The organism is Litoreibacter roseus (genome assembly GCF_009811795.1).
In the GTDB taxonomy this organism is placed as follows: Bacteria; Pseudomonadota; Alphaproteobacteria; order Rhodobacterales; family Rhodobacteraceae; genus Litoreibacter; species Litoreibacter roseus.
The window spans coordinates 283,785-341,455 of sequence record NZ_BLJE01000004.1 but is presented as its reverse complement, the minus strand read 5'-3'; the positions used below and the strand labels follow the sequence as shown (position 1 = coordinate 341,455).

Below are 57,671 nucleotides of genomic sequence, written 5' to 3'. Positions count from 1 at the left end.
GAGACGTTGGCCAGCGCGTTGGGCGTCTTCGCGACCGCAAGGATCGAGTTGTTCTCCGGGATGACCTCGAACACGGTGATCGGCTCAAAGTTGTCATCGGTCTCGACGACACGCTCCAGACCCCGCACGATGGATTGCGCCGAGCGCCCTTTGATCGGGAAGATCCCGACAGAGCGGTTGGCGAGCCAGTTCACGTCGAAGCTCGTGATCGTTTTCTGCCAGCTTTTCTGGTCTGCCGATGTACCGGCAAGAACGATGATATTCCGTTGCGCATCGATGCCGACGATGCCGTTGCCGGCGAAGGGCTGCAGGATCGCTGCCATTTCCTGAGCGCCGATGTTTTGCAACGGGACAACCCGGATCGTATAGCCGGGCAGCACGTCCCGCGCGGTGGTCACACCCAAAGACAGATCACCGGACAGGGGAACGATCGCAAAGATGTCACCACGTCGGATCAGCGCCGCATTGTTTTGTTTGAGGCCCAGCTCAAACACTTCGATCGCGGTGGTCCGCGTGATCGGCTGCGACGATCTGATGTTCACAACGCCTTCGACGCCGGGGTCGATGACGTAGTTTTCCTTGAGCAGCTCACCGAGGATGGCCGCTGCTGCTGTTTCGATATCAACGTTCACGAGATTGAGCGAAACGGTCCGCTCGCCGTTCTCGTTTACAAAGTCACTGTCACGCAGCAATGGGACACGACCGGGGAAGATCGTACCATCCCCCGCAGCAACCTGACTGGCCGACGTGACACGTCCCTGGTTGCGTGCATAGGCCGAGTTGTCGCCGCCTCCAAGGATGGTTTTTGCACGCCATCCTTCGATCTCGTTGTCCGTTTTGTTGCGATCAACAGTTTGTAGTTCTTCACATCCCAACAGCACTGATGCTGTCGCCAAGAGCAACGCAAACTTTTTCATCTTTTCTGCCTCAACTGCACGCCCCCAATTTTTACGGGGTGCGTTATTGTTATTCGTCAACTGGTTAGCATGCGATATTCATGTGACGGGCAGAAAAAGGTTAATGGCTACGAAAACGCCACATAGATGTGTTCCATAGGACACGCTGCCATCTGACGACGCTGTGCGGTCTGCGATGCGACGAAGCAGCACTTCAACGAGACCCGTTAACGCCGCCCCACCCATAAGAAAAAAGGCCATCGTGGGCGAAAGCATTCCTGCCAGACCCGCCATCAGCCAGACGTCACCGAGGCCAAGCGCCTCAATTCCACGCAGCCACAAAAGTGCCTGCCGAATGATCAAAAGAATGGCAACAATAAGGCAAGCGGACAAAAGTGCCTCGCCAAATTTACCGGTTCCGAGTGCTTTCAGGACAGCAATCGCAATGACCAACAGCGTCCATTCCACCGGCAACCAGCGCCATGCCCAGTCGATCACAGCGAGCAAAAAGAGCACCACAAGAAGGCTCACCCACAGCGCCGCAACCTGGCCCGTTGTGCTTGCAAGGCCCGCCGCCGCCACTGCGCCAGCAAGGAAGCCAAACGTAACGGGCCGATAGAAACGCCGCATCGTGGTGCCGCCGGACAGACCCCGCAGAAGGCTTCGGATCGCAAGGTAGGAGGGGCCCAGACAAAACGCGGCAACAATGATCAGACCCGCGATCCCGGTCCAGATCAGATCAGGACGTTCGAAAATCACCGCAGGATTTGGACATCGAGAATATCATATTCCATCCGTCCGCCTCGAAACCCGATGCCGCGCGCTGCAACGGTCACGGTCATATCCGCGGTCGCGCCGCCTGTAAGCCGCGCCATCGCGTTGATGGTGTAGACAGGTCCCTCGACACCGTTGAGCCACGACGCAGCCGAGCCCAGACGCGGCATCCCCCGACCCTCGCGCCGTCGTATCAGTATCTCGGACACGTCACTGGGCCCAACGCCGGGGATAACGGCCAACAGCTGCTCCGGCGCGGTACGAGGATTGATCTGGGCGTCTCCATTGAACGTCGTCAGCACCTCCCGCGCATTGCGGCTTTGCGCCTCCGGCACGCCCAATCGCGCAAGAACAGTTGAGACCGACGCCGCTTCAATCGGGCCCCGGTCACCACTGCGCCGCGCGATAATTGCCTGCGCAATCGAGGCCGCATCAAACGCGTCCAGCCCGCCGCCTTCGCCGACCATGCGCAACGCAGGCAGCAGCAGTTGCACCGGCGCGGCGTTGATGTCGAGCTTGCCACCTTCGTCCCAGATCCGATAAGTCGCGCTGCCTTCGGCCATGTTAATGGTAACCGGCGTTCCGTCCCGCGGACTTTTATAGGAGTTCTCATCGACACGCCCAAGATCCGCCAGCGCGACATTGACCGCACTGCGCGCCAAGGCAACGGCACGGCCCAGTTCAACCTCCGCCCGGATCGCCAGCGCCTCTTGCCGGTGGCTGGCAAGAAAGCTGGAGGCCGCCAGGAGCAGCCCAAGTGCCATCCAGAGAACGGTCAGCAGGATAAAGCCCCGGTGCAACCTGCGGCGGATCTTCAACGGACGCGGCATTCGCGTTCCTCCAGACCACCCCGACCAAAGCGGGACAGGCACCCCGCACTGCGGGTTACAGGAAGGCGCGCAATCACTTTGCGCTCCGACCCTTCCTCGATCGCGACGGCAATCGGCAGGCCCTGATCCAGACTGGGATCGTAGGACCAGCCCTCGCCAAGACCGCTCTCCCGTCTGACCAGATACACCAGACGCAGGGCCTGATTGCTTACCAGCACAACGCTTGTCTGCGGTCGTTCGGCGTCAACCCGCGTGTCGCGAATGCCCGTATGCTTTCGCGCGACAAGCGCGTATTGGCCGTCTGTCACAACGACATCAAGACTGGCCATGAAGCGTTCGGACCCGCCGCTGCTGGCATCATCGAGCAGCAGCCGCATCTGTGTCGGACTGCCCGAAAACTGACCTTCGATGTCCGTCAGTCCCCTCACGGTTGCAGCGCTCGCCCAGGCCTGAAGCACCCGACGGGCAATCAGCCAGTCTGCGGCCTCATTCTGAAGATCGGTGCTGGACGGCGCCGCCTGACGCAGCCCCCATGTGGCACTGGTCAGAAGTGCCAGCGTAACCGCCGCAACGGACAGCGACACCAGTGCTTCCGCAAGGGCGAACCCCCGGGACTTTCTGCGGCGGCTGGTTGAACGGCGTCTCATAGAGGTGCCTGCGCGTACCTGATGCCGCGCAACGTCAGCGGGTCGTTGTCCGTCCCCGCCGCGGTCACCGTGACATATACATAGACCAGCTCGTCCCGCTGGATGGGGCCGAGTTGCATATCGCGCGCCGCCACGTCCGAAATGGTCAGGGACCAGTCCCAATCCCCCGCAACACCTGTCTCGTTGAACCCGGGGCGCACCGGCACGTCGACCCCTACCCGGTCCATGACCTGCGTCGCGACCAACATTCTGTCCGCCTGAGATGTGGCGCGCTGATCCATCAAGGCCCCGGTCGACAACGACTGATAAAACCCGGTGACCGCAAGCGTGGCGATCCCAAGGGACACCAGCGTTTCGATCAGCGTAAACCCTCTATGATGCCGCCTGTGCCTCATTGCGTTACCTGGACCCGGCCCGTCAGCCAATCGAGGTGAACCGTCTGTGTGCGCGGACCCGCCTTCAACGAGATCGCAAACCCTCGACTTTCGCCGGAGGGCCGGATCGTGACCCGCCTGGAGGGGCTGTCGCTGTCCACCCCCCGCGACAATGTATGCTGGGACCGCGCGGTCACCAGAGACCGCGTATCTTTCGAGTATTCCACGCTGACCGGCTTGCCGCTTTCGACAGCTTCCAGCCGGGCCTGTTGCAGCATCAATGCGATCGCCGCCGCATCAGCCCGCAGCCGCGCGCCATCGGACTGCCCCATCGCAAAGATGGACACCGTCCCGACCAGCAAGACCACAGCGACCGTGACCAGCACTTCGAGGGTGGCAAATCCACCCTGCCCGCGCCGACGTCGCCGGGTCATATGTCTATCCGGTGATATCACTGTCCAACCCTGTGCCGCCCGCGCGGCCATCCGCCCCGAACGATGTGACGCGCACCTGCCCGCCCTCGTTCTTATAGGTGTAGACTCCGCCCCACGGATCAGCGGGCAGCTTGCCATCCCGCAGATACGGCCCGTTCCACCCCGGGATCAGCGTCCCCCCCTGAACCAGAGCCGTCAACCCCTCCTGCGCAGTTGGGTACCGACCCGTATCGATCAGGAAAATGTCCAGCGCACTGCGCAACTGGGCAATCTGCGCCTCGGTCGCTTTCACGCGCGAGGATTGAAGCTGACGCATCGCCGCAGGTCCCACCAAACCGACCAGAAGGCCGACGATTGTCACGGCAACCAGCATCTCGACCAGCGAAAAGCCCCGTGCGCGCTTGGTGCGACGCTTCGGCCTAGAACGAAATCGTGTTGACAGCGACGATAGCTGAAAAGAGCGCATAGAGGCTCACTCCTATAAGTAGGCCAACGCCGACAATCAGCGCAGGCTGGAATAAAAGAAGAAACCGCTCAAGATCCCGGTCGGCGGCTTCCCTCATATCGACGGATGTTTTCGAGACCATGCCCCGCAGGTCCCCGGTCTCTTCCCCGATCCGGATCATCTCAATTGCATCATAGGGCAGAAGCGCCTGCGCCTTGAGTGCTGCAGACAGGGCGGCACCGCTCTCGACCCGGCGCGTGGCGTCCGAAAGACTGGCTTTGATCCGGGCGTCCGCCACGGAACTGGTCACGACCCGCAGGGCGGAGCTTAGCGTGACATCACGGCCCAGAAGGGCGCCCAGAACATGCAAAAGCAGCATCATCTGATTGCGAAGCACCAGTCGCCGCACAAACGGCACCGCACTGCCGATCCGCGCAGAAAACTTCAGAAGTGTTCCGCGCCGCGCCATGAACCAAGCCAGAAAAAGCGTTCCGATCAGCGCCGCCAGAATGGTCGGCCAGAGCGTTGTCATGATCTGGGACACGGCGAAGACGGCCTTCCCAAGCGGTGGGATCAAATCGTACCGGTCCTCGATAAGAGGTACGAATTGCGGGATGATGGCGATCATGATCAGCGCAAGGGAGGCGATCGCAACCACGAGCAGGATGCCGGGATAAAGCAGCCCCGTTACTATGCGACGCCTGACAGCCAGCCTGCTTTGCAAAATGTCCGCAGCCGTCACCAACGCCTTGTCCATATCGCCGGAGACTTCCGCCCCCCGCACCAAGGCAAGCGTCACGGTATCCGTCACGCCAGCCTTGTCGCGCAGCGCTTGAGACAACGGAACACCTTCGCGCAGCGCGCCCCTGATGCTGGCCGCCGTGCCGGAAATCCGGTTTTCCCCGCTTTCCCCCATGATTGCCAAAGCACGGTCCAGAGTGATCCGGCGCGCGACAAGCTTCGCCAGCCGCGACAGGAACTCCGCCGTCTGGCGAGCCGTCATCGGGCCGGTGCGTTTGATCCGCTGGGATATCGGTCTTGCGGCCTCAAGCGCGGAGGCTTCCGGCTCCAAGGTGATTGGAAACAGGCCCTTCGCCTTCAGTGCCGCCGTGGCTTCCGTGATATTCCGACCCGCGATCTTTCCGGTCTGCCGGGCACCGCTGGTGTCGCGCGCCTTATAGACAAAGACATCAGTTGACATCACATCACCAACCCGGCGGTGCCGAGAACACGCGTGACCTCTTCAAAGGTTGTCTGTCCGTTGGCGACAAGACGCATGCCTTCATGGCCCATCGTGCGTGCCGCGCTGGGCTGTCCGGCCATGGCATCCGCGATCTCGCCCGCGTCCAGCGCCTCGAACACGGCAAGCCGTCCTTTGTAGCCCGTCCAGTTGCACGCTTCGCAGCCTGCCTTCTGCACAGCGGTCCAGTCGTGCGCGGACCCAAGCTCTGGATCCCGGTCCGCCAAGCGTTCAAACATTGCCTGTTTTTGCGGATCTGCCGACAGATCCACCGGCTTCGCGCAATCGGGACAAACCTTCCGGACAAGGCGTTGCGCGGCCACAAGCCGAACAACCGACGAGACCAGATAATCCGGCACACCCAGATCCACCATCCGCGTCGCCGCCTCACTGGCGCTGTTGGTGTGGAGCGTGGAAAAGACGAGGTGACCGGTCATCGCGGCCCGCACCGCAAGTTCCGCGGTTTCCTGATCTCGGATCTCACCCACCATGATTACATCGGGGTCATGGCGCAAAACCGTGCGCAGCGCTGCGGCAAAGGTCCACCCCAGATCCGGGTTTACCTCGATCTGCTGCAGACCCTTTGTCTGTATCTCCACCGGGTTCTCTATGGTGATGATCTTGCGGCGCGTGTCATTGATCTCATTCATCGCGCTGTGCAGCGTCGTGGTCTTCCCGCTGCCTGTCGGCCCTGTCACCAGAACAAGACCGTTTGGCTCATCAATGGCAGCGCGCAGTTTCGTCCCGATGGTTTGCGGCAGCTTGAGATGTTCCAGCCGCGACAGATCCTCTTGATTATCGAGGAGGCGCAGGACCATCGTTTCGCCGTGGATTGTGGGCGCACTTGCCACACGCATGTCTATATCTCGCCCTGCCGCCTTCTGGCGAATGCGACCATCCTGTGGCAAACGGCGTTCGCTGATGTCCATTCCGGCCAGAATTTTAAGGCGCGACACGATCCCTTCGTACATTGTCGGGTCGGGCGGACGCACCTCGGCCAGTTCTCCGTCGATCCGCAACCGCACCCGCGGCTTGTCAGGCAGCGCCTCTATATGAATGTCCGTAGCACGCAACTCGACCGCCGCCGCAAAGAGCGACTGCAGATACCGGATCGTGGGCGCATTGTTTGCTAGTTCGGCCAGCTTGTCTGCATCTAGTGCGCCGCCGGCGCTGACCGCCTCAACTTCGCCACCCTTTGCACTGCGTTCGATGGCCAGCTCGATATCGCGGTCCGTGGCGACCACCAGATCAAGGGCCGTGCCAAAGATCATTTCCAGCGCGCCCATGGCATCCCGGTCGAACGGGTCAGCCACGGCCAGGCGTGCGCGCGTGTCACTTATATCCAAGGGCGCAATGGCGTTACGACGCAGGTAATCCGCTGAAAGTCTTGGATCTTGCGGCAGGGTTTCGGGCATCTGTTCAAAGGTTATAAGCGGCAGCCCAAGCTCTTGCGCCGTGGTCTGCGCCCAGTCGGTCTGAGGCACAAAGCCCAAACGGTCCAGAACAACGCGCATCCGCTGACCGGTGGTTCCGGCGGCGTCCATCACCTGTTTCAGATCAGCCTGCGACAGCTGACCTCGCTGCAGAAAGACCCGCGCCAGCTGTTCCTCTGAAGGTACCGTTGTCAGCACTGCCCTCTACCCGCCCTCAACTCTCGACTTTCGCTGATCCGACCAAATCCTGCACCACAACCACATTCCAGACGAGAGCCATGCCCGAGATTCGTGTAAGCAAGTATTCGCCTAATTTAGAACCCAAATTGTCCAAAGATTGCAGCCAAGCGGAAGAAATCAGAACGATTGTTTACCAAATCCTGTAAACGCGCAAACTGTGGCAGAAATTTGGACAAGTTCGGACACATTTCTGCCCATTCCAAGGTTTACCCAACGTTTACTAACCCGTTAACGGCAGGTGTCATTTCATGAAATCTACGATCTTATCTTTCGGACTTCTCAGCACAACAATGCTTGTCGTCAGCGGCGTCGCAAGTTTTGCTCAAGACGAGCAAACAGCCCTTGTAATCGACACGACGAAACAAGCGCCACAGCAGCTTTCAGAAGCGGCCAAGAAGATAAATCCACTTCATGAGATTCCGACCCATTATAAGTTGTCGGTTCCGGTCGCGGATACTTATGTTCTTTCCGCGCCTCCGCGCAGCCGTGTTCAACTGCGCGTTGATGGTGAATTGATCCTGGATCTGTCCGGCGCAGATGCCGACGCGGATGTTGAACCCGTTCAGGCGTTCACACAACTGTCCGCAGGCAGCCATCTGGTCGAAATCGTGACGGATCTGATCCGCCCCGACACCATTGCCAGCGTCGCTGTCAATAAGATCGGTGAGGCCCCCATCAGCATCGTCAGCGTCGCGCAGCCCATGAGCGCCGCCGAAGCCGAGCAGTTCGAAGCGACCGAGGTGGCCGCGCTGCAAAGCGGCGCATCCTCTCAGATGGGCGCGCAGCCCAGAGCAAATCGTGCGCCCGGCACAATCGGTGGCGCGGGCAGCGCTGCACAACGCACACCCTTCCAGATCGGCGGCGGTGCGTCCCGCGCAGCAATCGCTGAGCGCCAGGCGGCGCTTGCAGCCGCACGCAGCGGCGGCACATCTACGCCTGCCATTGGCCGGGCTATGAGCGGTGGTGGATCCAGCTCCGGTGGTGGAACGCCCCAAGTTGTTTCCGTTCCAAGCTCGGGTGGCGTCGTATCCAGCGGCGGTGGCGGCTCATCTAACAACGGGACGTCCGACAGCACAAGCGACAATTCTTCCGACGGCAATTCGTCGAACAGCGGGTCAAACACCAATAACAATGACAATTCATCTGGTGGTGGCACGACCAACGGGAATGGAACCGGCACCGGTGGTGGCGTTGTGAGCCCCGACGTTGGCGGTGGCGGCGGTGGAGTACAGGTCGATCCCAACATGGCTTCGCTCAGCCCGCTTTCGCCACCGACGGACGTGACACTTACCCAAGCGGTTCAACTGACAGCAGCCGGAACATCCGAAGGTGTGGTCTCCAACACTGGCCAGACGCTGTTCGGCGCGGTCATGGATCCGACGACATTTGACACTGTAAATGTCGCCGTCGCGCCGTCCAACCGGACAACAAGCGTCGACGTGGGCCCCACCACAGGCCAGTTCGCCGTTCGCCTCTTCCCTGAAGACTTTGACAGTGCCGAAGAAGTGACCGTCACCTTGACCGGCGCCTTCAGCGGCAATGACGAGGTGCAGGCACAGCCAGTGTCCTATACGCTGACAGGGGGCGACCTTGTGGACGGCGTGGGTCAGGTTCTGTCCCGGATCACCTATGGTCCAACGCCTGAGCTCTACGCACGGGTTCGCGCGATGGGTTTCAGCGCATATATCGAAGAGCAGTTGAACCCGGCCTCCATCAATAACGCAGCCTTCGAGGCGACAAACCCCGATAACCTTCTCGAGGCGACCACGCGAAACAGCGGCAGTATGTTCCGGTCGATCATGCACCACAATCTGGCGCATGCGGCCTTCAGCGAAAAGCAGTTGCAGGAAGTGATGGGTGAGTTCTGGTGGAACCACTTCCACGCCTCCACCAAGGGCTCCGACATCATCCAGCAGGCCATCACCGACCGCCAGTTCTTCCGGGACAACGCGTTTGGCCGGTTTGAAGACCTTCTGCTTTACTCGGCCCGCAGCCCGCTGATGTCGCAATTCCTCGACAACGACCAAAGCCGTCGGGGCAATCTGAACGAGAACTACGGTCGCGAAATCCTTGAGCTTCACACAGTGGGCGTAAACGGCGGCTACAGCGACGAAGACGTCATTGCCGTATCGCGTATCTTCACAGGCTGGCGCTATCGCCGGACCAATCCAAACGCGGAAGATGTCGCGTCGCTCTATGAGTTTGAGTTCCAGCCGGATCGCCATGACGAAGACGACAAGGCCGTTCCATTCCTGAACACCACAATCGTTGGCCGCTCTGGCGCAGCGGGTGTGCAAGAGGGTGAAGAGCTCATCGCGCTTCTCGCATCTCACCCACGCACTCAGGCTTATGTCTGCGGCAAGATCGTTCAGAAGTTTGTCACGGACGCGCCGCCTACGCCGGAGAATCCACTACCCCAGCGCTTTATCGATCTTTGCACCGCCGCGTGGGGCGCAAATGACGGCAACTCCGCCGCGATCCTGAGGGCGATCCTGACGGCGCCGGAATTTGTTAACACCGCATCACTCCAGCGTACGAGCGGCAAGACACCGTTTGAATACGCGGCCTCTGTGATCCGCAGCATCGGCGCGACACCCGATACCGGTGATGATGGTGATTTCTATCGCCGGTTCCGGGAAGCTACGGAAAATGCTGGCCAGTCGCCTCTGTACTTCCCTGTTCCTACGGGCCTGCCGGAAGTCGGTATTGCATGGACGAACTCCGCATCCATGATCGCACGCTATCGGTCGATCACGGACGTGGCGCAGCGGTCCGAAGAATACAACTTCGATCTGGCCGCTGACGCTCAGAACGCGGGCTTGGAGACAGCCGAAGAAGTTGCAGCGTATCTCTTGGCCGTCGCAACGGCGGACCGCTACACCGTCGGCGAATTCGACGCGCTGGTCGGTGTCCTCAAAGGCGAGGACGGCATTTTTGAGCCGCGTCGCCAAGACGAGAAATCGGCATACGACCGGGCCATAGGCCTTTTGGTCGTCCTCCCCAGCTTCCAGCTCCAGTGAGCCGCAAAGCCAACCTATCGACGAGGTACTCAAAGTGACCACACGCAGAGAATTTCTTAAATCCACAGGCTTGATGGCAGCGGCAAGTATGGCTGGCATTGCAGGCGCACCAAAATTTGCATTCGGCCAAGAGGCTGGCGGCAAAACCTTCATCAAGGTCTTCATGCGCGGCGGCGCGGACGGGCTGCACCTGTTCCCTGCAGTGGGTGACATGATCTACTACCAGCATCGCCCCAATATTGCGATCGAAGCCCCAAGCAACGATGCAAACTCGGCGCTGGACCTTGGCGGCAATGGCTACCGCGCTATGAACCCGAATCTAGAGCCCCTTATGGAGATCTGGAACGCGGGTCATATGATGGTCGCACCGTCCACCGCAATCGAGGAAGGCAACCGCTCGCACTTCGACAATCAGCGTTGGATCGGTACGGGTGCGCGCAACAACTTCATCGACGGTTACCTGAACCGCTATATGCAGAACAATCTCGGGCCGACACACCCGCTGCGCGGGGCGGTTCTTGGGAAATCCTCGATCAGCACGGAGATCCGCGGCTCCATCAGCGTTCCGGCAATCTCAAACCCGTCGAATTTCAACTTGGAAAACCGCGATCTTTGCGGGGGCGATGGCTGCTCCGACAATCAACTGACAACGCTGATGCGTGATATCTCGGCTCACGACGTGGACGTGTCCGCCATGGAAGGCGCTGTGCGCGAAAACCAGTTGGTTATGCTGGAATCCATTGCAGAAGTTCAGCTGGCCGGGACAGACTACACCCCATCTGCTGGTGGCCTTGAGTATAACAACACCGATCTGGGCCGTGGACTGAAACTTGTCGCGCAACTGCTGAAGGCGGGCGTTCCGCTGGAAGTCGCGGCAATGGATTGGAACATCGGCTGGGACACGCACTCCAACCAAATCGCTGATGGTGCGGATCGGTTCATCGATCAGGACAAGGGCTATCACCGCAACATGCGCCGTGGCGCGTCCGATTTCCTGACTTTCTATCGTGACATCGCAGATATGCGCGACGACGTTGTGGTTCTGGTCGGCACTGAATTTGGCCGAACCGTGATTGAGAACGGCAACAACGGCACAGACCATGGCCACGGCGGCGCATGGTTCGCCTTTGGCGGTCCGACGGTTCCGGGCGTTGGCCCTGACGTGACAACTTTGGACATAAGCGCACTTCAACGTGAACGGTACATGCCCATGGTTGTGAACTACCGGGATATTGTGTCCGAGATCATGATCAGGCATATGGGGATGCCAGAGAATCTGGTGTCCACAATCTTCCCGGATCACACGTTCACAAATAACAGCTTGTTCAGTCGCATCGCCTAACGTCCACGACGAACACCTCGTGGGAGGGAAGGTACCATCAATTCATCCAACAATGGGGTGGTGAGGTCTGATCTGGCAAACGCATCGCTAGATTGGCAGATGAAGACACTCACGACGAAGCGTTTCAGACGATTTCTGAGCTTGGTACAAGCAGGCTGGGCGGGGCTTAAAAACCCCGCCTCTCAAACGTTGACGGCCTCCCAAAACCAGCTTTTCATCGGCGGCAAAGCCTATGTACTGCGCACGGGCGGCTCGGACAAACGGCTCGCCAATCAAGCGGAACTTGCCACGCTCTTGAAACCGCTGAAGCGTCAGAAGATCGATCTGGTCTTTCTGGACCGCGCCTGCCTGGACATGAACTTCACCCTGCCCGCAGGCCCTCTGGATGAGGTGAAATCCATGGCGGCCACGGAAATTCAATTCCGTTCGCCCTTTGAGGAAAGCAATTCGATTGCGTTCTGGACCGCGCGCGAAACGCCTTCCACGGACTGGGCCATCACCGCGTCTGTGGTCCTGAAGACATCCATCGCGTGGGTGCTCGATGCGATCGAAAAGAATGGCCTCGAAGTCGGGTTCGCCGTCCGCAAACAGGCCGACGGGTCCAATCTATTTGCCCACAGACCGCCGTGGTCTTCCAGCACCACGCAATCCGCAAAAACAGGCCTCCGCGCGATCCCATCGCCGTTCCGACTGCCCCTCATCGCCTTCGCCGTCCTTTTGATCTCGCTCGCCGGTGTCTTCGCGACGCAGACCAGCGAACGCGCCGCCCTGTCTGCCGAGGCCGCGTTGGCCCAACAACAAATGGCCGCTTTGGCCCAATCAGTCGCCGCCCAGCGCAACGCACGCGAAAGACGGGACGCCAGCACCCAAAAGCTGGCTTTGGTCGGAGAACTGGCGAACATCTTGCCCGATGGGACATGGCTCGAGCGCTTCTCCATAGCCGACGGCAGGATGACGATCACAGGCTATGGCCCCTCAGCAGCCGAAGTCACGCGGCTTCTGTCGACTTTGGAAAATCTCAGTGACATCAAATACGGCTCGCCCGTCACCCGCGACAATTCCCAGGGTTTGGAGCGTTTTCGCATCGTCGCGACCTTGGGCGAGGCGTCGCCATGAGCACATTCGTTTTCCGTGATCCCAACGCCCCGCGTCGCACCGTTCTGGGCTTGGCGACCGGTGTCGGCGTGGCGGGCCTTTTGATCGCCGTCGCGCTTTGGTCCGGCCTGCAGCGTCAAGCCACCGGTCTGACGGACCTGCGCGACACAATCGCCAGAGGGGAAGCCGCGACCGCCAGTCAAGCCCAACGGCAAGCCAATGAAGTCAGTTTCTACATAGGCGATACACCGCAGCTGGCCCAAACCGAGATGCAAAGCGACATGCAGGCGCTGGCCGAAGATCATGGTCTGAAGCTTGAAGTCATTCGGGCCGACGCCATCGAGGACGCAGGCTCACAAATCAGGCTGGGCCTAATCCTGAACGGCGTAATCCCCGAAGCCAATCTGGGAACTTTCATGACCCAGCTTGAAGCACACCGGCCGATGATCCTCGTCGACGAGATCGACCTGCGCCGCGCTCGGACAAGCGCGCGCAATGCCGACACGCGTCCACTTGCAATGCAACTCAAACTCAGCGGCTTCGCAGAACGATGAGTGCAAAGGCCATCAACCGACCGACGCAGGCGTCCCGGACCGGCGGTATCGCGGGCCTCCTGTTTTCGATGATCTGTCTTGCGATGGCTCTGCTTGTGTGGCTTCCGGGACAGGCGACCGATCCCGCGCCCACCGCGGCATCTGACGTCAACGCCCCCGAGACAGCCGATGCAAGCCTGACCCGCGTCGCCGACAGTGCCGCACCCCTCACGGCCCGGCCCTTGTTTCACATCACACGGCGTCCACCCGCCGAGGCGCAGCCGGTTGCCGCGCCGAAGATTGTTCTGAGCTTGGCAGGGATCGTCAATGACGACGACGTGGATATTGCAGTCTTGCGCCTGTCCAACGGCCCGCGCCTCTATCGTCGCCGCGAGGGGGAGCGTTTGGGAAAATGGACGGTTCAATCTATCAGCGAAGGGACCGTGATTGTTGTCACCGATGAGGGCGAGACACAAAAGATGAACCTTGGTGCCGCGGACCGCTAATCTTCGGTACGGACCCCTGCGGACAGAAGGGACCAAGTCACGTTACGATATTTCACCCTCACCTATACATTGCGCTAAAAAACACATAGGTGCTGCCAATTGGCATTTTCCCACGACGCTCAGGTGACCGGCGCTCAGGTGATGCGGACGCGAAGATGTCCCCATCTGATACGGCCTTGGCCCCGCGTCTCAAGAACGGACACCACACGTGAAGCAATCTATCGCAAACGCGCTTGAACGGCGCGGCTACACCAATCTTACGCCGGTGCAGGAGGCCGTCAGCAAGGACGATCTGATCGGCGCTGACCTTTTGGTCTCGGCCCAGACAGGCTCGGGTAAAACAGTGGGCTTCGGTCTGGCCATCGCACCGACACTCTTGGGATCGGACGATCAATTCGGCACCGCGGGCCATCCTCTGGCCTTGATCATCGCGCCGACTCGGGAACTGGCCCTTCAGGTCAAACGGGAACTGGCATGGCTTTACGCCGACGCGAGTGCCGTCGTGACGTCCTGCGTGGGCGGCATGGACATGCGCGACGAACGCCGCGCTTTGGCACGCGGGGCGCACATCGTTGTGGCAACCCCAGGTCGGTTGCGGGATCATATCATGCGCGGATCGATTGATCTGACGGATATCCGGGCCGTCGTTCTGGATGAAGCGGACGAGATGCTGGACCTGGGCTTCCGCGAAGATCTGGAATTCATTCTTAGCGAAGCGCCCGACACCCGACAGACCCTTCTGTTTTCCGCGACAGTCCCGGCAGCGATCGCGCAACTGGCCAAAAGCTACCAGAAGGACGCTGTACGGGTCAGCACCAAGGCGGAAACCGCCCAACACGCCGATATCGAATACCAAGCGATGAACGTCTCGGCGCGGGACGGTGAAAACGCCATCATCAACGTCTTGCGCTATTACGAAGCCCCCAACGCCATCGTCTTCTGCAACACACGGGCGATGGTCAATCGCCTGACAACGCGGCTGTCGAACCGTGGGTTTTCTGTTGTTGCGCTGTCGGGCGAGCTGTCCCAGAGCGAACGCACGCACGCGCTGCAAGCCATGCGCGACGGGCGCGCACGGGTTTGCGTGGCCACGGATGTCGCAGCCCGCGGCATTGATCTGCCCAACCTTGATCTGGTCGTCCATGCAGAGCTTCCATCAAGTCACGAGACCCTTCTGCACCGGTCCGGCCGGACGGGCCGCGCCGGGCGTAAGGGCGTCAGCGCCCTGATCGTGTCGGACAAGCTGCGCCGGAAGGCGGAGCGCATCCTGAACATGGCCAAACTGAAAGCCGTCTGGGGACCAGCACCGTCAGCCGACATGGTCATCGCCAAGGACGAAGAACGACTGATGTCCGATCCCGCATGGCAGGACGACATCTCTGGATCAGAACGGACCGCAGTCGAGGCGCTGCTGGGCAAGTTCTCGGCGGAACAGGTCGCTGCGGCCTTCCTGCGCCTTCACAAAAGCGGCAGGTCCGCCCCGGAAGAGTTGTCTTCCATCGACACCAAGCCAAAGCCCCGCGCGCCATTCGGACCCAGCGTCTGGTTTTCTCTCTCCACCGGCCGCAATCAGAATGCGGAACCTCGCAGGCTACTGCCGATGCTCTGCAAGGCGGGCGGCCTGACCAAAGAAGATATCGGTGCAATCCGGGTGCAGGACACGCAATCCTTTGCCGAGATCAAGCGTGAGAAGGTCGACGCCTTCCTGAAGGCCGTTGGCCCGGACGGGGTTCTGGAAAATGGCATCGAACTGGCCCAGCTCAGCGCGCCTCCGGCGATTGCCAAGGAAACACGTCAAAAGCCGAAGTTCCAAGGTCAGCGCAAGCCGGACGGCGAGCGGCCGCGAAAGCCACGTTCCAAGCCCGATGTGGCCGCACCCTATAAAGGGAAGCCTGCATCAAAGCCAAAAGGGAAGCCTGCCCCGTCAAAGGATCATGACATCAATGCAGCGAAGCCGAAATCCCACAAACGCAAAGGTCCACCGCCGCCCGCAGGCAAGCCCAACAGCAAGAAGAACAAGGCCAGATCAAACGCACCGGGCAAAGCCCCGCATCGTGGCGCGCGGCCAAACGCGAAGGGCTGATCACCGGCAGGCGCTAGGGCGCCGGCCCCGATGATCCCCTGACCTCAAGCTGTGCCGCGATCACCTGATCCCGGCCCCCGTCCGCTGCCTCTTCCAGCAGCGCATGCACCGCCGCCTTGGCGATCTGTCCGCTGGGCTGCGCAACGGTCGTCAGACGTGGCACCACAAGCCCCGCCAGCGTGATATCATCGAACCCGGCGATGGACAGATCACCGGGAACCGCCAGGCCAACATCCCGTGCTGCACGCAGGGCACCAATCGCCTGCTGATCACTGGCGGCGGCAATCGCCGTGGGCCGAACATCCGGCGCCTGCCCGATCAAATCATAGGCGTTTTCTTCCCCCGACAGGTAATTGAACTGTCCCTCTCTGGTCACCAGGGACACGGGATCGCCTGTTGTCGCAAGCTCCGAAATCCGGTCGCAGAACCCCTTCTTTCGCAGGCGCCCGACCTCAGTCGATTGAGGCCCGGAGATATAGGCAATCCGCCGATGTCCCAGCCCGAAGAAATGATCTGCAACCATGGCGGAAGCCTTCTGGTGGTCCGTTGAGATTAGCCGGTAGGACCCGTAGCGGCGGTCCACCGAGACAATGGGAACCTGCGTCTTGATCCCCCGAAGAGCGGCCCGCGACGCACCGACCACGATCAACCCGCGCGGCGACTGGTTAAGAAGTGTCTCGACCTGCTGCGCTTCCTTCTCGGGATCATCATCCGAATTGGCAAGCATCACCGTATGGGCCACCTGCCCCGCCTCGGCCTCGATGTTCTTGGCAAGCTGGGCGAAGAACGGATTGGTGATATCCGGCACGATCAGCCCGAACATACTGACCCGGTTGGTTCGTAAGGCCCGCGCCGCAAGGTTCGGTTTGTAACCCAGCGTTTCGACCGCCTGCAGCACACGCGCCCTCAAGGCGGGCTTCACGGTCTGGTCTTTCGACAACACCTTAGACACGGTCCCCACCGAAACCTCTGCCGCGCGGGCCACATCTTTCACTGTTGTCATGCCGTCCCCGTCTGCGCCGTCCGGCGGATAAAATCTCGAAACGCTGCGGGGTTCAACTGGACACGCACGCCATAAAAACCGCCCGTGCGGGTCAAGTGGCCGAAAACTTTGCCCGGTAGTGATCCAGGACAACTGCAATGATGATGACCACCCCGGTGATCATCTGCCGCATGAAATCGCTGAGCCCAATCAGGATCAGACCGTTGGCCAGAACACCAATGATAAACGCCCCCAGAAGTGTGCCGATGACCGAGCCGCGCCCACCCGACAGGCTGGTGCCACCAATGATCACCGCAGCGATGGCGTTCAATTCAAACCCGATGCCCGCAATCGGGCTCGCAATGCTGAGCCGCGCCATATAGACGATCGCCGCAATCCCCGCGGTCAGGCCGCATATGGTGAAGGCCGCCACCTTGTACCAAAAGACCGGATGTCCGGCGAGGCGCACCGCCTCTTCATTGTTGCCGATCCCGTAGATGAGGCGGCCAAAGACGGTGCGGTTCAAGACAAACCACGCGATGGCGACCAAGGCCAGCCCCAACAGGAAGACAACAGGAACCCCGTAGATCAGCTTCGAGCCGAACTCTTCGAAGGCGAAGGGAAAGGAATAGATGGTCTGGGCGTCAGATACCTGCAACGCCGCGCCACGAGCGATGTTGAGCATCCCCAGCGTGATGATAAACGACGGCAGCGACCAGTAGGCACTGAGCACCCCGTTCAGAATGCCACAGACCAGCCCGGCCAGAAGGCCCGCGAGACAGGCCAGAAGGATCAGCTCCGTCGTGCCCAGACCCGGCAAGGTGATCGCCTTGCCCGCAACCACCGCCGCAAACGCCATGACCGAGCCAACGGACAGATCGATCCCCCCGATCAGGATGACAAAGGTCATGCCCACAGCAAGGATCAGATTGATGGTGATTTGGGTCAGGATGTTCGTGATATTGTTGGGCGATAGGAAATGCTCGGTCGTGACCGCGAAAAAAAGGATCAACACCAGCAAAGCCAGGCCAATGCCCGCGTTGTTGATGATTGCCCGCACAGAGAACGCGTTTTGTTTTGGAACCCCGCTCAAATCATCGGTCGAACTCATGATGTGGATCCTTCTACGCCGCCCGTCTGACCGTACGCGAGTTTCAATATGGTTTCCTGATCGTAGTGATCCGGAAGCAGTTCGCCCTGAATGCGGTTTTCGCACATCACCAGCATGCGGTCCGCCAAGGTGATCAGTTCCGGCAGTTCCGACGACACGACAATCATCGACACCCCCTGCGCGGCGAGGTCCTTTAGGATGCCATAGATCTCGGCCTTCGCGCCAACATCGACACCGCGCGTTGGTTCATCCAAAAGCAGCACCTTGGGCGTCCGCGCCAGCCATTTTGCCAGAACCACCTTCTGTTGGTTGCCGCCCGACAGGCTGGAGGCCGGGTCGGAAACCTTGCCGTATTTCAGCGTCAACTGCGCACCGGATTGCCGGGCAAGCCTGCGCTCGCGCGCAAAATTCAGGAGCCCCCGCAAGGACACGTCCCGCAGGCTGGCCAGCGAAATATTCGCGGCAATCTCCATCCCGAGGATCAGACCTTCGTCCTTCCGATCTTCGGTGACAAAACCGATACCCGCCGCAATGGCGTCCCGAGGCTGATTGATTTTAAGCGTGCGGCCATCGAGCGTGACCGTACCGGAATGGACAGGATCCGCACCAAATAGGCCGCGCAGCACCTCCGTCCGGCCAGCACCGACCAAGCCTGCGATGCCCAGAATTTCGCCGCGCCTGAGATCGAAAGAGATCCCCTCGGCCGGCAGAGACGGGGTCAAACGCAGCGCGTTGACCGAAAGGACGACATCATCGCCGATAGGATCGGCAAAGGCCTTGGGCGCGGTCCCAGCCAAAGCGCGCCCCACCATATGCGCCACCACCCCGTCCGGCGATGTCTCTTCAATATCCTGCGTGACGATGGTCTGGCCGTTTCGCAGAACGGTGACACGATCAGAGATCGCGAACACCTCGTTGAGATGGTGGGATACGAAAACGACCGTGACGCCCTTCGCCTTGATCCCGGCAATGATATCGAACAGCCGGGATGTCTCGCGCTCCGTGAGTGTGGCTGTTGGCTCATCCAAAATCAGAATGCGGCTTTCGGACTGCAATGCCCGCGCGATCTCGATCAACTGCCGATGCGCGATCCCAAGGCTCGCCACCGGCGCGTTGACGTCAACATCCCGCAACCCGATTGCGTCAAGCGCCGCTCGCGCCCGCTCTCTCATCGCAGTTCGGTCCAGCAAGCCAAACCTCGTGCGAGGAAACGCCTCGATCGAAATATTTTCCGCGACACTCAGATCATTGAGCAGATTAAATTCCTGATGGACAACCTGAATGCCCGCGGCCTTGGCAAAATGTGGGTCTGATGGTTGGAATGGCGCGCCGTCCAGTGTCAGCGTTCCATCGTCATGTGCATGTACCCCGGACAGAACTTTGATGAGCGTCGACTTCCCAGCGCCATTCTCGCCGACCAGCGCATGGACCTCGCCCGCTTTCAGCGAAAAGCTGACCCCATCAAGCGCGTGCACCCCGCCAAAGGACTTCCGCAGATTTTGTACATCAAGCAGAAGCGGCGCTTCTGTCACGATGGGATTGGGCTGTGATGACATGCGCGCGGGTCCGATAAAAGTCCGACAGTATTCCGATGAAAGTCCGACACCCGAATTTGGGCGTCGGACCTGCCGGAAGGGTCACTCGGCGGTGACCAGTTCAATCGGCGTTTTCACCCAGCCTTCAAGCGCCGGACCGCCGTCGACAACCTCAAGCGCGAGGTCAATCGCATTGGCCGCCATCTGCTGACCAAACTGGTCGACCGTGGCCAGCATGCGTCCATCCTCAACCATTGGAACCACCGCAGGAATGTTGTCAAAACCGACCACGATGATGTCATCGCGTCCCGCCGCTTCCAGTGCTTTCACGACGCCCACGGCCATCGAGTCGTTGGCCGCCATGACACCTTGAATGTCGGGGTGCGCCGTCAGCATTGTCGAGAAGACCTGATTGGCCTCTTCCGTTTCCCAATGAGCGGTACGGCTGTCCAAAAGCTCCAGACCGTGTTCCGCGACCGAGTCCTCAAAGCCCAGACGCCGCTGGGTCGCATTGTCCGCACCGGGGTTGCCTTCGATGATGACGACCTTGCCGCCTTCCCCCAATTTTTTACCCAAAGCGTCCCCGGCCAATTTGGCCCCGCCCCGGTTGTCCGGTCCAACAAACGCCAGCTCCAGACCTTGCTGCTTCTTTGCTTCTTCATCGAGGGCGACATCGAAATTGACCACGACGATGCCCGCTTCCATCGCCTTCTTAACAGGGCGCACCATGGCCCGGGAATCTGCGGGCGCGATCACAATCGCATCCACACCTTGCGTGATGAAGTTCTCTACGGCGTTGATCTGCGACTCGAAATCGGTCTCGTTCTGCATCCCGACCGCGAGCAGTTCGTAGTCACCGCGTGCAGCTTCGTGCTCTTCCGCACCAACAAGCATGTTTTGAAAGAATTCGTTGGCCAGCGATTTCATCACAAGGCCAACCTTGGGCTTGTCCTCAGCCGCCGCCAGTCCAGATGACAAAAGGATACCGGTCGCAGCCGCAGCCGCGATTTTCATAAGCTTCATGAGAGCCTCCCTAATTTATATGAGGTCGAATCCGCGCCCTCCTGACACGGGAAACCACCCGCAGATCAGCATGCAGTGATCCGACGTCCTGTCAATATGAAACGTTTCATTTTTGATGACGTAGATATTTGACCAGCGCAATTTGGCTTAGATATTCATATTTTTAAGTGCTTTCGCGGCCAGTTAGCGAGGTTTGCCATTCCGCAACGCTGAAGGTTTCTGTTCGAAGGTCCCTATTCTCTCAGGGATCCATTGCCTGTAGAAAGGCTCGGATTTTACAGTGCAGGCTTAACTATGAACGTCCTCAGAAAAGTCGTCGAGCAGTTGGAAACACCACGCGAAGAACGCCCCTTGGGCAGTGGCTGGCTGTCCGGCGCGCTGGCGCTTTTGGCTTCCCTCTCAGGACTATTGGTCGTTCTTCTGCGCTGGTTTCCAGAGACGTTTTCTTATCCAGAAATCGCGTTCATCCAAGACAGCGGCGTGGTCACGGTCTTTCTTCGCTTTGTACTTTTATCAGGCTACGCGCTTGCCCTTCTCAGCTTGATCCTGAGTGCGCGCAAATCCTTGGGATGGTGCGCACTTGCGATCTCCGTCGTTGCGTCGCTGATGGCGACGAACCAACCACAGCACGCCGCTGACGTCCCGCAAAGTCTCTATTTCGGGCTCGATTACTTTATCATCAACGTACTGGTTGTCGGGTTCCTGTTTGTCCCGCTTGAGCGCTTCTTTCCCGCCCGCGGCGAACAGACCGTCTTCCGCGCCGAGTGGCAGGAAGACATGTTTTACTATCTTGTCAGTTCCATGCTGGTACAGGTGCTGGGCTTCGTCACGCTTGCGCCATCGAACTACGTAAACGCCCAAATCGCGATGGATGACTTGCGGATTTACATCGTCAGCCTACCCTTCGCGGTTCAAGTGATCATCATCATGATGGCCACGGATTTCGTGCAATACTGGGTCCACCGGGCCTTTCACACGTTCCCGGTTCTGTGGCGGTTCCATGCCATCCACCATTCGACAAAGAAGATGGATTGGCTCGCCGGGGCCCGCATGCATTTCGTCGAGATTGCGGTGCTGCGCAGCCTGACAGCCGTGCCGATGTTCACCCTCGGTTTCAAACCCGAAGCAATCCAGGCCTACCTTCTGATCGTCTATTTCTATTCCAGCTTCATCCACGCCAATATCGGTTGGAAGCTTGGGTTTCTGGAACGGTTCTTCGTCACGCCCCGCTTCCATCACTGGCACCACGGCAGCGACCGGGCCGCCATCGACATCAACTACGCCTCTCATTTCCCGATCTATGACTGGCTCTTCGGAACGCATCATTTGCCCGAGAAAGAGTGGCCAGAGAACTACGGCGTGGTCGGCAACACCGTGCCTCAGGGGTATTGGAAGCAGTTCATCTACCCTTTCACGAAGCCAAAGCCGCAAGATCCACCGCAGATGCCAGGCGAGTAGCGCTGTCCCGAGCTAGAGGATCCGGCAGCAGCCCCGGACTGCCATCATTTTAAGCATCGCCTGATCCCCTGCCTTTTTTTGCGGCAAGATCAGGTGAAGCAACCGCCATAAAAGTCACTTACACTGACCTATCCCGCAAGACGGGATACGGAGAAACCATGCCGAAAAACCTCAGTATATTGGTGGTCGAAGCGAACCCGGATAAAGCGCGTCAGATCATCGACGCGCTTATGGCGGCTGGGTGGTCGGACGTGCATGCTCTGGCGCAAATCTCGGGGCTTGAGCGATCCATCAAGATGCACGCGCCTGACATTGTATTGATTGATCTGGCGAACCCTGATCGTGACACACTTGAACATCTCAGCCTGATTTCTGACACCAAGGCACGCCCGGTGGCGATGTTTGTAGATCAAACGGATGAGGATCTGACCCAAGCCGCTCTGACCGCTGGTGTCAGCGCCTATGTGGTCGATGGGCTTCAGATGAACAGGATCAAACCTGTGCTGGAGACAGCGATCGCGCGCTTCCAGTTGATGCGAAAAATGCAATCCGAACTCGACGCCGCAAAACGCGCGCTGGAGGATCGCAAAGTTCTGGACCGCGCAAAGGGTATTCTGATGCGTCAACGCGGTATTTCAGAAGAGGACGCCTACAGCCTGATCCGAAAAACGGCCATGGATCAGGGGCGCAAGGTGATCGACGTGGCCCAAGCGCTTGTGACGGCAGCGGACCTTCTCTCATGAGCCCCACCGTACTGAATTGTGGATATGTGCCCTTGGTGGATTGCGCGCCACTGGTGATCGCCAAGGAATTGGGCTTCGCCGCAGAAGAAGGACTAGAGCTCAGCCTTATCCCGCAGCCGTCTTGGTCCGCGTTGCGGGATATGCTGGCACTTGGGCACTTGCACGCCGCACAGATGTTGTCGCCCATGCCCGTAGCGATGTCTTTGGGGCTCGGCGGCCTGACGGCAGAGATCGATGCTTTGATGGTACTGTCGGTCAACGGAACCGTTTTTGGGATTTCTCAAGATCTCGGCGAAAAGCTTCGGCAGACAGATGGAGCCGCCGAGTTCGGTGATCCTGACGGCCTGCCCCAGCGACTGGCAAACATAGGCATCAGTCATTTGCGGATTGGTGTGCCGTTCCACCACTCCATGCATCGGCTGCTGTTGGAATACTGGCTGAACGGCCAAGCGGAGCAAGCCGACCTTGAGGTCGAGATCGTAACCGTCCCCCCCGTTCGAATGGCCGATGCAATCGAGCAGCGGCAGATCGATGCCTTCTGGGTGGGCGAACCTTGGGGCAGCGCGGCGGTGTCTCGGGGCGTTGCCGAGCTTTTGTTGCCAGGCAGCGCGATTTGGGCATTCGCCCCGGAAAAGGTGCTGGCGGCCCGGCGGGAGTGGTTGGAACGCAACCCGGACGACGTCAGGCGCCTGCTGCGCGCCGTTCATCAGGCGGCCCGCTGGCTGGACACCCCTAAGAACAAGCCTCTGGCGGTCGAGATACTGGCGCGCAGTGAACACCTCAACTTGGCGCCCGAACTTATCGATCCAGCTATTTCCGGGCAATTGATCACCCATCAGAAGGGCTTTCCAGTAAGCGTCGAGCACTTCCTGCTGTTCCATAAACGCGCCGCGCATTTTCCTTGGCGCAGCCAGGCCGCATGGATCGCCAAGCAGCTGGGCGCATCACCAGATGGCATCGCACGCGCAAAGCAATGCTTCAGGTCTGATATCTATCGTCAGATGCTTGGCGGTGTCGGTGCGGATCTGCCGGGCGCGTCCGAAAAAATCGAGGGATCAATGCGCCACGCAACGGCGGTAGCGTCGACCCGTGGACATATGATTCTTGGACCGGATGCCTTTTTCGATGGCAAAACCTTCGATTTCTCTGGTGAAAGTTGATCAAGAATTGTGCAATTGCAGCATGGGGTCGGAAAATGCCGCGCCGCCGCAAAAAACAAATTGCCTAAAAATGTCTGATCGCAAATCATCTTCGTAAGGGCAAAGACGCCCAGATACATCTGAAGTGCCGCTGCAGGCACACCTGATTTTCAGAGCAAAGCCGCTCGTATGGACCACGGATCCTCCTCCCCCGTGCCCTTACGTGCGGCTTTTTTTCTATTCCGCCGGTGTTTCCGGCACAGATCGAAGGACCGATTTTAATGAGAAAACTGCTCTCATGGACGATTGTCGCAACCGGATGTCTGGCCACGTCGGCTTCCGCAGACTTGCTTGACCTTGAAAAAGATGAGCTGACGTTCGGCTTCATCAAACTAACGGACATGGCACCGCTGGCTGTGGCTTACGAGAATGGCTACTTCGAGGACGAAGGGCTTTTCGTGACCCTTGAAGCTCAGGCGAACTGGAAGGTTTTGCTGGACGGTGTGATCGACGGGCAGCTTGACGGCGCGCATATGCTGGCGGGCCAACCGCTGGCGGCAACCATCGGTTACGGCACTCAAGCCCATATCATCACACCATTCTCTATGGATCTGAATGGCAATGCGATCACCGTTTCAAACGAGATCTGGGAACAGATGAAGCCGAATGTCCCGACAATGGACGACGGCCGCCCTCAGCATCCGATCAGCGCAAGCGCGTTGGCCCCGGTGGTTGAGGATTATAAAGATCAGGGCATCCCCTTCAACATGGGCATGGTGTTCCCTGTCTCTACCCACAATTACGAGCTGCGCTACTGGCTGGCTGCTGGCGGATTGGAGCCGGGGTACTATTCCCCCGACGATATTTCAGGTCAGATCGGCGCAGACGTCCTTCTGTCCGTAACGCCACCGCCCCAGATGCCCGCTACGATGGAAGCCGGGACAATCTTTGGCTACTGCGTGGGCGAGCCTTGGAACCAACAAGCGGTGTTCAAGGGCATCGGCGTCCCGGTCATCACGGATTACCAGCTTTGGAAGAACAATCCCGAGAAGGTCTTCGGGATAACCAAGGAATTCGCTGAAGAGAATCCCAACACGACGTTGGCTCTGACAAAAGCGCTGATCCGCGCAGCGATCTGGCTTGACGAGAACGAAAACGCCAACCGCCCCGAGGCGGTGGAAATCTTGTCTCGCTCCGAATATGTCGGCGCTGATTATGATGTGATCGCGAATTCCATGACCGGCACCTTTGAGTTCGAAAAAGGTGACAAACGCGAGATCCCCGACTTCAACGTCTTCTTCCGCTACAACGCCACCTACCCCTTCTACTCTGATGCGATCTGGTATCTGACGCAGATGCGCCGCTGGGGTCAGATTGCGGAGCCAAAGTCCGACGAATGGTTCATTGAAACGGCGCAAGATGTGTACCGCCCGGACATTTACCTTCAAGCAGCCCGCCTTCTAGTCGATGAGGGCATGGCCGATGAAGCGGACTTCCCGTGGGACAGCGACGGCTTCAAAGCACCGACGCCCGCCGAAGATATCATCGACGGCATCGCCTATGACGGCCGGACGCCGAACGCCTATCTCGACAGCCTGCCGATCGGCCTGAAAGGCAGCCAAATCGTCGTTGGCAACGAAGTCCAAGGCTAAGACGAGCGGTCCGCACGGTGACCAGACCGTGCGGGCCCCCGCCAACTCAACAGCAGGAACGTCCTCATGACCGCCATTGACCCCGTCACCCTGGATAAAGAAGCCCGCCGCGCGCGGCTTTTTACCCGGATCAACAAGCTCGACAATTGGTTTCAGGTTCTCGGGCTCAGCTGGGTCACACCGGTTCTTAAGGCCGTTGCGGGCGACAATCCCAAGGCTCAAATGGGCCAGATTTGGCGCTTGCTGGGGGTACCTCTCCTAGCGATCGCGGTCTTTCTGACAGCTTGGGCCGCATTGGCACCGAAGGTACAAACGTCGCTCGGCGCCGTACCCGGACCGGCACAGGTCTGGGAGCAGGCGGTCAAACTGAACGAAGATGCCGCCCGCGCCCGCGAAAAGGAAGCGGCATTCTACCAGCGGCAGGATGATCGCAACGCAAAGCTCGTCGCTGAGGGCAACGCGGATAAGGTGAAACAGCGCACCTATACCGGCAAACCAACTTACTATCAGCAAATCTGGACTTCGATCAAAACGGTATTCTTCGGCTTCTTCATCGCCTCGGTGATCGCCATTCCATTAGGCATCGCGGCGGGGCTGTCTGCCACGGCAAACGCCGCGCTTAACCCGCTGATCCAGATCTTCAAACCCGTCTCACCGCTGGCGTGGTTGCCGATTGTCACCATGGTGGTCTCGGCTGTTTACGCAACCAATGACGGTATGTTTTCCAAGTCTTTCCTGATCTCAGCGATCACTGTGACCCTGTGTTCCTTGTGGCCCACACTGATCAACACGGCCTTGGGCGTCAGCAGCATCGACCGCGATCTGGTGTCCGTCTCGCGGGTCTTGAAGATGAACACATGGACAAAGATCACAAAGCTGGTGCTGCCTTCAGCCCTGCCCCTGATCTTTACGGGTTTGCGCCTGTCCCTTGGTGTGGGTTGGATGGTGTTGATCGCCGCGGAGATGCTGGCGCAGAACCCCGGTCTTGGAAAGTTCGTCTGGGATGAGTTCCAGAACGGCAGTTCCCAATCGCTCGCCAAAATCATGGTCGCCGTCTTTACCATCGGGATTATCGGCTTCTTGCTCGACCGGGTGATGTACGCACTGCAGTCCATGTTCACCTTCTCGGCGCAAAGGTAAGCGATATGATCCTCAGCTTCGACAATGTGAGCAAAGGGTTTGGAACCGGGACAGGCCGCTCCGAAGTCCTGAAGAACATCAACCTCGACGTGAAGGAAGGCGAGTTCCTTGCCATCCTTGGCTTCTCCGGCACGGGCAAATCGACGCTCATCAATCTGATCGCCGGTCTTGAAATACCCGACAGCGGCAGCGTGACATTCAAGGGCACTGAGATCACCGGCCCCGGACCGGAACGCGGGCTGATCTTCCAAAGCTATTCTCTGATGCCTTGGTTGACCGTCGGCGGAAATGTCGGACTTGCGGTGGATGCGGTTCACCCAAAGATCTCTAAATCTGAGCGTCAAACGAAGATCGATCACTATGTCAGCATGGTCGGCCTGGGACATGCGATCAGTCGCAGACCGGCCGAACTATCGGGCGGAATGCGGCAGCGGGTTGCAGTGGCACGTGCGCTGGCCCTGAACCCGGAGATGCTTCTTCTGGACGAGCCGCTGTCAGCACTTGATGCCCTGACGCGCGCTAATCTGGCCGACGAAATACTGGAGATCTGGGAGCAGGACAAAAAGACCTGCATCCTGATCACCAACGATGTGGACGAGGCGATCCTCTTGGCCGACCGGATCATTCCCCTGAATCCGGACGGCACGCTGGCCGATGCCTTCGAGGTGGACATTGCGCGTCCCCGCGACCGCATCGCGATGAACCATAACGACAGCTTCAAGACACTCCGGGCCGAGGTCACGAAATACCTGATGGACGTGGGCATCGCTGCAAAGGCCGAAGAGACAAGAACGCTTCCGAACGTGACCCCAATCCACGGCGTACCCGCCGCTGTTGCAAAAGCGCAGACCGGAATGATCGAAGAGCGGTTCCTCGACTTTTCGCAGCTTCACAAGGTCTACCCGACCCCCAAAGGTCCGTTGACTGTAGTCGAAGACTTCGATCTGAAGATCAACCGCGGCGAATTCATTTCCCTGATCGGGCATTCCGGTTGCGGTAAGTCGACGGTGCTGACAATGGCCGCCGGGCTCAATCCAATCTCGAAGGGCGCAATCAAATTGGACGGCCGGCACGTTGAGGGCGCTGATCCTGAGCGGGCGGTGGTTTTCCAATCGCCCAATCTGTTTCCATGGCTCACCGCGAAGGAAAACGTCGCCATTGGCGTCGACAAGGTCTACCCCACCGCGACCCGCGTAGAACGCGAAGAGGTCGTTGAATACTATCTTGAACGTGTCGGATTGGCTGACAGCATGGACAAGGGCGCGGCGTCCTTGTCCAACGGCATGAAGCAGCGCGTCGGCATCGCACGCGCCTTTGCTCTTTCACCGAAATTACTGTTGCTCGACGAGCCGTTCGGGATGCTCGACAGTCTCACGCGGTGGGAATTGCAGGAAGTCCTGATGGAGGTGTGGTCACGCACCAAAGTGACCGCGATCTGCGTCACGCACGACGTGGATGAAGCCATTCTTCTGGCGGACCGTGTGGTGATGATGACAAACGGACCGCAGGCCACAATCGGAAAGATCACAGATGTAGACCTGCCCAGACCGCGCACGCGTAAGGCGCTTCTGGAGCATCCGGACTACTACCGCTATCGGCAGGATGTGCTCGATTTCCTCGAAGAATACGAACATGGCGCGAAGCCCAAAAAGGCGCCAGTCACCTCCATAGCTGCGGAGTAAACCCATGAGGCAGAAACTCATTGTGATCGGTGCGGGCATGGCCTCTGGCCGGGTGATCGAACATCTCGTCGAACAAGACCCGGACGCGTACGATATCACCCTATTCAACGCCGAGCCGCGCGGAAACTACAACCGCATCATGCTCAGCCCGGTTCTTTCGGGCGAAAAGACCTATTCCGACATCGTCACCCATGACGACACTTGGTATGCCGAGCACGCCGTAACCTGCCGCTTCGGCGAACATATCGCCGATATTGACCGGGTCGCGAAGACGGTAACTTCCGAAAACGGCGACGTTCTCGGCTATGACAAGCTGCTCTTCGGAACGGGCTCCAACCCTTTCATGATCCCACTGCCTGGGCATGACCTTGACGGCGTTATCGCTTACCGCGACCTCGAAGACACCGAACGGATGATGGCGATGGGTCCAGAGAAGAAAGTCGTCGTCATCGGCGGTGGACTTCTGGGACTTGAGGCGGCGGCGGGTATGGCCGCGCGCGGTGCAGATGTCACTGTGGTCCACATCATGGGACATCTGATGGAACGGCAGTTGGATGAGGCTGCGGGCTACCTCCTGCGGAAGGCGCTGACCGAGAAGGGCATCACCGTTAAATGCTCGGCCAACTCGAAAGAGATTTTGGGCGAGAACGGTCATGTCACAGGTCTTTCGCTTGACGACGGCACGGTTCTGCCATGCGATCTTCTGGTCATGGCCGTGGGTATACGGCCCAACGTCGCCCTCGCGCAGGCATCCGGGATTGCGGTTGGGCGGGGAATCCATGTGGACGACCAGATGATCACGTCCGACGCAGATGTTCTGGCCGTTGGTGAATGTGTCGAACACAACGGCGCTGTGTTCGGTCTGGTGGCGCCGCTCTATGATCAGGCAAAGGTCGCCGCGCAGACCCTGCAAGGTCAGACTGCCAGCTTCGTTCAGAAAGAGCTGTCGACGAAACTCAAGGTCACGGGCTGCGATCTCTTCAGCGCCGGAGATTTCGCCGATGGTGAGGGTCGCGAAGATATCGTGTTCCGCGACCCGGCGCGGGGTGTTTACCGTCGGTTGGTCATTGAAAACAACGTCGTCATCGGTGCCGTGATGTACGGCGACACTGCGGACAGCAATTGGTTTTTCGGTCTCATTCGCGACAAGACCGACATCGCGGACATGCGGGACACCCTGATCTTCGGACCGGCCTTTCAGGGGGGAACCCCGCTGGACCCGTTGGCAGCCGTTGCAGCCTTACCGCGTGACGCGGAAATCTGTGGCTGTAACGGCATATGCAAAGGTCAGATTGAGGACGCCATCTCTGCTGGGGCCACCGATCTTGGTGCAATCCGCGCTGTCACCAAGGCCTCCGGCTCGTGCGGCACCTGCACCGGATTGGTTGAACAGGTTCTCGCACACTCCCTAGGGGATGAGTTTGTCATCCCGGCCGCGCAGCCAATGTGCGGATGCACCGACCTGACGCACGAAGATGTTCGGCGCATGATCAAATCGCAGCGCCTTACCACCATGGCCGCCGTCTGGCAGGAATGCGCGTGGAAGACCACCTGTGGCTGTCACGTCTGCCGTCCGGCCCTGAACTTCTATCTGCTGGCCGACTGGCCGTTGGAGTATCAGGACGACCCTCAAAGCCGTTTCGTGAACGAACGCAAGCACGCGAACATCCAGAAAGACGGCACGTTCTCCGTCGTGCCGCGTATGTGGGGTGGCATTACGACCCCGGACGAGTTGCGGGCGATTGCGGATGCTGCGGACAAATTCGGTGTCCCGACCGTAAAAGTGACCGGTGGCCAGCGGATTGATCTTCTGGGTGTACGAGGAGAAGACCTTCCTGACATCTGGCGCGATCTGAACGCCGCTGGAATGGTCTCGGGTCACGCCTATTCAAAGGGCCTGCGCACTGTGAAAACCTGTGTCGGAACGGATCACTGCCGCTTTGGCACGCAAGACAGCACCGGCCTTGGCATCAAACTTGAAAAAGAGCTTTGGGGGTCTTGGACGCCCCATAAGCTGAAGCTCGCAGTATCCGGTTGTCCGCGCAATTGTGCAGAAGCAACCTGCAAAGATATTGGAGTGGTTTGCGTCGACAGTGGCTATCAGATCAGCATTGGCGGCGCAGCCGGGATGGATGTCCGCGAGACGGAACTTCTGGTTCAGGTCGCCACGGAAGAAGAGACGATCAATGTCGTCAAGGCGGTGACGCAGGCCTACCGCGAGAACGCCAAGTATCTCGACCGTATTTATAAGTGGATGAACAAGGTTGGGCTCGATTGGATCAAATCGCGCGTGGTGGACGATCTGAACGAGCGTGCGGCTCTCGTAGCGAGGTTCGAACTGAGCCAATCCATCTATCGCAAAGATCCATGGGCAGAACACGTCGCACGCCAATCAGACACTTACCGCCCCCTCGCCAATCTGTCATTGGAGGCTGCCGAATGAGCAACTGGATCGATATAGCGGCGCTTCAGGATATCCCGCAACGCGGCGCGCGCATGGTCAAAACGGCCCATGGCTGCGTGGCAGTTTTCAGAACCGGCGAGGACGAAATCTATGCGCTGGACAATGCCTGCCCGCATAAGGCCGGGCCGTTGGCTGAGGGTATTGTCCACGGCAAGGCTGTCACCTGCCCGCTGCACAATTGGGTGATTTCTTTGGAAACCGGTCTTGCCCAAGGGGCCGATGAAGGTCAAGTGGCGACGCACCCGGCCCGCGTCGAAGGCGGGCGTATCCTTTTGGACATAACATGTTTGCGCGCAAAGGCGGTTGCATGAGCCTGACGCGGACCACCTGTCCCTATTGCGGTGTGGGCTGCGGCGTTCTGGCGGACGCAGATGGAACCATCAAAGGCGATCCTGAACATCCCGCAAACTATGGCCGCCTCTGTTCCAAAGGGTCGGCATTGGGGGAAACGATCAATTTGGATGGGCGCCTTCTCACTCCGCAAATCCGAGGACAGCGCGCAAGCTGGACTGAAGCACTCGATCTCGTGGCAGACGAGTTTTCTGCCGCAGTGCGAGATCACGGGCCTGACAGCGTCGCTTTCTATGTGTCGGGTCAATTGCTGACTGAGGACTACTACGTCGCCAACAAACTGATGAAAGGGTTCATCGGTTCAGCCAATATCGACACCAATTCCCGGCTTTGCATGGCATCTTCCGTTGCAGGGCATAAGCGAGCCTTTGGCAGCGACACAGTTCCCGGCACTTACGACGATCTGGAAGAGGCCGATCTGATCGTTTTGGTGGGTTCCAACCTTGCATGGTGCCATCCCGTACTCCACCAGCGCATCGCCGCCGTGAAGGAAAAACGCCCCGACCTCCGCATCGTAAACATCGACCCGCGCCTCACGGCCACATCGGAGCTTGCCGACATCCACCTGAAGATCAGCCCGGATGGGGATATAGCCCTGTTCAACGGTCTGCTCGCCTATCTGGTGGCGGAAGGTATGGTGGACACCGACTACATCACCGCAAACGTCAGTGGCTTCGATGAAGCATTGGCTGCAGCCAAAACCTGCGATCCTACAGAAAGCGGTCTGAGCGCCCGTGACCTCCTGCAGTTCTACGCACTCTGGGCCAAGAACCGCAAAGTGGTGACCGTCTACTCGCAAGGGGTCAACCAATCCGAATGTGGAACCGACAAGGTCAACGCCATCCTGAACTGTCATCTGGCCACGGGTCGGGTCGGAGCGCCGGGATGCGGACCGTTCTCCGTCACAGGTCAGCCGAACGCGATGGGTGGGCGCGAGGTCGGCGGGCTGGCGAACATGCTGGCCAATCACCTTGATATTGAGAATTCTGGCCACCGAGACGCGGTTCAAATGTTCTGGGAAAGCCCGACGATCTGCCAACAGCCGGGCCTGAAGGCGGTCGACCTATTTGAAGCGTGTGCCAGAGGTAAAATCAAAGCACTCTGGGTTATGTCAACGAACCCGGCGGTTTCCATGCCCGACGCAAATGGTGTTTCAGATGCCATCGCCAATGTGCCGTTCGTGGTTGTCTCTGACATCATGGCACGCACCGACACAGGCGACCTTGCCGATGTCTTACTGCCTGCAACCGGATGGGGCGAGAAAGACGGAACCGTCACCAATTCGGAACGCCGAGTATCGCGACAGCGTGCTTTTCTTCCCACCCCGGGGGATGCGCGGCCAGACTGGAAAATAATCTGTGATGTTGCGGCTAGAATGGGGTGGGGTGACGCCTTTTCTTACGATTCACCGTCGGAAGTCTTTTCGGAATATATCGCGCTTTCTGAGGCAACCCGGACTTTTGGGCGCGATTTGGACCTGAGCGTATTTGCGGATGCAGACTACGCGGCGTTGCTGCCAACCCAATGGCCGCAAAACAATCACCGGTTTTTTGCAGACGGCAAATTTTATCACCCGGATGGCAAGGCTAGAATGGTTGCCATTGCAACGCCTATCCGCAGCCTAGGGTCATTTCGGTTGAACACCGGTCGCAATCGCGATCAGTGGCACACCATGACGCGGACAGGGAAAGCGCCACGCCTTGGCGCGCATCTGGCGGAACCCTACGTAGAAGTTCACCCCGACGATGCCGCCGCGCTGGAACTCGAGCCAGGCGATCTTGTTCAACTCAACAACGGCGCAAATGACTGCATCTTGCGGGCTTTGGTCACGCCGCGCGTCGCTCAGGGCCACCTCTTTGCGCCAATGCATTGGACCCGGCAACGCACCTCGCGCAGCATGATCAACAGCGTCACGCCATCTCAAACCGATCCCGTCTCGGGCCAACCCGCGCTGAAATCCGGATCTGTCTCAGCCACTCGGTTCAAGGGTGCGTGGTATGGCTTCGCGGCCAGCCTTTTCGAGATGCGACCGACCGCGGCCTATTCCGCCGTAGCACGCACTTCAACCGGTTGGCAGATCGAGCTAGCCGACCTTGCATGTCCTGACGATTGGACAGTAGAGGCCCGCAGGATCACCGGCGTTTCCGGCGGCGAGGTCGCAGCGATCGAAGATCCGGCTACGGGACTGGCACGTATTGCGATGTCCGAGCGTGGTATACTCCAGGCTGTATTTTTTGCGGCGCCGCGTCCTGTCGCGTTGTCTCGCAGCAAAGCAATTGAATTGATCGGGACGAGCGCCGCGCCATTTGATGCCCTCGCCGGTCGTATTAAACTTGGGCAACCTGATCCGGGCGTGCAGGTCTGTGCCTGCTTCAATGTCGGCCGCAACACACTTATCACGGCGATTGGTCACGGCTCGGTCAGCATCGAGGACTTGGGCGCGCAAACTTGTGCCGGAACGAACTGCGGGTCCTGCAAGCCGGAACTGGCAATGCTTTTGAGGAACGCCGCATTGCCGGTAGCCGCCGAATGAGCCTAGCACCGTACATTCAAATTGTTGCGCGCGGAAAAGGACGCGCCCGCCCGCTGACACTGGACGAAGCGAAAGCAGCGATGGCTTTGATCCTTGCGGGCCGTGCAGAACCCGAAGCCATCGGTGCGCTTTTGATGGTGCTCCGTCTAAGGGGTGAGGTCGCCGAGGAAATTGCGGGGTTTGCCGCTGCACTGCGGGAGCATACGAGAAATCAGTCCCAGCCCGCCGATCTCGACTGGCCCAGTTACGCTGCAGGGCGCACACGCGGCGCGCCCCTCTTTTTTTTGGCCGCCCGTCTTGTCGCAGACGCAGGCTATCGGGTGTCCATTCATGGCTGGAATTCCCATCAGGCGGATGTTGCTTCGCTTAGTCCGGTCCTATTCCTGACCGGCGGGAACCTTCGCTACAATCCGCTTCAAACTCTTTGTCCGGAAGCATTCCGGCTTTTGCAATTACGTGACACCTTCGGCCTACGATCCTGCATCAATACTGTCCTGCGGATGTGGAATCCCACCAACGCGCCAGTCACCGTCCAAGGGGTATTCCATCCATCCTACCGCGGGCTTCAGGCCTGCGCAGCAAAGCTATTGGGGCAGAAGGATCTGACGGTCATCAAGGGCGGCGGCGGCGAGTTTGAGCGCCATCCCGGCAAAGACATCACGGTATTTGGCCTTCGAGATGGCATGCATCTTCAGAAAGTCGCACCCACACTGATAGACGAAACACGCAAGCTACACAACGCGAACCACACCATCGATCCCGTCGCTCTTTGGCATGGGACCCATGTTGATGAGTTCGCCATCCATACCGTAATCGGGACAGCCGCATTGGCGCTTTGGACCCTGAAGGCCGCGCCAACGATTCTGCAAACCCAAGAGATGGCCCGCGCGCTTTGGACTCAACGACACAGATCAGAAAGCCTTTCCGCATGAAAACATTTCCCATGTTCCTTCAGATGGCCGGACGCCGCGTCGTGATCGCAGGTGGCGGTGAACAAGCAGCACAGAAGACGCGCCTGATGCTGAAAACCGAGGCCAAAATCCACGTGCTGTCGCCCGAGCTGGATGCGGAGTTGCAAGGCCTCGCGAATGACGGACGGATTACGCAGGATCCGACTGCAGTTTCAGCAGAAAGCTTTGCAAACAGTGCGCTGGTCTTCGTCGCAACAGGCTGTCCCGGCGCGGATGCCGCATTGCACGCACTGGCGAAAGAGGCGGGCGCAACGGTCAATGTCGTGGATCAACCTCATTTATGTGACGCGATCACACCATCGATCGTGGACCGTGATCCGGTTGTGGTGGCGATCGGCACGGAGGGCACAGCACCTGTTTTGGCGCGGCAAATAAAGACCCGGATGGAACAGATGCTGGAACCCAGGCTGGGCGATCTGGCCGCCGTCGCGGGCCGCCTTCGCAGCGCAGCAATGGCGCGCCTTGCCCCCCGCGCACGGCGTGACTTGTGGCGGTGGGTCTTCAATGATGCGCCCCGCTCCGCCCATGGGCGTGGTGCGGAACGTGAAGCCGCTCGTCTGATCAAAGAGGCCATTCAAACTGGTACGTTTGGCACGGCCGCGGGCGGTAGCGTTGCGTTGGTTGGCGCAGGTCCCGGCGGCAAGGATTTGATCACCCTACGGGGCGTTCAGCGCCTTCAAGAAGCGGATGTCATTTTCTATGACCGCTTAGTCGATCCGGAAGTTCTAGAGCTTGCGCGCCGCGATGCAGAGCGGATTTACGTGGGAAAGAAACCGGGGTGCCACAGCTGGCCGCAGGATAAAATCAGCGCGACATTGGTCGCTGCGGCGAAACAGGGGCAAAGGGTGGTCCGGCTCAAATGCGGTGATCCTGGAATTTTCGGACGCGGCGCGGAGGAGATCAGCGCGCTTGAAAGTGCAGATATCCCGTTCGAGATTGTTCCCGGCGTGACAGCCGCAAGTGCTGCCGCCGCCGCTCAGAAAACGGTCCTGACAGAACGCGGCGTAGTTGACACGCTTATCCTTACGACAGGGCATCTGGACGATGGCCCAACCGCACCCGACTGGCTGGCTGATATCAGACCCGGCACATCTGTCGCGTTTTACATGTCTGTTTCCTCGGCGCATCTAATTGAGGAAAGGCTGACACAATCGAGCTATCATGATCGTATGGACGTCACGATTGTCGCAAACGCCCAGTGTCCTGAACAGAAGATACTGAACTGCGTACCCAGTCAAATCGCAAGAACTCTTGCAGATCATCGCATTCGGAACACAGCGATCATTCTGCTCAAGACGCCGAAATTAGCAGAGAAGCAAGCGGACGGGCACGTGTTTGACCATTCCACCAAGCTGCATGCCATTGCGGGCTAAGATGTGACGCGCGCAAACCATCTTTCTGCGTAGGCGGAAAGCTCGGTGAAATTCGGTGGGCGTTCGATCCGGTCCGGCAAAGGTATGGCTTCAGAACGTCCATAGAGGAGTGCTGCGCCGATGCTGGTTCCTGTGGCGGACTGGCTTCGGAGAACGGGATGACCGCGCACCGCACTTAACATTGCAAGATAGTAAATATTTCGGGCGAAGGGCCCTTCGACGATTGCACGGTCGCTTGCTCCGGTCAGACGCAAGCAGGTCTCCGTCATCAGCGCGAGATAATACGACAGAGCGACGGACCGGATACCTGAGCCGTTTTCTGGCTTCGACCCGATCCATCTCGTCTTTCTGCCCGGATAGGGTCCACCATCAGCCTCAACGGAGGGGAGAAGCATCACGTCATTGGTCAGGACAGAGGTCGCGTCACGATCTGTCGGCTCAAAAGGATGATCCCCCTGGATCAACTCAAATTCGCGCCCGCCCATGAACCGGGCAGACGGGACCATATCGCCCAGAGCGTTCACGTTCATCAGCGTGTCGCGTCTAGGGTCCAGAGGTGGGGCTGTTCCGCCCATCGTCATCACCACGACCCACGTGCCCGTCGAGACAACGGAGAAGTCTTTGTCCTGTGTCAGAAGGTGGCAGTAAAGCGACGCGTTTGAATCGTGGATCCCGCATAGAACAGGCGTCTCTGGCGACAATCCGGTCTTTAGGGCAATGTCCGGTCGGATCGACCCAAGCACGTCGGCGGGCTTGCGAACCGGTGCGATCTTCTGGCTAATGTCCAAGGTTTCGGCCAAGTCAGACAAGCGACCTTCGCGCGGCATCCAAAGATCCGTGTGGCACCCGATCGACGTCACATCATTGGCAACAGCACCAGTCAATCGATGCGCCCAATACTGCGGATAACCGATGATATGCGCCGTTCGCGAATACAGATCCGGGTCGTTTGCAAATTGCCAATGCAGTTGCGCCCCTACATTCAGCCCGGCGGCCAACCTCGGAGAACCGGTTTTGGAAAAAGGTGGTCGAAGCGCATCGTACTTCGCCGCGCACTCTGCTGGAATGGGATGCTCATAGTCCAGAATGGGCGCCGCTAAATTTCCGTTCTTATCAAGTAAGACGATACTGGCTCCGTGTGTCGTGATTGAGATCGCATCAATCCGATGGGTTTCATGGAATGTCTTCAACCCGTCGAGCAGGAATGCCCAATGACCCTCGGTGTCAAAATGAGGCCATGGCGGACCCGACAAAACCGTGTTGGGTCGGGTGACAACGGTGACCTCCGTCAAGGTCTGCATATCGACGAGCGCGAGCTTGGCATTGGTTTTGCCAATATCGATGACGGCGACGTGCTGCGGGATGATCATGGCATATGAAAGACTTGCCGCAGTGGTATCGCGACGGGCGCATTATCTGGGTCCGTTTCCATGATATCGGACATATGAGCCCACCATTTCTGCATCACCGGATGGCCGGGCAGGTCATTCATTCCGTGATCCTCTGCGCGGATCAGCACGCCAATCAGCAATCCGCTGGGTTCGTCGAGATGAATGCTGTAATCGCTGATACCCGCGTCTTTAAGCAACCGCACCAGATCAGGCCAGATCGCGTCATGGCGCTGCTGATATTCTTCAGCTTGCCCGGCGTTGAGCTGCATTCGAAACACATAGCGCTCGCTCATGTGCGACCTCGTTTTGCCGCAGCCATCGTCCAAAGGCGCGGCAGCGCGATCACCCCAATCAACAGAAGACCGATGAAAATCGACATGACAATCCCCGGCACATTCAGAAGCCCCAAACCGAATGTTACCAGACCCATGACAAAGGCTGCGATGACAACACCCGGTATTGAGCCGGACCCGCCCAGAATGCTTACACCACCGAGAACGACCATCGTCACGACCTCCAGTTCCATCCCCTGCGCTATGCTTGGTCGGGTTGAACCAAGGCGCGAAGTCAAACAAATAGCGGCGACGCCTGACATCAGCCCGGTCAGGAGGAAAAGTATGAACTTCACGCGCTGTACACGGATTCCGCTGAACAACGCGGCGGTGGGGTTGTTGCCAATGGCGTAAATCGCCCGACCGAAGTTTGTTTTGTGGAGCAGCACCCCGTAGATGACCGCAATCACCGCGAAAAGCGCCAGTTCAACCGTGAAAACCCAGAATAGATAGCCTTGCCCGAACCACGCAAAGCTTGCGGGATAGCCCCGGAACGCCTCGTCGCCCAAAACGATGTAGCTGATGCCCCGAAAGAGGCTCATCGTCCCAATTGTCACAACGATAGACGGCAAGCCTAAGATGGTCACGAAAATCGCATTGAACACACCGCAGAGCAGTCCCACTACCAATCCGATCGCCACAAGCTCCGGCGTGCCAGCCCCATATTGCGCTGCAAACCCCATCGCCGTGCTGGCAAGCGCGATGATCGCGGCCACAGACAGATCGATCTCTCCCGAGATGATCAACAACGCCATAGCAAACGCGATCATCGCCTTCTCGGTGAAGTTGAAGGTCGCATCGCTCAAGTTCCAAGCGTTCAGAAAGTACGGCGATGCAAGGCTGTTTATCACGAAGATCGCAATGGCCACCGCCAGCAAAAGAATTTCCCAACTGTGCAGGATGCGCGTCTTCCGGGTCCTGAGACGGTCAGGAATAAAGCGCGGGGGCGTGCTGCCATCGGTCATTCGGACGCCTCGGCTGATTTCAGGATTATCCGCCCCTTGGTCTTTCCGGATCGCGCGTTGAACGCCACGGCGATCAGGATCGCACTGCCCGAGATCGCGAGTTGCCAGAATGGGGAGATGTTAATCACGGGAAGCGCGTTCTTGATCACGCCCAGAAACAGCGCACCCAATACCGCGCCGCCGACAGATCCGATCCCGCCCGCGATCGAAATGCCGCCGATGACACAGGCAGCGACGACTTCAAGTTCGAACCCACCTGCGATATCGACATAGGCAACAGCATACCGCGCGACCCAAAGGTACCCTGTCAGACCCGCCAATGCACCAGACAAGACAAACGCCAGAAACTTCACCCTGCCAACATCAATCCCTGTGTAGACCGCAGCATCCGGATTGCCTCCAACCGCAAAGATCGACCGCCCCAAGGCCGTGCGCGACATCATGATCCCAAAGATCGCGACCGTCAGGAGTGCAACCCACGACAAAACCGGTAGTCCGAGGATTACCGCCCTCGGAAAGCCTGTAAACGCGTCACTCATTTCATGCGCATTTACCCATTTTCCGTCAGAGATCAGAAAGATAATCCCGCGAAAGACTGCCATGGTGCCAAGAGTTACAACGATCGGCGGGATCATCAGCTTCCAGACCAAAAGCCCGTTAATGGCCCCCATCACCGCCCCTAGACCGATGGCAACGGCAATGATGACCGGGATTGGCAAGCCGGGCATCGCCACGTTCAGCATTGCGACGGCCATCCCGGTCAGCGCCAAATTGGCTGCAACAGATAGGTCGATGCAGCGCGTCAAGATGACAACCATTTGCCCCAATGCAAGAATGATCAGTGGCGCCGTATCGTTAAATACGTTGAGCAAGTTGGCTGGCGCCACGAATCCGGAAAATCGCGACGCGATCAAAAGAAGCAGTGCGAGGATAGCAGCGCCTAGAATAGTTTCACGCACGGGGATGAGGCGGGACAGCATCGTCTATGCGTCTTCCAGCTGAGACATTTCGCCGATGCCCGCAGCGTGACGTACTAATACATCCGGCTGCATCTCGTCGCCTGCGACTTCGGCCACGATCCGACCATCGCGCATAATGATCACACGGTCGGACATGCCAATCACTTCGGGGATTTCAGAGCTGACCATAATCACCGACAGCCCCTGTGCTGCAAGTTCCGCCATAAATTCGTGAACCGCCGCCTTTGATCCTATGTCGATGCCCTTAGTCGGCTCATCAAGAATGATCACCTGAGGTTGCGTCGCGAGCCACTTCGCGATGACGACCTTTTGCTGATTACCGCCAGACAATTGGCCCACGTCCTGATCAAGAGAGGCCGCGCGCAGGTCGAGCCGTTCCGCGTATTCGCGCGCCAACGCGAACTCCTCGACCATTCGCAGAAAGCCAGATCGAGATGTGCGTCCTAACGAGGGCAGAGTGATGTTTTGAAAGATTGGCAAGCCGATCACCGCGCCTTGTTTCCCACGATCCTCTGGAACGTAAACAATTCCATTCGAGATCGCGTCTGCAGGGGACCGGATCACCCGAATTTTGCCCTTGATCTTGCACACACCTTTGGACGGCTTGGTAATTCCGAAGAGCGATTGCATAAACTCAGAGCGCCCTGCCCCAACCAAGCCATAGAAGCCGAGAATTTCGCCCCGCTTTAGCGTAAATCCGATATCTGCAAACTCGGTGGGATGCGCATAACCGACAACCTGCAGCACGTCTTCGGTCGCGGTCATCTCGCGTGTCGGGAAGATGTGATCCACGGCGCGACCGACCATGAGTTTCACAAGTCCGTCGCGATCAATGTCGTCGATGAGCCCCTCGTCGATGAACGCCCCATCGCGAAAGACAGTGTAGCGATCCGCAATGCGGAAAATCTCGTCGAACTTGTGACTGATAAAAAGGATCGCCTTGCCCTGTGATTTGAGGTTTTCGATCAACTCGTAAAGCTCCTCGATTTCTTTGTGAGACAAGGCCGCGGTCGGCTCATCCATGATCACAACGCGTGCGTCGACGGACAGAGCCCGCGCTATCGCGACAAGGTGCTTGTTTGCAATGCCAAGATGTCGAAGTCTGGTTCTAGGGTCGAAATTTGCGCCGATACTTCTAAGAAGCCGTGCTGCCGCTTCGTACATTGCGTGCCGGTCAATCAAACCAAATCTCGTGCGCGGGGCATGGCCAATGAATATGTTTTCCGCGACGGACAATTCATCGAACAGCACGGTTTCCTGATGGATCGCCGTGATACCGTTGTCCGAGGCCGCGTTGGGGTCGGTGAAGGTGACCGGGGTGCCGTCTATGCGAACGGTGCCTTCATCCGGCCGGTAGATGCCGGTCAGGACCTTCACTGTTGTTGATTTCCCGGCCCCGTTTTCCCCAACAAGGGCTGTGACCTGCCCCGCATAAAGCTTGAGATGAACCGCATCTAAAGCTTTGACACCTGGAAAGATCTTGGTGATCGCATCCATTGACACGACGGGCGTGAGTGGCTCGGTCATCGCAGGCCTCAATTTTGGCGCAATGGTGGGGATGAGCCCGGCTGTTGTTCGCAAACCAGCCTCATCCAGAGAAGATCAGAAGATCGATTTGAACTCTTCGATATTGCTCGCGTCGTAGACGAATGGATCTGCCATCGCACCTTCTGTGTTCTCGTCCAGCGTCAGAGTCCCCATGCGTCCCATCGGAATGTCTGCGCCAGGCTCCGCAACAACATCATTGGCCGCAAGCTGGTAGGCCAGCATCGTGGCGGAATAGCCGAGGTCGATCGGGTTCCAGATCGCAAAGGACTGAGATGCGCCGGATTCGATTGCGCCTGCCATTTCGGACGGCAGCCCCAAGCCGGTCACATTGACCTCGCCTACTTTGCCAGCATCGACCACCGCCTGCGCTGCCGCCACGATGCCCACCGATGTCGGCGCAATGATCGCGTCAAGGTCGGGGTAAGACTGCATCAATCCAGTTGCCTCACGGTAGGATTTGTCTGCCAGATCATCACCGTAGACTGTTGTGACGACATTGATCCCCGGATATTCGCCCATGACCTTGGTCATCTCTTCAATCCAGATGTTCTGGTTTGTGGATGTCGTTGTCGCTGACAGCACCGCCACGTCACCGCCGTCGGGCAAATGGTCCGCAGCCAGCTTGATGATCATGTTTCCGATCAATGCGTTCGAGGAAGGGTTGAGGTGAAGCTGACGTCCTTCAGCGGCGACACCGGAATCCCAACTTATCACCGTGATCCCGCGGTTCATCGCCTTCTTAAGCGCAGGCACCAAGGCGTCCGTGTCATTGGCAGAAATCGCAATCGCATCAACGTTCTGCGCAATCAGCGCATTGATCACCTCGATCTGCCCTTCTGCAGTTGTATCGGTCGGCCCGGTGTAGATGATCTCGACATTACCAAGCTCTTCGGCGGCTTCCTCCGCGCCCTTTGCCGCGGCCTCAAAGAACCCGATACCCAACGCTTTGACGACAAGTGCGATCCGCACATCATCTTGGGCGATAGCGGGCGCGCTGGCCATCGTGGCCGCTAAAGCTGCGGACGCCATCACTTTCTTAAGTACACTCATGGTTTCCTCCCTGGAGTGGTTTGTATTAGGGTGGCATCAAGACACCGCCCCTCCTTTCTTGGCCGCGCCGGCTGGCACGACGATGAGCGTGATGTCCGCCGTCTCGAGCATGGCCGCGGTCCGGTCATCGATGCGATCATCCGTAATAATTGTGTCGATCCGATTCAGCGGGCACAGGATCAGACTTGACCGGTTCGCGAATTTTGAACTGTCTACCAAGACGATCAGCTCTTCAGCCTGACCAATCAACTTTTGCTCAGCCTGAACCAAAAGTGGGTCTTGCTCCATGAGACCGAGCGGGCCAATTCCCTGCGCGCCCATGAACATCCGTTTCGCGTAGAAGTTGCGCGTCACGTCGTTGTTGAACGGCGAGAGAATGATGTTTTGCTCACGATAGATGACCCCACCAGAAAGCAGCACAGTGTTTCGCGTGTTTTTCAGCAGATGCTCGGCGATGGGGAACGAGTTGGTAAACACTTGCATCTGACGCGAGGCGAGCGGGTGCACCATCTGAAATGTCGTCGTACCACCGTTGATAATAATAGGCTCGCCATCCTTGCAGAGCTCAACCGCGGCAGCGGCTATAGCCTGCTTCTCCGCTATATTTTGGGTCTGGTTGTAGGAAAACGGCCTGCCTGCCAGCCCCACAAATGGCGTGGTCGTTAGGGCTTCGGCCCCTCCGCGCACACGGCGCAGTTTCTGCTGCTCATCCAGCGTGTTGATATCACGGCGCACCGTCGCCTCGGATGCGCCAGTGAGCGCACAGAGATCCATGACCGTCACCAAGGATCTATCCTGAACAGCGGACAAAATAACCCGGTGGCGATCCTTCTCATGCATCAACGACTCCCTTTTTTCTGTTGATCAGCGTGGGGGAAGGTTCCGTGATCTGTCAATCATTAATTATCATAATCGATCATTTTCATGAATTTTCGATCATATATGATCAAACTTGATTGACTTAAAGCAATGATATCGTCAGCGTGGCGGCAATCAGATCACATTTCTGCCGTCCGTGGAGACAAAGATGAGCGCTGAAAATCCCGCAAATCGCCTTGAAAACAAATGGAATCGCTCACATGCGTCGGAGATGAGTGAGCCGGAAAAGCTGCTCTATCGCTCCAACCTCTTGGGATCAGACAAAAGAATCACAAATTACGGCGGCGGGAATACGTCAGCCAAGGTTATGGAGACGGATCCGCTAACTGGCGGCAACGTCGAAGTCCTATGGGTTAAGGGATCCGGTGGCGATGTTGGCTCCATTCGGATGGATGGCTTCGCGACGCTCTACATGGATAAACTGAACGCCTTGCGAGATCTCTACCGTGGTCCCGAGCATGAGGACGAGATGGTCGGCTATCTTCCCCATTGCACGTTTGACCTAAACCCGCGCGCCGCGTCCATCGACACGCCGCTCCACGCCTATGTTCCTCGGAAGCACGTAGACCATATGCATCCCGACGCAATCATCGCAATCGCCGCGGCTAAAGACAGTAAAAGCCTGACCCGACAGGTTTTTGGCGATACCATCGGCTGGCTCCCTTGGAAGAGGCCAGGCTATGAGCTTGGGCTTTGGCTATCAGACTTCTGCGAAAAGAACCCGAATGCCAAAGGCGTGGTTCTGGAAAGCCATGGGTTGTTCACATGGGACGATGATGCGGAGGCTTGCTACACCTTGACCCTAGATATCATCCAGAAAGCGATGGACTGGTTTACCGAACAGACCGCCGATAGAGACGCGTTCGGCGGGGCGATATATGAAGGTCTTCCAATCAATCAACGGCGCGCAGTCGCCGCCAAGATCATGCCAACGCTTCGGGGCATGGTGTCGGGCCACCAACACATGGTCGGCCATTTCGACGACAGCGATACAGTTTTGGAATTTGTGAACGCAAAGGACATGGCCCGCTTGGCTGCTTTAGGAACGTCCTGCCCCGATCACTTTCTCCGCACAAAAATTCGACCGCTTGTGGTAGACTACAATCCGGCAAATCCGGATCTGGAGAGCACGCTGAAGAGCCTTACAACATCAGTCGCCGAATATCGCGCAGAGTATCAGGCCTATTATGATCGCTGCAAACGCGACAACAGCCCGGCAGTCCGCGACCCGAACGCCGTTGTATATCTGATACCGGGCGTTGGCATGATCACCTTTGCGAAGGACAAGGCCACGGCACGGATTTCTGCCGAGTTCTACATCAACGCGATAAATGTAATGCGGGAAGCTGATGCAGTCTCAGAATACCAAGGCCTGCCCGAACAAGAGGCTTTCGACATCGAATACTGGCTTCTGGAAGAGGCAAAGTTGCAGCGGATGCCAGCGCCAAAATCAATGGCCGGACGGGTGGCCCTGATCACGGGTGGCGCGGGCGGCATCGGCTCAGCAACGGCCGCGCGATATTTGAGCGAGGGGGCCTGCGTTCTTTTGGCCGATATCGACGACAACGCTCTGGCAGAGACAGCCTCCGGCCTGAGCAAACGCTTCAGCGCAGATGTCGTTCGTACCGTGAACATGGATGTTACCGATGAAAGTGCCGTGATCGGTGCCCTGACCGCCGCATCAGTCGAATTTGGTGGCGTGGATATCCTTGTCTCAAACGCAGGAATAGCCAGTTCTGCACCTGTCCAAGACACCAGCTTGGACATGTGGAATGAGAACATGGCGATCCTTTCGACGGGATATTTCCTAGTTAGTCGTGAGACCTTCAAGATCATGAACGTGCAGAATATGGGTGGCGCTGTCGTCTTTGTGGCCTCGAAGAACGGTTTGGCTGCATCGCCAAATGCGTCCGCATACTGTACGGCGAAAGCGTCCGAAATTCATCTTGCGCGCTGCTTGGCCCTGGAGGGCGCTACAGAGGGCATCCGCGTCAATGTCGTGAACCCGGACGCGGTGCTTAAGGGATCAAGAATCTGGCAAGGGGACTGGCTGGATCAACGCGCGGGCACCTATGGCACTGATAAGGAGGGGCTAGAGCAGATGTACCGCGAGCGGTCTCTGCTCAAACGATCCGTGTTGCCCGAAGATATTGCGGAGGCTGCGTATTTCCTCGCCTCGGACAAGTCAGCAAAATCGACGGGTAACATCATTAATGTAGACGCGGGCAACGTTCAGGCGTTTACGCGGTAAGAGGGCTGTCCCGTGATCCATGAAAACACCATCGCTCAAGCAAATGAAACCGCAGTTGATGCCTTGCGGGCCGACTACAACGCATTGGGGGAGCATTTAGACCGGCGCGGCATCAACATCGAACGGATTAAAGCGAAGACTGCGACGTACGGGGTCGCCGTTCCCAGTTGGGGCGTTGGAACCGGGGGCACACGCTTCGCGCGGTTCCCCGGCGAGGGGGAGCCGCGCGACATATTCGATAAGCTTGATGACTGCGGCGTCATCCAGCAGCTGACTCAGGCCACACCATCTGTTTCTTTGCATATACCGTGGGACGACGCGCCAGCAGCAGACCTGATCGCAAAAGCCGAGGAAGTCGGGCTGACCTTTGACGCCATGAACTCCAACACGTTCCAAGACCAGCCGAACCAGAGGCACAGCTACAAATTTGGCTCTCTTTCGCACACGAATGCAGCAACCCGCGCACAGGCAATCGAGCACAACATTGCCTGTATTGAACTGGGCGCGAAAATCGGGTCACGCGCCCTTACGATCTGGGTCGGGGACGGGTCCAATTTTCCGGGACAAAGCAACTTCACCCGCCAGTTCGAGAGATATTTGGACGCTGCAGGCCAAGTCTATAATGCCCTCCCTGAGGACTGGACGCTCCTGACTGAGCACAAGATGTACGAACCGGCCTTCTATTCGACTGTCGTTCAGGATTGGGGAACGAACCTGCTGATCGCGCAGCAGTTGGGGGATAAGGCGAAGTGCCTTGTCGATCTCGGTCACCATGCACCCAACGTAAATATCGAGATGATCGTGGCCCGCCTGAACCAGTTCGGCAAGCTCGGCGGTTTTCATTTCAACGACAGCAAATACGGCGACGACGATCTGGATACAGGCAGTATTTCTCCGTACCGCTTGTTTCTGGTGTTCAATGAATTGGTTGAGGCGGAGCGGGATCCGAATTTCGCTCCGATGCATATGCTGGACCAAAGCCATAATGTTACGGATCCGATCGAAAGCCTTATGATCTCGGCCACCGAAGTACAACGCGCCTATGCTCAGGCCCTTCTGGTCGACAGGACTGCCCTTGCTGGTCATCAGGACGCGAACGATGCGCTGATGGCGACGGCCACGCTCAAAGCGGGGTTTAGGACAGATGTTGAAGCAATCCTCGCGATGGCCCGGTATGAAGCAGGTGGCGCCATCAATCCTATCGAAGCCTTTCGAGCGTCCGGGTACCGCGCAGAGGTATCGGCAAAGCGTCCGAAAGTGAGCGGTGCTGGTGGGGGGATTGTATAGCCGCTTCATCCGGCGCGGTATTTGCGGTCTTAAGGCTCAACCACGAGCTATCCGCAGATAGTGCGTTGTTGTCTTCCGCTGTGCTGGGGTATGACGCGCTATGACTGATATTCTCTCTCTTTTCGCAACGCGCCTTTACCGCGCGAAGTTGTCCGAGCACGGCAAACCCGTTGACCCCAGTGAACTGGAAGCCTCGTGCCTTACGATTGCAGAGGATGACGCGGCGGGTCAGGACTGGTGTGAAGCCAATGAATTTCCCGGCTACACAAGCTATGCATCATTGGATGACCTGCCGTGGCGTTTTCCGATTTTTGCAGATCTGGTGAAAGTCTTGGATGCCCACGTGGCAGTCTTTGCCCGCGACCTGTCGTTCGATCTCGGCGACAAGAAGGTTATGCTCGATTCCTTGTGGATCAACATTCTACCGGAAGGCGGCATTCACACGGCGCATATTCACCCCCACAGCGTGATAAGCGGCACGACTTACGTGACGATGCCAGCGGGCACCAGCGCGATAAAGTTCGAGGACCCCAGGCTTGCAATGATGATGGCATCCCCCGGACGCAGCACCGACGCCCGCGACGAGTTGAAAAGCTTCTTCTACGTCGCCCCCGATGTAGGTGATGTCTTGCTCTGGGAGAGCTGGCTACGCCACGAAGTCCCAATGAACATGGCCGAAGATGAGCGGATCAGCGTCAGTTTTAATTATCGCTGGGGCTGACATGTCCGGCATCGAGGCTAAATATGCGAGAAATCTGACTGGACATTAGGCATCGCTGCTGAACGGAAAGTAATAATTCTTGAAGAGAGAAAGCGGGCGCTCGGTCGGCATCGAATCCGGCATGATAGCGGCGAGCCACATTGGACAGCCGACTAAGGTGGTCTGTGAAAAGACTGCAAGCTTACTGATGGTCGTTTCTTGGCATTTGGCGTCCAGTCACCGTCAGCGACCATGCGTAGCTACGGCGCCGTTTCGCGCCTTCGATTTCGAGAGCGCAGAACCTAAACAACCATCAACTCTGCAAAGATCGGTCTTCTGCTCACAGCCCTTACAGAAACGCCCCCGCCAATGGGCGAGGGCGACTAATTTGAGATAACATAAGGTTTCTAGCGATCTGGGTTTGAAGATCAAACCCACACGTGAAACCTTAGGCTTTTACCAGTCTTCGCGGACCACCGTACGGGTTTTCACCGGCAGCTTCATAGCAGCAAGGCGCAAGGCTTCGCGGGCGATGGCGTCGTTTACGCCATCGATCTCGAACATCACGCGGCCTGGCTTCACTTTACATGCCCAGAAGTCGACGGAGCCTTTACCCTTACCCATTCGAACTTCGACGGGTTTGGAGGTGACAGGCGTGTCCGGGAAAATACGGATCCAGACGCGGCCCTGACGTTTCATGTGACGCGTCATGGCACGACGAGCTGCTTCGATCTGGCGCGCGGTGATGCGCTCCGGCTCGACAGCTTTCAGACCATAGGTGCCGAAGTTCAGGTCAGACCCGCCCTTCGCCTGACCCTTGATCCGGCCTTTGTGCATCTTGCGGAATTTAGTGCGCTTTGGTTGCAGCATCTTATCTCTCCCTTACCGCCGGCCGCCGGCGCCACGTGGGGCCGGTCCGTCTTGGAGTTCTTGCGCCTTACGATCCCGCGCAGACGGATCATGTTCCATGATCTCGCCTTTGAAGATCCAGACTTTGATACCGATGATGCCGTAAGGCGTCATGGCTTCGGAATGTGCATAGTCGATGTCAGCGCGCAAAGTGTGCAGCGGCACACGACCTTCACGGTACCACTCTGTACGCGCGATTTCCGCACCGCCAAGACGACCCGCAACGTTCACACGAATGCCAAGTGCGCCCATCCGCATTGCGTTTTGAACGGAACGCTTCATGGCACGGCGGAAGGACACACGGCGTTCCAACTGCTGTGCAATGCTTTCTGACACCAATTGAGCGTCAAGTTCCGGCTTACGAACTTCGACAATGTTCAAGTGCAGTTCGCTGTCGGTCAGATTGGCGACCTTCTTGCGAAGCGTTTCGATGTCAGCGCCTTTTTTGCCGATGATCACACCTGGACGCGCCGTGTGAATTGTCACGCGGCACTTCTTGTGTGGACGTTCAATGATCACACGGCTGATGCCAGCCTGTTTACATTCCTTGTTGATGAAATCGCGGATTGCGACGTCTTCAAGAAGAAGATCACCGAAGTCTTTGCTGTCTGCATACCAGCGGCTGTCCCAGGTCCGGTTGACCTGAAGGCGCATGCCAATTGGATTAACCTTCTGACCCATTAGGCTTGCTCCTCAACTTGACGAACTTTTATTGTAAGCTCGGAAAATGGCTTAACGATCTTGCCGAACCGACCACGGGCCCGCGGACGACCGCGCTTCATAGTCAGGTTTTTGCCCACATAGGCTTCGGCGACGACCAGTTCGTCAACATCCAGATTGTGATTGTTCTCTGCGTTCGCGATTGCCGACTGAAGACATTTCTTCACATCATCAGAAATCCGCTTTTTCGAGAAGGTCAGATCAGCCAGCGCCTTATCGACCTTCTTACCGCGGATCAGCTGCGCCACGAGATTGAGTTTCTGCGGAGAAGTTCGAAGCATGCGCACTTTAGCCATGGCTTCATTGTCTGCCACGCGGCGGGGATTCTTTTCCTTGCCCATGACTTACTTCCTCTTCGCTTTCTTGTCCGCCGCGTGACCGTAATAGGTCCGGGTTGGCGAATATTCCCCAAATTTCTGACCGATCATATCTTCGGAAACGTTGACGGGGATATGTTTCTGACCGTTGTAAACACCGAACGTCAGACCCACAAACTGGGGCAGGATTGTCGAGCGACGGGACCAGATTTTGATGACCTCGTTACGGCCACCCTCTTTCGATTTCTCGGCTTTCTTCAACACATAGGCGTCGACGAAAGGACCTTTCCAGACAGAACGCGACATGATTACCGGCCCTTCTTCTTGGCGTGACGCGAGCGCAGAATGAGCTTCGAGGACGCTTTGTTTTTGTTACGGGTACGCGCGCCTTTGGTGGGTTTGCCCCATGGCGAAACCGGGTGACGACCACCAGACGTGCGACCTTCACCACCACCATGGGGGTGATCGACCGGGTTCATGACAACACCACGGACAGACGGACGAATACCCTTGTGGCGATTGCGGCCCGCTTTACCGAAGTTCTGGTTCGAATTATCAGGATTGGATACGGCACCAACGGTGCACATACATTCCTGACGGACCAGACGAAGCTCGCCAGAGCTCAGGCGGATCTGGGCGTAGCCCCCATCCCGACCGACAAACTGGGCGTATGTGCCAGCGGCGCGTGCGATCTGACCGCCTTTGCCTGGCTTCAGCTCAATATTGTGAACGATCGTCCCGATAGGCAGGCCCTGAAACGGCATCGCGTTGCCCGGTTTCACGTCAGCTTTTTCAGCCGCGATGATCTTGTCGCCAACGCCAAGACGCTGTGGCGCAAGAATATAGGCCTGTTCGCCATCATCATAGCGGATCAATGCAATGAATGCGGTCCGGTTCGGGTCGTATTCGATACGCTCGACGGTCGCGGATACGTCCATCTTACTGCGCTTGAAATCGACCACGCGGTACAGGCGTTTCGCCCCACCGCCTTTGCGACGCATCGTGATCCGTCCGGTGTTGTTCCGACCGCCATTCTTGGTCAAACCCTCTGTGAGGGCCTTGACCGGGCGACCTTTCCAAAGCTCCGAACGGTCGATCAGAACCAGCCCACGCTGGCCTGGCGTCGTCGGCTTATACGACTTGAGTGCCATGCTTTCTGTCTTCCGTTTGCTTTCCGGCGTCTAAACCGGGGTTTAAATAACTGCGGCCCCCGCATGGGGGGCCGAAGATTCGATGCGGTGTATCAGAGGCCCGTGGAGACGTCGATAGTATTACCGTCCTCGAGCGTCACGTAAGCCTTCTTGATGTCCTTGCGCTTGCCCGGTTGCCCGCGAAAACGCTTGGTTTTGCCTTTGGTGATCGTCGTGTTGACCGCTTTGACCTTCACCCCAAAGAGCGTTTCAACCGCCTCTTTGATTTGTGGTTTGTTCGCGTCGATTGCCACTTCAAATACAACGGCATTGGCCTCGGAGGCCATGGTCGCTTTCTCAGTGATGATCGGCTTGCGGATCACGTCGTAGTGTTCAGCCTTAGCGCTCATTTCAGGCGAGCCTCCAGTGCTTCGACCCCTGCCTTTGTGATCACGAGAGTGTCACGCTTCAGGATGTCATATACGTTTGCGCCCATCGACGGCAGGATATCCAGACCTTCAATGTTGCGGGCCGCTTTGGCGAAGCCTTCGTCAACTGTCGCACCATCAATCACGAGGGCGCGTTTCCACCCAAGCTCTTTGACCTGCTTGGCCAGAGCGGAGGTTTTCACGTCCTTCATCTCGATGCTGTCTATGATGACCAATTCACCCGCTGTCGCCTTGGCGGACAACGCGTGCATCAGACCCAGCTTACGCACTTTCTTTGGTAGATCATGGCCATGGCTGCGGGGAACCGGGCCTTTATAGACACCACCACCCCGGAAGATCGGCGCAGAGCGGGCACCGTGACGTGCGCCACCTGTCCCCTTCTGACGATAGATCTTCTTGGTCGAATAGCTGACCTCGGAGCGTGTTTTGACCTTGTGTGTTCCTTGCTGCGCATTGTTGCGCTGCCAGCGAACCACCCGGTGCAGGATGTCGGCGCGAGGCTCAAGCCCGAAGATGGCGTCGTCCAGCTCGACCGAGCCGGCTTTCTTGCCGTCCAGTTTGATGGCATCAGCTTTCATCTTTATCGCCTCCTTCTGGGGCTGCATCTGTCGCGTCGTCGCCATCAGACTTGTCAGCCTCGATGGACGCCTCTGCTTCTTTCAATGCAGCTTCCTGCTCGGCTGCCGCTTGTTCGGCTGCCAGACGCTCTGCCTCTTCCGCTTCAGCAGCTGCTGCAGCTGCCGCTTCTTCAGCCAGACGCGCAGCCTCACGGGCCGCAGACGCCAGTGCAGCGGGGTAGATCACGTTCTCAGGCGTTGGTTTCTTGACCGCATCCTTGATCGTGACCCATCCACCTTTTGAGCCGGGAACCGCGCCTTTGATCATGATCAAACCACGATCGGCGTCAGTTTTGACCACTTGCAGGTTTTGCGTCGTAACACGGGCGGCACCCATGTGACCGGCCATCTTCTTGCCTTTAAAGACCTTACCCGGATCCTGACACTGACCTGTTGAGCCGTGCGACCGGTGGCTGATCGAAACACCGTGTGTCGCGCGCAAACCGCCAAAATTGTGCCGCTTCATCGCGCCGGCAAAACCTTTACCGATGGATGTGCCGCTGACATCAACGAACTGACCCTCGAAATAATGGTTTGCGGTGATCTCTTCACCGACCTCAATGAGGTTCTCAGGGGCCACGCGGAATTCCGCGATCTTCCGCTTCGGCTCGACCTTGGCTGCTGCAAAATGACCGCGCATCGCTTTGGATGTACGTTTCGCTTTCGCCGTCCCGGCACCAAGTTGAACAGCAGAATAGCCATCTTTGTCGGTCGTGCGGTTTGCAACGACCTCAAGCTTATCGAGTTGAAGAACGGTCACAGGAATCTGCTTTCCGTCCTCCATGAAAAGGCGGGTCATCCCAACCTTTTTCGCAATTACACCAGAGCGCAACATATCTGGTTACCCTCCTTAAACCTTGATCTCGACATCAACACCAGCCGCCAGGTCGAGCTTCATCAGCGCGTCCACAGTTTGGGGTGTCGGGTCGATGATGTCCAAGAGACGCTTATGCGTCCGGATCTCGAACTGATCGCGGGATTTTTTATCGATGTGAGGTCCACGCAGAACGGTGAATTTCTCAATCTTGTTTGGCAGCGGGATTGGGCCACGCACATCAGCGCCAGTGCGCTTTGCGGTGTTTACGATTTCCTGCGTGCTGGCATCCAGAACGCGGTAATCGAAGGCCTTCAGCCGGATGCGAATGTTTTGGCTTTGGATTGCCATGATTTCAGCCTTTCGCGGCGTTGGAGTTGATAGGAGGAGCGCCGATCACCGGCACCCCTCGTCGAACCCGTAGGTCTTTTGCTTACTCAATGATGCCTGAGACGACGCCTGCTCCGACGGTGCGTCCGCCTTCGCGGATGGCGAAGCGGAGGCCTTGTTCCATCGCGATCGGGGCGATCAGTTCCACCTTGAACGACACGTTGTCGCCCGGCATCACCATCTCGGTGCCTTCGGCCAGCTGAACCGTACCTGTCACATCCGTGGTCCGGAAGTAGAACTGCGGGCGGTAGTTGGCGAAGAACGGCGTGTGACGGCCACCCTCGTCCTTGGTGAGGATATAGGCCTCGGCCTCGAACTTGGAGTGGGGCTTCACGGAACCTGGCTTGCACAGCACCTGGCCGCGCTCCACGCCTTCCCGATCAATGCCGCGCAGAAGCGCACCGATGTTGTCGCCGGCTTCCCCACGATCCAGAAGCTTACGGAACATTTCAACGCCCGTGCAAGTCGTCTTCTTGGTGTCGCGGATGCCCACGATCTCGATCTCGTCGCCCACGTTGATCACGCCGCGCTCGACACGACCGGTCACAACTGTCCCGCGGCCGGAGATCGAGAACACGTCCTCGACCGGCATCAGGAACGGCTGGTCCACGGCGCGTGCAGGCGTCGGGATGTATTCGTCAACCGCCGCCATCAGCTCCCGGATCTTCTCTTCGCCGATCTCGGGCTTGTTGCCTTCCATCGCCGCCAGAGCGGAGCCCGCGATGATCGGAATGTCGTCGCCGGGGTACTCGTAGGAGCTCAGAAGCTCGCGGATTTCCATCTCGACCAGCTCAAGCAGCTCTTCGTCGTCAACCTGGTCCACTTTGTTCATGAAGACGACCATGTAGGGGATGCCAACCTGGCGACCCAGAAGGATGTGCTCACGGGTCTGGGGCATCGGGCCGTCAGCCGCGTTCACAACCAGGATCGCGCCGTCCATCTGCGCCGCACCGGTGATCATGTTCTTCACGTAGTCGGCGTGGCCGGGGCAATCGACATGCGCATAGTGACGCGTGTCGGTCTCGTATTCCACGTGCGCCGTCGAGATTGTGATCCCGCGCGCTTTCTCTTCCGGCGCGCCGTCAATCTGATCATACGCTTTGAAGTCGCCAAAATACTTCGTAATCGCAGCCGTCAACGTCGTCTTGCCATGGTCAACGTGACCAATCGTGCCAATGTTCACATGCGGTTTCGTACGTTCAAACTTTTCCTTAGCCATGGTGGCCTCCTTTGAATTTCGGGGGGTGGACTATGCGTCCACCCGGGTTTCGGTCGCTTACGCGTATTTCGCCTGAATCTCGTCCGAGATGTTGTTCGGAACGGGCTCGTAATGGTCAAACTGCATCGTGAAGTTCGCACGGCCAGAAGACATGGAACGCAACGTATTGATGTAGCCAAACATGTTTGCCAGCGGAACGAATGCGTCGATGGCAATCGCGTTGCCGCGTGTGTCCTGACCCTGAACCTGCCCACGACGGGAGGTCAGATCGCCGATGATGCCACCTGTGTACTCTTCAGGCGTCACAACTTCGACTTTCATGATCGGCTCAAGCAGTTTCGCACCAGCTTTGCGCATTCCTTCTCGCATGCACATCCGTGCGGCGATCTCGAACGCGAGAACCGAGGAGTCCACATCGTGGAACTTACCGTCGATCAGGGCAACCTTGAAGTCGATCACCGGGAAGCCAGCCAGCGGACCGCTGTCCATGACCGAGTTAATCCCTTTTTCCACGCCAGGAATGTATTCCTTAGGAACCGCACCACCAACGATACGGGACTCGAAGGAATATCCCTCACCGGGCTCTGTCGGCGAGATGATCATCTTAACCTCGGCGAATTGACCAGATCCACCCGACTGTTTCTTGTGGGTGTATGTGTGCTCGACCTCGTGGCCGATGGTTTCACGGTATGCAACTTGAGGCGCACCAATATTGGCTTCAACCTTGAACTCGCGCTTCAGACGGTCGACCAAGATATCGAGGTGAAGTTCGCCCATACCCTTCATGATCGTCTGACCGGACTCGATGTCGGTTTCGACGCGGAAGGATGGGTCTTCTGCAGCGAGACGGCCTAGACCCTGAGACATTTTCTCTTGGTCGGCTTTTGTCTTTGGCTCAACAGCAATCTCGATCACCGGATCGGGGAAGGTCATCGTTTCGAGAACGACAGGATCCTTTTCGTCACACAATGTGTCACCGGTTGTCGTGTCTTTCAGACCCGCCAAAGCGATAATATCGCCGGCAAATGCTTCTTCGATCTCTTCACGGTTATTGGAGTGCATCATCATCATACGACCGACGCGTTCTTTCTTGCCCTTCGTGGAGTTCAGCATCGAGCCGCCTTTGTTCAGCGTGCCAGAGTAAATCCGCGTGAAGGTCAAAGAACCAACGAAAGGGTCGTTCATGATTTTGAATGCAAGACCAGAGAATGCCATGTCGTCATCTGCACGACGCGGGATGTCACGAGTTTCTGTTTCGTCACCGGGTTTGAAGCCCATGTAATCAACCACATCCAGCGGGCTGGGCAGGAAGTCGATCACGGCGTTCAGCAAAGGTTGAACACCTTTGTTCTTGAACGCAGAGCCACAGAGAACTGGAACGAAGGTCATGGACAGCGTTCCTTGACGGATCAAGTTCCGCAGGGTTGCCACATCGGGCTCTTCGCCTTCGAGATAGGCTTCCATCGCGTCGTCGTCCATTTCGACAGCGTTCTCAATCAGCTTGCCGCGCCATTCGTCAGCTTGCGCTTTCAGGCTGTCACGGATCGGACGTTTTTCCCAAGATGCACCGAGATCTTCGCCGGCCCAAACCCACTCTTCCATAGTGATCAGGTCGATGATGCCTTCAAGCTCTGTCTCCGCCCCGATCGGGATCTGAACAGGCGCAGGGGTCGCACCAGTGCGGTCCTGAATCATCTCGACGCAGTTGAAGAAGTCCGCGCCGATCTTGTCCATTTTGTTCACGAAAACAATCCGCGGAACTTTGTAGCGGTCGGCCTGACGCCAAACCGTTTCTGTCTGCGGCTCGACGCCTGCGTTTGCATCCAGAACAGCAACAGCGCCATCGAGAACCGCCAGCGAGCGCTCAACTTCAATGGTAAAGTCAACGTGACCGGGCGTGTCGATGATGTTCATGCGGTGCTTTGGCGTGTCCGCAGTGGAGCCGTCTTCGGTCCGCTCCCAGAACGTCGTCGTCGCAGCGGAAGTGATTGTGATGCCGCGCTCTTGTTCCTGCTCCATCCAGTCCATCGTTGCGGCGCCGTCATGCACCTCACCAATGTTGTGGGACTTACCTGTGTAATACAGGATGCGCTCGGAGCAAGTCGTCTTGCCCGCATCGATGTGCGCCATAATGCCGAAATTGCGGTAGCGGTCGAGTGGATAGTCGCGTGCCATGGGTCTGCTCTTTCCTCTAGCTTACCAGCGGTAGTGGCTGAACGCTTTGTTCGCGTCGGCCATCTTGTGAGTGTCTTCGCGTTTCTTGACGGCGGCACCGCGGGAGTTCACGGCGTCCATCAATTCGCCAGCCAGACGCTCTTCCATTGTATTTTCGTTGCGGGCGCGCGCGGCTTTGATCAACCAGCGGATCGCGAGCGCTTCACGGCGTTCGGGACGCACTTCGACGGGCACCTGATAGGTCGCGCCGCCAACCCGGCGAGAGCGAACCTCGACAGATGGCTTGATCAGGTCGAGCGCCTCGTGGAACACTTCCACGGGGGCTTTCTTCAACTTGGTCTCAACACGATCAAAGGCGTTGTAGACAATACGCTCGGCGGCAGACTTCTTGCCGTCGATCATCAGGTTGTTCATGAATTTAGTCAGAACGCGGTCGCCAAATTTGGCGTCTGGCAGGACTTCGCGTTTTTCTGCGGCGTGACGACGGGACATCTAATCTTCCTCTTACTTCGGACGCTTCGCGCCGTACTTCGAACGGCGTTGCTTACGGTCTTTGACGCCCTGAGTATCCAGAACACCGCGAAGAATGTGATACCGCACACCGGGAAGGTCTTTCACGCGGCCGCCACGGATCAGAACAACGGAGTGCTCTTGGAGGTTGTGGCTTTCACCGGGAATGTAGCTGATCACCTCGAACCCGTTGGTGAGGCGAACCTTGGCCACTTTCCGCATCGCCGAGTTCGGCTTCTTCGGTGTCGTGGTGTAGACGCGTGTGCAAACGCCGCGCTTCTGCGGGCATTCCTGCAAGTGCATCGACTTGGAGCGTTTAATTTTCGGCTGACGCGGCTTGCGGATCAGCTGTTGGATCGTCGGCATTGAGGACTTTCCCCTTCGTTGCAACATCATCTGGGGCGCGCGTCCCCGTTTCATTTCTCGCATTTCGCGCGTCCGCAAAACACAAATACCGCACCCGGATCTCGTAGCGATCCGACGCGGTGGAATTCCAGAGGATCGGGATCTTCAGATCCGGATCGTGACCACTTCAATTTTGAGTCTCAGAGCGGCTGCCCCCTGCTGAGTGGGCGCGTAATAGAAGGAGTCGCGGGGGGTGTCAACAGTCTGTAAAGACTGCGTTCGCTATTCCAGACGCCAATCACCGGGGCCGTAGCGTTCGGGCGGCCTTGGCCCATCGTTCCCGATGCAATGTATAAAGTCCGCTGCCCACGACGACAACTGCCCCGGCGTAGGTGATCAGGTCTGGAAACTCGTCGAATACGACCATTCCGATTATGATCGCAACCAAGAGGCTGGTGTAGCGGAAAGGTGCGACAAAGCTAAGCTCCCCCTTTCGCATGGCGAGAACGATTAGAAGGTAAGCCGCCAGAATAATGAAAGATGCGACCCCGATCAGACCTGCTGAACTCGCCGTCAGCGGCACCCATGGTACGAAAAGGCTCGCCATCCCCGCCATCAGGGTGACGCCACCCGACGTGAAGAGC

54 protein-coding genes (2 of these 54 cut by a window edge) are annotated in these 57,671 nt (G+C 58.0%); 20 read left to right on the top strand and 34 right to left on the bottom strand.

Annotation, left to right across the window (positions count from 1 at the left end):
• The 9 genes from gspD to KIN_RS17695 all read right to left on the bottom strand — a co-directional run.
• Positions 1-917: the 5' end (the start) of a type II secretion system secretin GspD gene (gspD, locus tag KIN_RS17735; protein WP_159809556.1), read on the bottom strand. Its footprint begins 1,498 nt before the window's first position; only the first 917 of its 2,415 coding nucleotides appear in the window; it begins with the start codon at positions 915-917; its stop codon lies beyond the left edge, outside the window.
• 78 nt (positions 918-995) lie between these two features.
• Positions 996-1,655, bottom strand: coding sequence for a prepilin peptidase (locus KIN_RS17730; protein ID WP_159809554.1), 660 nt, complete (start codon positions 1,653-1,655; stop codon positions 996-998).
• Positions 1,652-2,500 carry a type II secretion system protein GspK gene (locus tag KIN_RS17725; protein WP_159809552.1) on the bottom strand — a complete coding sequence of 283 codons (849 nt, stop codon included), beginning with the start codon at positions 2,498-2,500 and terminating at the stop codon, positions 1,652-1,654. Before KIN_RS17725 ends, KIN_RS17730 begins: the two co-directional genes overlap by 4 nt.
• On the bottom strand, positions 2,485-3,147 hold the full coding sequence (locus tag KIN_RS17720; protein ID WP_159809550.1) for a hypothetical protein: 663 nt from the start codon (positions 3,145-3,147) through the stop codon (positions 2,485-2,487). Before KIN_RS17720 ends, KIN_RS17725 begins: the two co-directional genes overlap by 16 nt.
• Entirely contained in the window at positions 3,144-3,542 is a 399-nt protein-coding gene (locus tag KIN_RS17715; RefSeq protein WP_159809548.1) for a PulJ/GspJ family protein, read from the bottom strand. The genes KIN_RS17720 and KIN_RS17715 overlap by 4 nt, the downstream gene beginning before the upstream one ends.
• Positions 3,539-3,955, bottom strand: a complete 417-nt coding sequence (locus KIN_RS17710; RefSeq protein WP_159809546.1) for a GspH/FimT family pseudopilin — start codon at positions 3,953-3,955, stop codon at positions 3,539-3,541. Before KIN_RS17710 ends, KIN_RS17715 begins: the two co-directional genes overlap by 4 nt.
• A 4-nt stretch (positions 3,956-3,959) precedes the next feature.
• Positions 3,960-4,421 carry a type II secretion system major pseudopilin GspG gene (gspG, locus tag KIN_RS17705; RefSeq protein WP_159809544.1) on the bottom strand — a complete coding sequence of 154 codons (462 nt, stop codon included), beginning with the start codon at positions 4,419-4,421 and terminating at the stop codon, positions 3,960-3,962.
• The gene (locus tag KIN_RS17700; protein WP_159809542.1) at positions 4,375-5,601 is read right to left on the bottom strand and encodes a type II secretion system F family protein; all 1,227 of its coding nucleotides are present in this window, start codon (positions 5,599-5,601) and stop codon (positions 4,375-4,377) included. The genes gspG and KIN_RS17700 overlap by 47 nt, the downstream gene beginning before the upstream one ends.
• Complete coding sequence (locus KIN_RS17695; protein WP_159809540.1) at positions 5,601-7,271, bottom strand: GspE/PulE family protein; 1,671 nt, start codon at positions 7,269-7,271, stop codon at positions 5,601-5,603. The genes KIN_RS17700 and KIN_RS17695 overlap by 1 nt, the downstream gene beginning before the upstream one ends.
• Positions 7,272-7,561: 290 nt before the next feature.
• On the opposite strand from KIN_RS17695, the gene KIN_RS17690 reads away from it, so the two are divergent.
• The 6 genes from KIN_RS17690 (at position 7,562) to KIN_RS17665 (ending at position 15,892) form a co-directional block, all read left to right on the top strand.
• Positions 7,562-10,333 carry a DUF1800 domain-containing protein gene (locus tag KIN_RS17690; protein WP_159809538.1) on the top strand — a complete coding sequence of 924 codons (2,772 nt, stop codon included), beginning with the start codon at positions 7,562-7,564 and terminating at the stop codon, positions 10,331-10,333.
• Between the two features lie 34 nt (positions 10,334-10,367).
• Positions 10,368-11,675, top strand: a complete 1,308-nt coding sequence (locus tag KIN_RS17685; protein ID WP_159809536.1) for a DUF1501 domain-containing protein — start codon at positions 10,368-10,370, stop codon at positions 11,673-11,675.
• 99 nt (positions 11,676-11,774) lie between these two features.
• Positions 11,775-12,791 (top strand): PilN domain-containing protein, encoded by a 1,017-nt coding sequence (locus tag KIN_RS17680; protein WP_159809534.1) that lies wholly within the window; start codon positions 11,775-11,777, stop codon positions 12,789-12,791.
• Complete coding sequence (gene gspM / locus KIN_RS17675) at positions 12,788-13,324, top strand: type II secretion system protein GspM (protein ID WP_159809532.1); 537 nt, start codon at positions 12,788-12,790, stop codon at positions 13,322-13,324. Before KIN_RS17680 ends, gspM begins: the two co-directional genes overlap by 4 nt.
• Complete coding sequence (locus tag KIN_RS17670; protein WP_159809530.1) at positions 13,321-13,809, top strand: hypothetical protein; 489 nt, start codon at positions 13,321-13,323, stop codon at positions 13,807-13,809. The genes gspM and KIN_RS17670 overlap by 4 nt, the downstream gene beginning before the upstream one ends.
• 208 nt (positions 13,810-14,017) lie before the next feature.
• Positions 14,018-15,892: a DEAD/DEAH box helicase gene (locus KIN_RS17665; protein WP_159809528.1), complete on the top strand. Its 1,875-nt coding sequence runs from the start codon at positions 14,018-14,020 to the stop codon at positions 15,890-15,892.
• A 13-nt stretch (positions 15,893-15,905) separates the two neighbouring features.
• Here the strand turns inward: KIN_RS17665 and KIN_RS17660 are convergent, their stop codons facing one another.
• From KIN_RS17660 to KIN_RS17645, 4 genes are all read right to left on the bottom strand, one after another.
• Positions 15,906-16,895 carry a LacI family DNA-binding transcriptional regulator gene (locus KIN_RS17660; RefSeq protein WP_159809526.1) on the bottom strand — a complete coding sequence of 330 codons (990 nt, stop codon included), beginning with the start codon at positions 16,893-16,895 and terminating at the stop codon, positions 15,906-15,908.
• A 91-nt stretch (positions 16,896-16,986) separates the two neighbouring features.
• Complete coding sequence (locus KIN_RS17655; RefSeq protein ID WP_159809524.1) at positions 16,987-17,985, bottom strand: ABC transporter permease; 999 nt, start codon at positions 17,983-17,985, stop codon at positions 16,987-16,989.
• The gene (locus KIN_RS17650; RefSeq protein WP_159809522.1) at positions 17,982-19,541 is read right to left on the bottom strand and encodes a sugar ABC transporter ATP-binding protein; all 1,560 of its coding nucleotides are present in this window, start codon (positions 19,539-19,541) and stop codon (positions 17,982-17,984) included. The genes KIN_RS17655 and KIN_RS17650 overlap by 4 nt, the downstream gene beginning before the upstream one ends.
• An 81-nt stretch (positions 19,542-19,622) precedes the next feature.
• Complete coding sequence (locus KIN_RS17645; RefSeq protein ID WP_159809520.1) at positions 19,623-20,543, bottom strand: sugar ABC transporter substrate-binding protein; 921 nt, start codon at positions 20,541-20,543, stop codon at positions 19,623-19,625.
• A 294-nt stretch (positions 20,544-20,837) separates the two neighbouring features.
• On the opposite strand from KIN_RS17645, the gene KIN_RS17640 reads away from it, so the two are divergent.
• The 11 genes from KIN_RS17640 (at position 20,838) to cysG (ending at position 36,049) form a co-directional block, all read left to right on the top strand.
• A complete protein-coding gene (locus tag KIN_RS17640) occupies positions 20,838-22,001 on the top strand; it encodes a sterol desaturase family protein (protein ID WP_159809518.1) in 1,164 nt (387 codons plus the stop codon).
• Positions 22,002-22,159: 158 nt separating this feature from the next.
• The gene (locus tag KIN_RS17635; protein WP_159809516.1) at positions 22,160-22,744 is read left to right on the top strand and encodes an ANTAR domain-containing response regulator; all 585 of its coding nucleotides are present in this window, start codon (positions 22,160-22,162) and stop codon (positions 22,742-22,744) included.
• On the top strand, positions 22,741-23,904 hold the full coding sequence (locus tag KIN_RS17630; RefSeq protein ID WP_159809514.1) for a CmpA/NrtA family ABC transporter substrate-binding protein: 1,164 nt from the start codon (positions 22,741-22,743) through the stop codon (positions 23,902-23,904). The genes KIN_RS17635 and KIN_RS17630 overlap by 4 nt, the downstream gene beginning before the upstream one ends.
• Before the next feature lie 260 nt (positions 23,905-24,164).
• Positions 24,165-25,535, top strand: coding sequence for a CmpA/NrtA family ABC transporter substrate-binding protein (locus tag KIN_RS17625; RefSeq protein WP_159809512.1), 1,371 nt, complete (start codon positions 24,165-24,167; stop codon positions 25,533-25,535).
• Positions 25,536-25,601: 66 nt separating this feature from the next.
• Positions 25,602-26,675, top strand: coding sequence for an ABC transporter permease (locus KIN_RS17620; protein ID WP_159809510.1), 1,074 nt, complete (start codon positions 25,602-25,604; stop codon positions 26,673-26,675).
• Positions 26,676-26,680: 5 nt separating this feature from the next.
• Positions 26,681-28,357: an ABC transporter ATP-binding protein gene (locus KIN_RS17615; RefSeq protein ID WP_159809508.1), complete on the top strand. Its 1,677-nt coding sequence runs from the start codon at positions 26,681-26,683 to the stop codon at positions 28,355-28,357.
• Positions 28,358-28,361: 4 nt separating this feature from the next.
• Positions 28,362-30,800: a nitrite reductase large subunit NirB gene (gene nirB, locus KIN_RS17610; RefSeq protein ID WP_159809506.1), complete on the top strand. Its 2,439-nt coding sequence runs from the start codon at positions 28,362-28,364 to the stop codon at positions 30,798-30,800.
• Positions 30,797-31,132 (top strand): nitrite reductase small subunit NirD, encoded by a 336-nt coding sequence (gene nirD, locus KIN_RS17605; protein WP_159809504.1) that lies wholly within the window; start codon positions 30,797-30,799, stop codon positions 31,130-31,132. The genes nirB and nirD overlap by 4 nt, the downstream gene beginning before the upstream one ends.
• A complete protein-coding gene (locus KIN_RS17600; RefSeq protein ID WP_159809502.1) occupies positions 31,129-33,705 on the top strand; it encodes a nitrate reductase in 2,577 nt (858 codons plus the stop codon). The genes nirD and KIN_RS17600 overlap by 4 nt, the downstream gene beginning before the upstream one ends.
• Positions 33,702-34,637 (top strand): glycosyl transferase family 3, encoded by a 936-nt coding sequence (locus KIN_RS17595; protein ID WP_159809500.1) that lies wholly within the window; start codon positions 33,702-33,704, stop codon positions 34,635-34,637. The genes KIN_RS17600 and KIN_RS17595 overlap by 4 nt, the downstream gene beginning before the upstream one ends.
• Entirely contained in the window at positions 34,634-36,049 is a 1,416-nt protein-coding gene (gene cysG / locus KIN_RS17590) for a siroheme synthase CysG (protein ID WP_159809498.1), read from the top strand. Before KIN_RS17595 ends, cysG begins: the two co-directional genes overlap by 4 nt.
• Here the strand turns inward: cysG and KIN_RS17585 are convergent.
• The 7 genes from KIN_RS17585 to KIN_RS17555 all read right to left on the bottom strand — a co-directional run bounded on the left by KIN_RS17585 (position 36,046) and on the right by KIN_RS17555 (position 43,155).
• Positions 36,046-37,419, bottom strand: coding sequence for an FGGY-family carbohydrate kinase (locus KIN_RS17585; RefSeq protein ID WP_159809496.1), 1,374 nt, complete (start codon positions 37,417-37,419; stop codon positions 36,046-36,048). The genes cysG and KIN_RS17585 overlap by 4 nt on opposite strands.
• A complete protein-coding gene (locus KIN_RS17580) occupies positions 37,416-37,733 on the bottom strand; it encodes an L-rhamnose mutarotase (RefSeq protein ID WP_159809494.1) in 318 nt (105 codons plus the stop codon). The genes KIN_RS17585 and KIN_RS17580 overlap by 4 nt, the downstream gene beginning before the upstream one ends.
• Complete coding sequence (locus KIN_RS17575; protein WP_159809493.1) at positions 37,730-38,737, bottom strand: ABC transporter permease; 1,008 nt, start codon at positions 38,735-38,737, stop codon at positions 37,730-37,732. Before KIN_RS17575 ends, KIN_RS17580 begins: the two co-directional genes overlap by 4 nt.
• Positions 38,734-39,717, bottom strand: coding sequence for an ABC transporter permease (locus tag KIN_RS17570; RefSeq protein WP_174239139.1), 984 nt, complete (start codon positions 39,715-39,717; stop codon positions 38,734-38,736). The genes KIN_RS17575 and KIN_RS17570 overlap by 4 nt, the downstream gene beginning before the upstream one ends.
• 3 nt (positions 39,718-39,720) lie before the next feature.
• Complete coding sequence (locus KIN_RS17565; protein WP_159809492.1) at positions 39,721-41,244, bottom strand: sugar ABC transporter ATP-binding protein; 1,524 nt, start codon at positions 41,242-41,244, stop codon at positions 39,721-39,723.
• 75 nt (positions 41,245-41,319) lie between these two features.
• On the bottom strand, positions 41,320-42,315 hold the full coding sequence (gene rhaS / locus KIN_RS17560) for a rhamnose ABC transporter substrate-binding protein (protein WP_159809491.1): 996 nt from the start codon (positions 42,313-42,315) through the stop codon (positions 41,320-41,322).
• Between the two features lie 36 nt (positions 42,316-42,351).
• On the bottom strand, positions 42,352-43,155 hold the full coding sequence (locus tag KIN_RS17555; protein ID WP_159809490.1) for a DeoR/GlpR family DNA-binding transcription regulator: 804 nt from the start codon (positions 43,153-43,155) through the stop codon (positions 42,352-42,354).
• 187 nt (positions 43,156-43,342) lie between these two features.
• Between KIN_RS17555 and KIN_RS17550 the strand changes: the two genes are divergently transcribed.
• The 3 genes from KIN_RS17550 (at position 43,343) to KIN_RS17540 (ending at position 47,453) form a co-directional block, all read left to right on the top strand.
• Positions 43,343-45,445, top strand: a complete 2,103-nt coding sequence (locus tag KIN_RS17550) for a bifunctional rhamnulose-1-phosphate aldolase/short-chain dehydrogenase (protein WP_159809489.1) — start codon at positions 43,343-43,345, stop codon at positions 45,443-45,445.
• A 12-nt stretch (positions 45,446-45,457) separates the two neighbouring features.
• Positions 45,458-46,732, top strand: coding sequence for an L-rhamnose catabolism isomerase (rhaI, locus tag KIN_RS17545; protein WP_159809488.1), 1,275 nt, complete (start codon positions 45,458-45,460; stop codon positions 46,730-46,732).
• Between the two features lie 100 nt (positions 46,733-46,832).
• Complete coding sequence (locus tag KIN_RS17540; RefSeq protein ID WP_159809487.1) at positions 46,833-47,453, top strand: TIGR02466 family protein; 621 nt, start codon at positions 46,833-46,835, stop codon at positions 47,451-47,453.
• Between the two features lie 435 nt (positions 47,454-47,888).
• Here KIN_RS17540 and rplP read toward each other — a convergent pair whose 3' ends face one another.
• The 14 genes from rplP to KIN_RS17470 form a co-directional block, all read right to left on the bottom strand.
• Positions 47,889-48,302, bottom strand: a complete 414-nt coding sequence (rplP, locus tag KIN_RS17535; protein ID WP_159809486.1) for a 50S ribosomal protein L16 — start codon at positions 48,300-48,302, stop codon at positions 47,889-47,891.
• Between the two features lie 12 nt (positions 48,303-48,314).
• Complete coding sequence (gene rpsC, locus KIN_RS17530) at positions 48,315-49,022, bottom strand: 30S ribosomal protein S3 (RefSeq protein ID WP_159809485.1); 708 nt, start codon at positions 49,020-49,022, stop codon at positions 48,315-48,317.
• On the bottom strand, positions 49,022-49,402 hold the full coding sequence (rplV, locus tag KIN_RS17525; protein ID WP_159809484.1) for a 50S ribosomal protein L22: 381 nt from the start codon (positions 49,400-49,402) through the stop codon (positions 49,022-49,024). Before rplV ends, rpsC begins: the two co-directional genes overlap by 1 nt.
• Positions 49,403-49,405: 3 nt before the next feature.
• Positions 49,406-49,684 carry a 30S ribosomal protein S19 gene (gene rpsS, locus KIN_RS17520; RefSeq protein ID WP_159809483.1) on the bottom strand — a complete coding sequence of 93 codons (279 nt, stop codon included), beginning with the start codon at positions 49,682-49,684 and terminating at the stop codon, positions 49,406-49,408.
• 2 nt (positions 49,685-49,686) lie between these two features.
• A complete protein-coding gene (rplB, locus tag KIN_RS17515) occupies positions 49,687-50,529 on the bottom strand; it encodes a 50S ribosomal protein L2 (protein ID WP_159809482.1) in 843 nt (280 codons plus the stop codon).
• 92 nt (positions 50,530-50,621) lie between these two features.
• Positions 50,622-50,918 carry a 50S ribosomal protein L23 gene (locus KIN_RS17510; RefSeq protein ID WP_159809481.1) on the bottom strand — a complete coding sequence of 99 codons (297 nt, stop codon included), beginning with the start codon at positions 50,916-50,918 and terminating at the stop codon, positions 50,622-50,624.
• Positions 50,915-51,535, bottom strand: a complete 621-nt coding sequence (gene rplD, locus KIN_RS17505; protein ID WP_159809480.1) for a 50S ribosomal protein L4 — start codon at positions 51,533-51,535, stop codon at positions 50,915-50,917. The genes KIN_RS17510 and rplD overlap by 4 nt, the downstream gene beginning before the upstream one ends.
• Complete coding sequence (gene rplC / locus KIN_RS17500) at positions 51,525-52,409, bottom strand: 50S ribosomal protein L3 (protein WP_159809479.1); 885 nt, start codon at positions 52,407-52,409, stop codon at positions 51,525-51,527. Before rplC ends, rplD begins: the two co-directional genes overlap by 11 nt.
• Positions 52,410-52,424: 15 nt before the next feature.
• A complete protein-coding gene (rpsJ, locus tag KIN_RS17495; protein ID WP_159809620.1) occupies positions 52,425-52,733 on the bottom strand; it encodes a 30S ribosomal protein S10 in 309 nt (102 codons plus the stop codon).
• 88 nt (positions 52,734-52,821) lie between these two features.
• Entirely contained in the window at positions 52,822-53,997 is a 1,176-nt protein-coding gene (gene tuf, locus KIN_RS17490; protein WP_159809453.1) for an elongation factor Tu, read from the bottom strand.
• A gap of 57 nt (positions 53,998-54,054) precedes the next feature.
• Positions 54,055-56,172, bottom strand: a complete 2,118-nt coding sequence (fusA, locus tag KIN_RS17485) for an elongation factor G (protein ID WP_159809478.1) — start codon at positions 56,170-56,172, stop codon at positions 54,055-54,057.
• A gap of 21 nt (positions 56,173-56,193) precedes the next feature.
• Complete coding sequence (gene rpsG / locus KIN_RS17480; RefSeq protein WP_159809477.1) at positions 56,194-56,664, bottom strand: 30S ribosomal protein S7; 471 nt, start codon at positions 56,662-56,664, stop codon at positions 56,194-56,196.
• Between the two features lie 12 nt (positions 56,665-56,676).
• Complete coding sequence (gene rpsL / locus KIN_RS17475) at positions 56,677-57,048, bottom strand: 30S ribosomal protein S12 (RefSeq protein WP_011570072.1); 372 nt, start codon at positions 57,046-57,048, stop codon at positions 56,677-56,679.
• 277 nt (positions 57,049-57,325) lie between these two features.
• Positions 57,326-57,671 carry the final stretch of a DMT family transporter gene (locus KIN_RS17470; protein WP_243144965.1) on the bottom strand. The gene runs 551 nt beyond the window's last position, so the window shows 346 of its 897 coding nt (coding positions 552-897); the start codon falls outside the window, past its right edge; its stop codon occupies positions 57,326-57,328.

Bases quoted from the DNA above. Each gene is read 5' to 3' on its own strand.
- rplC (WP_159809479.1), bottom strand. From the start codon at position 52,409: ATGTTGCGCTCTGGTGTAATTGCGAAAAAGGTTGGGATGACCCGCCTT.
- rpsG (WP_159809477.1), bottom strand. From the start codon at position 56,664: ATGTCCCGTCGTCACGCCGCAGAAAAACGCGAAGTCCTGCCAGACGCC.
- KIN_RS17670 (WP_159809530.1), top strand. From the start codon at position 13,321: ATGAGTGCAAAGGCCATCAACCGACCGACGCAGGCGTCCCGGACCGGC.
- KIN_RS17540 (WP_159809487.1), top strand. From the start codon at position 46,833: ATGACTGATATTCTCTCTCTTTTCGCAACGCGCCTTTACCGCGCGAAG.
- KIN_RS17575 (WP_159809493.1), bottom strand. From the start codon at position 38,737: ATGACCGATGGCAGCACGCCCCCGCGCTTTATTCCTGACCGTCTCAGG.
- rplV (WP_159809484.1), bottom strand. From the start codon at position 49,402: ATGGGCAAGGAAAAGAATCCCCGCCGCGTGGCAGACAATGAAGCCATG.
- KIN_RS17655 (WP_159809524.1), bottom strand. From the start codon at position 17,985: ATGAGTTCGACCGATGATTTGAGCGGGGTTCCAAAACAAAACGCGTTC.
- KIN_RS17640 (WP_159809518.1), top strand. From the start codon at position 20,838: ATGAACGTCCTCAGAAAAGTCGTCGAGCAGTTGGAAACACCACGCGAA.
- KIN_RS17565 (WP_159809492.1), bottom strand. From the start codon at position 41,244: ATGACCGAGCCACTCACGCCCGTCGTGTCAATGGATGCGATCACCAAG.
- KIN_RS17570 (WP_174239139.1), bottom strand. From the start codon at position 39,717: ATGCTGTCCCGCCTCATCCCCGTGCGTGAAACTATTCTAGGCGCTGCT.
- KIN_RS17580 (WP_159809494.1), bottom strand. From the start codon at position 37,733: ATGAGCGAGCGCTATGTGTTTCGAATGCAGCTCAACGCCGGGCAAGCT.
- gspG (WP_159809544.1), bottom strand. From the start codon at position 4,421: ATGCGCTCTTTTCAGCTATCGTCGCTGTCAACACGATTTCGTTCTAGG.
- rplB (WP_159809482.1), bottom strand. From the start codon at position 50,529: ATGGCACTCAAGTCGTATAAGCCGACGACGCCAGGCCAGCGTGGGCTG.
- KIN_RS17600 (WP_159809502.1), top strand. From the start codon at position 31,129: ATGAGCCTGACGCGGACCACCTGTCCCTATTGCGGTGTGGGCTGCGGC.
- KIN_RS17680 (WP_159809534.1), top strand. From the start codon at position 11,775: ATGAAGACACTCACGACGAAGCGTTTCAGACGATTTCTGAGCTTGGTA.
- KIN_RS17700 (WP_159809542.1), bottom strand. From the start codon at position 5,601: ATGTCAACTGATGTCTTTGTCTATAAGGCGCGCGACACCAGCGGTGCC.
- nirB (WP_159809506.1), top strand. From the start codon at position 28,362: ATGAGGCAGAAACTCATTGTGATCGGTGCGGGCATGGCCTCTGGCCGG.
- KIN_RS17690 (WP_159809538.1), top strand. From the start codon at position 7,562: ATGAAATCTACGATCTTATCTTTCGGACTTCTCAGCACAACAATGCTT.
- KIN_RS17550 (WP_159809489.1), top strand. From the start codon at position 43,343: ATGAGCGCTGAAAATCCCGCAAATCGCCTTGAAAACAAATGGAATCGC.
- nirD (WP_159809504.1), top strand. From the start codon at position 30,797: ATGAGCAACTGGATCGATATAGCGGCGCTTCAGGATATCCCGCAACGC.
- KIN_RS17710 (WP_159809546.1), bottom strand. From the start codon at position 3,955: ATGACCCGGCGACGTCGGCGCGGGCAGGGTGGATTTGCCACCCTCGAA.
- KIN_RS17630 (WP_159809514.1), top strand. From the start codon at position 22,741: ATGAGCCCCACCGTACTGAATTGTGGATATGTGCCCTTGGTGGATTGC.
- fusA (WP_159809478.1), bottom strand. From the start codon at position 56,172: ATGGCACGCGACTATCCACTCGACCGCTACCGCAATTTCGGCATTATG.
- cysG (WP_159809498.1), top strand. From the start codon at position 34,634: ATGAAAACATTTCCCATGTTCCTTCAGATGGCCGGACGCCGCGTCGTG.
- KIN_RS17555 (WP_159809490.1), bottom strand. From the start codon at position 43,155: ATGCATGAGAAGGATCGCCACCGGGTTATTTTGTCCGCTGTTCAGGAT.
- KIN_RS17720 (WP_159809550.1), bottom strand. From the start codon at position 3,147: ATGAGACGCCGTTCAACCAGCCGCCGCAGAAAGTCCCGGGGGTTCGCC.
- KIN_RS17635 (WP_159809516.1), top strand. From the start codon at position 22,160: ATGCCGAAAAACCTCAGTATATTGGTGGTCGAAGCGAACCCGGATAAA.
- rpsL (WP_011570072.1), bottom strand. From the start codon at position 57,048: ATGCCGACGATCCAACAGCTGATCCGCAAGCCGCGTCAGCCGAAAATT.
- rhaS (WP_159809491.1), bottom strand. From the start codon at position 42,315: ATGAGTGTACTTAAGAAAGTGATGGCGTCCGCAGCTTTAGCGGCCACG.
- rplD (WP_159809480.1), bottom strand. From the start codon at position 51,535: ATGAAAGCTGATGCCATCAAACTGGACGGCAAGAAAGCCGGCTCGGTC.
- KIN_RS17645 (WP_159809520.1), bottom strand. From the start codon at position 20,543: ATGAAGCTTATGAAAATCGCGGCTGCGGCTGCGACCGGTATCCTTTTG.
- rpsS (WP_159809483.1), bottom strand. From the start codon at position 49,684: ATGTCGCGTTCTGTCTGGAAAGGTCCTTTCGTCGACGCCTATGTGTTG.
- rpsC (WP_159809485.1), bottom strand. From the start codon at position 49,022: ATGGGTCAGAAGGTTAATCCAATTGGCATGCGCCTTCAGGTCAACCGG.
- KIN_RS17585 (WP_159809496.1), bottom strand. From the start codon at position 37,419: ATGATCATCCCGCAGCACGTCGCCGTCATCGATATTGGCAAAACCAAT.
- KIN_RS17510 (WP_159809481.1), bottom strand. From the start codon at position 50,918: ATGAGCGCTAAGGCTGAACACTACGACGTGATCCGCAAGCCGATCATC.
- KIN_RS17725 (WP_159809552.1), bottom strand. From the start codon at position 2,500: ATGCCGCGTCCGTTGAAGATCCGCCGCAGGTTGCACCGGGGCTTTATC.
- KIN_RS17615 (WP_159809508.1), top strand. From the start codon at position 26,681: ATGATCCTCAGCTTCGACAATGTGAGCAAAGGGTTTGGAACCGGGACA.
- tuf (WP_159809453.1), bottom strand. From the start codon at position 53,997: ATGGCTAAGGAAAAGTTTGAACGTACGAAACCGCATGTGAACATTGGC.
- KIN_RS17625 (WP_159809512.1), top strand. From the start codon at position 24,165: ATGAGAAAACTGCTCTCATGGACGATTGTCGCAACCGGATGTCTGGCC.
- KIN_RS17620 (WP_159809510.1), top strand. From the start codon at position 25,602: ATGACCGCCATTGACCCCGTCACCCTGGATAAAGAAGCCCGCCGCGCG.
- KIN_RS17595 (WP_159809500.1), top strand. From the start codon at position 33,702: ATGAGCCTAGCACCGTACATTCAAATTGTTGCGCGCGGAAAAGGACGC.
- KIN_RS17650 (WP_159809522.1), bottom strand. From the start codon at position 19,541: ATGTCATCACAGCCCAATCCCATCGTGACAGAAGCGCCGCTTCTGCTT.
- gspM (WP_159809532.1), top strand. From the start codon at position 12,788: ATGAGCACATTCGTTTTCCGTGATCCCAACGCCCCGCGTCGCACCGTT.
- KIN_RS17715 (WP_159809548.1), bottom strand. From the start codon at position 3,542: ATGAGGCACAGGCGGCATCATAGAGGGTTTACGCTGATCGAAACGCTG.
- KIN_RS17660 (WP_159809526.1), bottom strand. From the start codon at position 16,895: ATGACAACAGTGAAAGATGTGGCCCGCGCGGCAGAGGTTTCGGTGGGG.
- rplP (WP_159809486.1), bottom strand. From the start codon at position 48,302: ATGCTGCAACCAAAGCGCACTAAATTCCGCAAGATGCACAAAGGCCGG.